The organism is Trueperaceae bacterium (assembly GCA_036381595.1).
GTDB lineage: Bacteria > Deinococcota > Deinococci > Deinococcales > Trueperaceae > DASVCN01.
On the sequence record DASVCN010000030.1, the window covers coordinates 1 to 44,820 of the forward strand.

Genomic DNA, 44,820 nt, shown 5'->3' on the forward strand with positions numbered 1-44,820 from the left:
GTAGCCGAGGTAAGCGCTGCACCACGGTTCGTTCAGCGTGGCCCAGGCCTGGACCCGGTCGCCAAGCCGGGCGGTGACGAGGTCGGCGTAGTTGGCGAAGGCTAGCGCGGTTTCGCGCTCGACCCAGCCGCCCTCATCCTCAAGCGCCTGCGGCAGATCCCAATGGTAGAGGGTCACGAACGGTACGATCCCCCGCTCGAGCAGCCCGTCGACGAGCCGGTCGTAGAAGTCGAGGCCGCGCGACTCGACCCGGCCGCGTCCCTCGGGCAGTATCCGCGGCCAGGAGATCGAGAAGCGGTAGGCGCCAACGCCCAAGCTGGCGATCAGGTCGAGGTCGTCTCGCCAGAGGTGGTAGTGGTCGCAGGCGGTGTCGCCGCTGGCGCCGCCGGCGACCTTGCCCGGGGTCCGGCAGAACGTGTCCCAGATGCTTGGCCCGCGGCCATCCTCTCGGGCCGCCCCCTCGATCTGGTAGGCGGAGGTGGCTACGCCCCAGATGAATCTCGAGGGCTTCTCGTCTCCTGATCCGGTCATGCTCGCTCCTACTCCGACTGCCTCGCCCGCACGAGGATTACCGCCCTGGCCGGGACGAGTAGCGGGTCGCTCACCGATGCACGCGTGGTCATCGGCTTCAGTAGTTCGTCGAATATCGACTCGCTTAGTGTGGTGACCTCCAGATCGGCCGTCGTCTTGGCCTCGAAATGGAGTTGCGCCTTGAACTCCCTGTCGTCGTGGTTGATCAGCAGCAACCTGACTTCGCCGCGGCTGGAAACCGCGTATGCCCGTAGCGGAAGTTCCGCGTCCGCCGGAAGGACGGAGCCGGTGAAATCGCCGAGCATCCGGTAGAGGTGGTAGGTGGGGCGTAGCCAGCCGCCGGTGCCGATGAGGCCGTGCCCGCCCATCCCTTGCAGAGTGAAGTAGCTGCTGAAGTCGAGCCGCTCGCGGGTCATCTGCCCCAGGACATCCGCCAGCCATAGGGTCGCCGTCATGTCCTCGAGGTGGCGGTAGGAGCTCGAGCGCCACGAAAGCCCGAATTCGGTCACTCCGTACCTCAGCTCCCGACCGAAGCCGAGCGGGTTGGCTTCGGGGTCAGCCGCCCAGTTGCGGTAGCGTCTGTACTCGTCGGAGAACTGCCCCGAGGTGGCCAGAGCGGCCGCATCGGTCCAGGTACCGTCGGTGGGATAGATATGCCAGGTGAGTATGTCGATGACGTCTCCGCACCGACGCACGACCTCACGCAAGTACGCTTCGCCCCCGGGCCTGGCGCCCGACGCGGCAGGACCGGCTAGAAGGTAGCTGGGGTCGACCTCGAGGAGAGCGGTTCGGAAGCGGCGGAACTCTTCGCAATACCGTGCCGGAGTCCAGCTCGGGTCGCCCCTGTTGCTCCCGTAGAGATCCGGCTCGTTGCCGATCTCCCAGGCGAGCACGGGGATCTCCCGCTCCTTCGTCAGCCGCGCCAGCCCGGCAGCTTGTTGAGGCGTGCCCTCGAATAGGTTGGCGACCATCATCACGGGCGGCCTATCCAGGAGTCCCAGGTTGAGCTCGAGCGCCGCCAGGTCGGGTTCGCCGAGGACGATCTCGTCGGCCTGATTGCCGGGCGGGAAGCGCAGCCAATCGACCCGGATGGCCTCGTACTCGGCTTCAGAGCCGACGATCAACATCGAGTTCCCGTAATTGAAGCCGCTGGTCGCGAACGCCGGGACCTCGCCCATGGGCTTCGAACCGACCCGTACCTGCAATGCTTCCTGGGCCTGAGCCAGGCCTGGCGCCAACGTGAGGACGCCCAGTGCGAGGAGCTGCGGCCAGCGCCGATCGCCCTCCCGCCTCACCCCTTCACCGAACCCGCGACGAGGCCCTCGATGACCTGCCGGGAGGCGAAGGCGAACAGCACGAGCAGGGGGAGCACCGCCAGCGCCGTACCGAGGATGACCGCGCCCCAGTCCGTGTTGACGAGGCCCTGCAACGAGCGGAGCGCGAGCGGGACGGTGAAGGCGTCTCTGCCCCTCAGGATCACGAGTGGACCCAGGAAGTTGTTCCACTGGCTGATGAAGGTGAGCAGCGCGAGTGTGGCCAGGCCCGGCCTCACGAGCGGAAGCACCACGCTCCAGTAGATGCGGAACTCGCTGGCGCCGTCGATCCGCGAGGCGTCGAGCAGGTCCTTCGGGATGGTGCTGGCGATGTACTGGCGCATGAGGAAGATTCCGAAGGCGTTGGCCATGCCGGGGAACCAGATGGCTCGGGGCGTGTTGAGCCAGTCGAGGAAGTCGATGATCAGGTAGTAGGGGATGATGTTGAGGAGTTGCGGGATCATCAGCGAGACGAGCACGAAGGTGAAGAGCCCGTTCTTCCACCTGAACTCGTACATGGCGAAGCCGAACCCGCCGAGAGAGCAGAAGAAGACCGTGGTGACCGTGGCCATCACGGCGATGTAGACACTGTTCCAGATGTTGCGCCAGAACGGGAGGGTGTCGAGCAGCGCCCGATAGTTACGGGCGAGGTCGTCGCCGATCCACAGCGGCGGCGGGGCGCTGAAGATGGTGTCTCGCGAGTGAGTGGCGAGGATCATCATCCAGTAGAAGGGGAAGAAGGTGAGCAGGGCGAGCAGCAGCAGGCCCGCGAGCAGGAGCCCCTTGCGGATCCCGGCTCCGGTCGGGTTCCCGTCGGTCGGGTTGGTCTCCCTCGTGTTCATCAGTTGGCTCGCCATCTCAGCCCTCCCGCCTCTCCAGACTGCGCCGGCCCAGGAACCGGAAGTGGAGGAATGTCGCCACCCCGATGACCAGGAAGAGGACCCACGACATGGCGGCGGCGGTGCCCATGTCCACCCACTCGAAGCCGGTGCGGTAGAGGTACATGGCGACCGTCAGCCCTGCCTCGTCCGGTCCGCCGGTTCGGTTGCCGGCGAGGTTGGTGAGCACGAACGGCTCGTCGAACATCTGCAGGTTGCCGATGATCGTCAGGGTCACCGCGAAGAAGATCATCGGGCGGAGCAGCGGCAGGGTGATGAACCAGTAGCGCTGGAGTAGGTTGGCGCCGTCGACGGCGGCGGCCTGATAGTACTCCCGGGGGATCGTCGATAGTCCGGCGGTGTAGAGGACGACGTTGAAGCCGAAGTATTTCCAGATGACCAGTATCGAGATCGAGGGTTTGATGTACTCGGCTCGACCGAGCCAGTCGATCGGCAGCGACTCGCGCATGCCGGAGAAGATCCAGGCGGTGAGGGGCCAGTCTGCCAGCACCCCGACGGCCTGGTTGAGGATGCCGAACTGGGTTCCGAGGATGGTCTGGAATACGATCGCCACCGCCACCGTCGAGGTGATGAAGGGCAGGAAGTAGGCGGCGGTGAGCAGGTGCCTGAGCCTGCCCACGCCCATGACCAGGGCGAACGCCAGCGGGATGGCGATCAGGTGCTGTGGCAGGCCGGAGACGACCGCGAGCCAGAGGGTGTTCCACATCGACTTCCAGAACCACGGGTCGCCGAACAACCAGGTGTAGTTCTCGAAGCCGACGAACTCCATCGCACCGAGTCCCTGGATCGGGTTCCACTGTTGGAACGACAGGTAGATCGAGAAGAGCGTGGGAAATACGCCGAAGATGGCGAAGAGGATGAAGAACGGACTGATGAAGATATAGGGCGCGTAGCGGCGCTGCATCCGGTGCCAGCGCATGCCCAGGTCGGAGCGGCTCAGGCCGGGTCCGACTCGCTCACGGGTGCGTGTGGCCATGGCAACCTCCGAAGGGCGTGCCGTGGGAGGGGTTACCTCCCACGGCGCCCTGGTTCAGCGGACCCTTCTGGCTATGAGCCGCTGCGCTTCTGCGAGGGCCTCGTCGATCGAGCTCTCGCCGTTGAGCACGCTCGTGAGGGCAGAGTCGACGATCTCGGTGGCGATCATGTCGCTCGGGTGGGTGGCCACGCCTTCGATGTTCCGGGCGATCTCGGCGAAGAGTTCTCTGGCCGGCTGGCCGTCGAGGAACGCCAGCGGCTCCTGGAACATCGGATCGTCGTAGGTGCTGGTGACGGCCGGGAAGGCACCTATCCGTTCGAACGCCGCCAGTTGCACCTCGGGGTTGGTCGTCAGGTACTGGATCAGCTCCCAGGCGAGCTCTTTGTTCTCCGACTGATCAGGGATCCCGTAGAAGGAGCCGCCCCAGAAGCCGTAGATGCCGTTGGGGAGGTGCGAGGCGCCCCAGAGGCCCGCCGTTTCGGGGGCCATCCAGTTCTGCAGGTGGCCGAGGAGCCAGGCGCCGGACATCTGAGTGGCGACCGTGCCCTGCTGGAATGCCTCGTACCACTCGTTGGTCCAGGCGCCGATCTGGGCGTCGAGGCCGGCGTCGCGGATCCTCTTGGCTACCTCGAAGGCACGGTGGAAGCGGTCGCTGTCGACGAGCACCTCACCGTCGGCGTCGAAGAAGACACCTTCTCCTTCACCGAGGCCCGAGCGCATGATGGCGCGGGCGACGTCCCCCGCGTCGGCGATCAGGAAGACGTCGTTCTGCCCGTCGCCATCGGTGTCGCGGGTGACCTGCTCACCGAACTCGATGTACGAGTCCCAGCTCTCGATCACATCGTCGACGTCTGCTCCGACCTCCTCGAACCGGTCACGGCGGTAGTACATGACGCCCGGACCCAGGTCGGTGGGCATGGCGACGATCCGGCCGTCGGTCGTGCTTCCCTGCAGCCAGGCGTAGGGGGCGAAGAGGTCCTGGTAGCGTCCGGCGTTGAACGGCTCCTGGGAGAGGTCGGTGAGTCCCCCCTCGGCCACGAACCGAGCGATGAAGCCTACGTCTATCGCCACCACGTCGGCGGCCCCCGAGCCGGTGGCGAGCTGCGTGACGAGGGCGTTGTGGTGGTCGCCGTGCTGCAGCACGCGGATCTCGACGTCGACTCCGTGCTGCTGCTCGAACTCGCCGATCACGTTCTCCAGATGGGAGTCGAGATCGGGATAGAGGGCTATCGAGAGATCTTGGGCCTGAACCAGTGCCAGGCTACTCAGTAGCGCCAGGATTGCGATCGTTTTCTTCATGCATCACCTCTCTGCCACCCCGTTCCGGGGTGCGGTCTTCGGTCCACGCTCGTCACGCCGAGGCTGGCTCTGCGATCCGGCTGACGGACTCCCGCTCCACGAGCTGCGGTTCGAACTTGCGGTTCACCTCCGTTTCGTTTCCTGCAAGAACGTCGAGGGCGATTCGTGCGGCGGCCCTGCCCATCTCTGCGAGGGGCTGGCGGATGGTGGTGAGTCCTGGGGAGAGGTAACGGGCGAGGATCACGTCGTCGTACCCCATCACCGATACGTCATCCGGTACTGCTTTGCCGGCTTCGCGGAGGGCCTGCAGGGCGCCTGCCGCCATCTGGTCGTTGGCCGAGAAGAGGGCGCTGAAAGGGGTTTCACGCGCGAGCAGCCGATCGACCGCCTGGTAGCCGCCCTCCTCGAGGAAGTCGGCTTCGACGACCAGCCGCTCGTCGTACTCGATGCCGGACTTCTCGAGTGCCCGCCGGTAGCCTTGCAGCCTGTCCCGAGAGTCAGGGAAGGAGAGCGGGCCAGCGATGTGAGCGATCCTTTGGTGGCCGTTGTCGATCAGGTGGCTCGTCGCCCGTTCGCCGCCGGTTTCATTGTCCAGGAAGACGCATCTCTCGCTCACGTCGGCGAGGTGCCGGCCTATGAGCACCACAGGAACGGCGCCGTGCATCAGGTCGAGGAGCTCGAGGTCCGGCGTCGCTTCGAGGTGGACGATGAGCGCGTCGGGTCGGCGCTCGAGCAGGAACTCGACCGACCTTCGCTCCTTGAGCCTGTCGGCGTGCCCGCTCGAAACGAGCATGTGCATGCCGGCTGCCTCCACCTCGGCCTCGATCCCCTTGAGCATCGCGCCGTAGTAGGGGCTGCCGAGGTCGTTGACGCTTACCCCGATGCCGCCCGAACGGTTCGTCGCGAGGCTCCGCGCGAAGGCGTTGGGCCTGTAACTCAGCTCCTTGACTGCGTCCAGCACGCGCTTCTTCGTCTCTTCTGCCACCGGCGCGGTGCCGTTGAGGACACGCGAGACGGTGGACGCCGAGACCTTGGCGCGGCGGGACACCTCTCTGATAGTCGGCATCTTCACCTCTACCTGGCGTCGCGGCTATGAAAGCGGTTTCAGCAAAGGTAGCACCAAGAAGCTTGCTCGTCAAGCCTGGACCGTTCACGGGCCGTGCGGGATCCTCGTGCTCTCGCGACTCAGTCGGTCTGGGCGATCCTCTCCAGCAGCGTGTCGAACAGCTGGCGGCCGGTGAGCCGAGCGGCATCCGATCTCGGCGGCACGACTTCGACGACCGGCGGGAGCCCGGTGCCGGCGAACTGATAGGCGCCCCGCCTCCAGCTCGATCTGAAGACGATGATCCCCGCCACCCTATGCTCGCGGAACCACTCGACGCACTCGATCTCACGGTGCCGGCCTCCGTGGGTGAGTCGCAGGAGTAGCCGATATCCCTGCTCTCGGACGGCTTGGTCGAGACTCAGCAGTTGTTCCGCAGGGCCGCTGTCTCCGATCTCCGGCAGGCAGGCGCCTATCGACCGCGAGCGGCCCGTCACCAGTTCACGCGCCACGGCATTGGGCACGTACTCCATCTCGGTGGCGATCTCCCTGATCGCCTCGCGGGTGCGACGAGGAATCCAGGGATCGTTCAGGAGGGCCCTGGATACCGTCGATGGATCCACTTCCGCCCGGGCGGCGACGTCCTTGATCGACACCGGTCTGACCTTCGGTCGGGGCACTGGGCGCGGCATCTGGCCTCCTCTGTGTTGGTCGGCTGACGCTGGCGCCGCCGTTCTTCCTGGATGCGGACTCGTTCGGTTCCTGCCCAGCCTGGGCCCCCCGGAGGGGCATACCCCTCCCGCGTCGCTACGGGAACGTTTGCGCCAGTATCCACCGTGCAGTGCGCGAGGTCGCGCCAGAACAGGCAAATGCCCAGCGGGATCGGGACGGGGTCCAAGAGCACACGCCGACCGCGAAGCCTGCCTGGACCGGACGTTGAGCCCGGCGCCGGTAAGCCGGCTCTATGCAAACGTGTCCGTAGGGTGCCGCGGGGGGCATGCCCACCCGGGCCCGGAGGGCCGAACCGAGCGACAGGCGAGCGGCCCGGTGAATCAAGCCCAGGTTCGCTCCAGGACGTCGAGCCAGTTCAGGTAGCAGATGCGCTCGAGCGTCTCCTGGTCGTAGCCGTGCTGCCGAAGAGCCTCGATCAACCTGGGCAGCCCGGTCACGTCGCCAAGTTCCGTCGACACGACGCAGCCGTCGAAGTCGCTTCCCAGGGCCACCCCGTTCACGCCGAGCTTCTCCAGCAGGTGATCGACGTGGCGCACCATCGTCTCGAGCGGCATCTCCGGCCCCTTGCTGCCGGCCGGATCGAGGAAGGCCACCGCGAAGTTCAGGCCCACCAGTCCCCCCGAATCGCGAATCGCCTCGAGTTGGTCGTCGGTCAGGTTGCGCGGCACGGGACAGATGGCATGCGCGTTCGAGTGACTCGCCACCAGCGGCTTGTCGCTTATCCTCGCCACGTCCCAGAAGCCGCGTTCGTTGAGGTGCGACAGGTCAACCAGTATCCCCAGTTCGTTGCAGCGCCGGATCAGCTGCTTGCCCAGCTCGGTAAGGCCCGGCCCGATGTCGGGTGTCCCGGGGTAGTTGAAGGGAACGCCGCTTCCGAATCGGTTCACGCGGCTCCACACCGGGCCGAGCGACCGGAGGCCGGCCTGGTGGAAGACCTCTAAGGCATGGAAGTCCTCGTCGATCGCCTCCGCGCCCTCGATGTGGAACACGGCAGCCACGACACCGCTCTCGATGCACTCGCGGATGTCGGCCACGCTCCGGCACACCCTGAGCCGCCCCTGCGACAGGCGCTCGATCCGGAAGAGCGACGCGGCCAAAGCCAGCGTGTTCCGCTGGGCGACGGCGATCTCGGGAGCTTCCGGCATCGGTCTCTCCCAACCGTCGTCGGTGACGATCGGCTCGGTGGCGACGGCGGAGGGCGTGAAACAGGCGAAGAGGCCGCCCGCGAACCCGGCCTCTCGGGCTCGAGGAAGATCGAGGTGTCCGGTATCGGATCTCTGGAGGAATCCTTCGGGACCCTGACCCCTTTCGGCCAGGCGCAGCAGGACATCGTTGTGACCGTCGAAGATCGGCAGCTTTTCCGGCAGCTTTTCCGGCATGAACGAGGTTACCATCGTCCAGTACAAAGGTTCTCCTGGTTCAGGCCGGCGCTGCCAGGAGTCGGCGAGATTCGACGCTGTGGGTCAGTCCAGCTCGACCCACTCCTGCCGCCGGGCGCTCTCGAACACCGCGTCGATGACTCTCATGTTCGCGACAGCATCCGCCAGAGGCGTCGGAACGGGCAGGTCTTCGAGGACCGCTCGGGCGAAGGCATCCCCTTGCAGCTGGTACTGATCGGCGGCCGGGATCAGGATCTCCTCCGAGCGGCTGCCCTGCTCAAGGATCAGCGGCAATTCGGCGTCGGCCGGCGCATTGAACGGGCGTACGACTTCGAGGCGTCCCCCGTCACCTAATACCTGAACTCGCTGGTAGGGCTGGAGCTGGGTGGCACATGTGAAGGTGGCGGTGCCACCGGCGAACTCCAGCAGGGCCCAGGCCGAACGGTCGACCAGCAGGTCCGGGTCGAACTCGACGATGCCCAGCACACGCAGCGGTTCGGAACCCCACAGCAACCGCGAGAGCGAGACGCAGTAGCAGCCGATGTCGAGCATGCCGCCCCCGCCAGCATCGCGGCGGTTGCGGATGTCGGTGGGGTCTGTCTTGTGGTAGGTGAACGTCGACTGCACCGTGCGCAGCCGGCCGACCTCGCCCCCGCGGACGAGCTCCACGGTCCGTTGCCACTGAGGGTGGAAGCGGTACATGAACGCCTCCATCACCTTGAGTGCGGGAAAGCGACGGCTCGCCTCCAGCAGCCTTACGGCTTCATCACCGTCGAGCGCTATCGGCTTCTCGCACAGCACGTGCTTGCCGGCCTCGAGCGCCCGCAGCGTCCACGGCACGTGGAGGTGGTTGGGCAGCGGGTTGTAGATCGCGTCGACTTCTGAATCGGCGAGCAGCTCCTCATACGAGCCGTAGCTGCGAGCGATACCGAGCAGCGAAGCCACTTCACGAGCACGCCTCCGGTCACGGGAAGCGAGCGCTACCACTTCGTTGTAACTACTGCGTTGGAGACCGGGGATGACCGCCCTTCGTGCGATCGCTGCTGCGCCCAGGACGCCCCACCTGACCACGCTCACGGTCCGGCCTCGGGGAGCTTCTTCCCGGGGTTCATTATGCCGAACGGATCGAGCAGCCGCTTGATTTCACGCATCGCCGCGAGCGAGTTGCCGTGCTCGGCGGCCATGTAGCCGAGCTTGCGGAGACCAACGCCATGTTCGCCGGTCGCCGTGCCGCCCACCTCGAGGGCGCGCTCGACGATCCCGTGGGCGACCGCCTCGGCGCGCGCCCGTTCCTCGGGCGCATCGTCGAAGAAGATCGTCATGTGGAAGTTGCCGTCGCCAACGTGCCCTATCAGGTAGCCGGTGAGCCCCGCCTCCGTGCATGCGGCGAGAGCGCCGTTCACCGATCCGGCCAGCCGTGATATGGGGACGCAAACATCCGTAACTATGTTCCGCTTGCCGGGGTTGGCGGCGACCATAGCGTAGAAGTGGCTATGGCGGGCGTCCCAGATCCTAGCCCGCTCGGCCGCGTCGCTGCTCGATTCGAAGGAAAGGGCGCCGGCATCGAGCCCCAGCGTTCGGGCCAGTTCCGCTTCGGCCGCGATACCTGCAGGGTTGCCGTGGAACTCGAGGAAGATCGTGGTCTCCTCGGGATAGTCCGTTCCCTTGTGGCGGTTGACGGCGACCATCGAAGCGGGATCGAGGAGTTCGCAGCGGGCGACGGGCACGCCGGCCTGGATCAGTGCGGTCACGAAAGCGGTGGCGGTAGCGACATCGGGGAAAGGCACGCGGGCCGCGCTGGCCGCCTCCGGCAGTCCCACCAGCCGAACCGTCACTTCGGTGATGATCCCCAGTGTTCCCTCCGCCCCGCAGAAGAGCGCCTTGAGGTTGTAGCCGCTGGAGCTCTTGCGTGCCTCGGTGCCCAAACGAACCACCCCGCCGGAAGCCAGCACCACCTCCAGCGCCATGACGTAGTTCGCGGTCACCCCGTAGCGCACTGCCGCGGTTCCCGACGCGTTGGTGCTGACCATCCCGCCCAGAGTGGCGTGAGCGCCGGGATCGACCGGGAAGAAGAGACCGCTGCGGCGCACGAAGTCGTTCAGCTGCGGATAGGTGACGCCGGGCTCGACCCGCGCCAGCAGGTCCTCTGCCCTGAACTCGACGATCCTGTTCATCCTGCTCAGGTCGAGCGAGATGCCGCCCCGCACCGGCACGGTGTGCCCCTCCAGGCTCGAGTTAGCGCCCACGGGGGTGATCGCGATCCCCCGTGCCGAGGCCAGTTCGACGACTCGGGCGACTTCCTGGGTGGACCGGGGGAACACCACCACGTCTGGCAACACCGCGCCGTCGAACGACTCGCCGTGCGAGTGCCCCTCGAGGACTGCCCGACTGGTCGAAGTTCGCTCCGGCCCAAGCAGGGAGGTCAGGTCCGATACGAGTTCACTGGTGGAGTCGCTCATGATGTCAACCACCAGCGTATCGCCCTGCCCAGGACAGGTGCGCCCTGGCCGAGCCTCAGCTGGCCCCTTCGGTCGTGGCCTTGGCCAGCGAGTCGTCCGGTTCTGTGCTCTTCTGGAAGCGGCGCATGAATATCATCAGCACGACCAGTCCCAAAGTGATGATCCCGAGCAGCAGCGACACAGGGCGGGTGACGAAGATCGTGAACGACCCCTGCGAGATGGTGAGCGACTGCCGCAGGGTGTCCTCGGCCAGCGGCCCGAGTACCAGGGCGACGACCAGCACGGCCGGAGAGAAGCCGAAGCGCTTCATGAGGTAGCCGACCACGCCCGCGACCGCCATCATCCAAGTCTCGATGATGCTGCCGTTCACGGTGTAGGTCCCTACGACAGAGAGGAGCACGACGATCGGCGCCAGGATCCGGTAGGGCACGCGGAGCATCGCGACGAAGAAGGGGATGGCGAAGATGGCGAGCACCACCAGCATCATGTTGCCCAGGTACATGCTGGCGATCAGGCCCCAGGCGAAGTCGGGGTTCTGGCTCATCAGCAGCGGTCCCGGGCGCAGCCCCCAGAGCAGGAATGCCCCGAGCAGAACGGCTGTCGAGGCAGACCCGGGGATGCCCAGCGTGAGCAGCGGGACCATCGCACCGGCAGAAGCCGCGTTATTGGCCGTCTCTGGCGCCACCAGCCCCGGCATCGAGCCGTGACCGAACTTCTCGGGCGTTTTCGACACCGCCTTCTCCACGGAGTACGACATGAGCGATGCGATCGTTGCGCCGGCACCCGGGATGACCCCGACCACGAAGCCGAGGATCGAGTGCCTCAGCAGCGTCCAGCGGGTCTCCAGCCAGTCGACGGCCGTCGGCCAGAAACGCTCCTCGTTCTTGTACTGGATGGTTCCGGTTTTCGAGGTGTGCACGCCCTCGTGTAGCGACCAGAGGATCTCGCCGATGCCGAACAGGCCGATGGCGATCGGTATGAAGTCGATGCCGCCGATCAGCTGGGCCGAACCGAAGGTATAGCGCTGCGCGCCGGTGACGAGGTCGACGCCCACCGTCGCCAGGGCGAAACCGATGAGGCCCGAGATGACGCCGGAGCGCCAGTTCGCGCCCACCATGACGACGAGCGCCAGCAACCCCATGATCACCAGCATGAAAAACTCGGGCGGGCCGAAGCGTCTCGCCATCTGGCTGAAGAGCGGCGCCAGCAGAGTGATCAGTATCACGCCCACCGTTCCGCCCACGAACCCGCCGACCGCCTGCATGACCAGCGCCGGCCCGGCTCTCCCCTGTCTCGCCAGCGGATAACCGTCGAACGTAGCGGCGACGGTGGCGGATTCGCCTGGCACGTTGAGCAGGATGGCCGTGAGGGTGCCGCCGTACATCGCCGCGTAGTAGATCGCGGAGAGCATCACCACGGCCGAGATCTTGTCCATGCCGAAGGTGATCGGCAGGAGGATCGCGATGCCGGCCGAGGGGCCGAGTCCCGGGAAGACGCCTACGATCATCCCCACGACCGCGCCGATGAATAGGAAGAGCAGGTTCTCCGGTGACACGGCCACCGAGAGTCCCAGCCACAGATTAGATAGGAGCTCCACCTCTATCGAGCCTCCGAGAAAGCGGCGCGGCCCGCGGGGGCGACCCGAAGGCACAGCCGGCGTGCGCCCCGGAGCGTCGTCGTCGCGGATGCTGCCATCAGCGCAGCCATAACGGCAGGGGGATAGGTCCCTGCGGCAGGTTGGCGTTGAGCCAGGTGTCGAACATCAGGAATACGCCGAACGGTAGCAGCACGCTCACCAGTACGTTGCTCAGGTGCCGGCCCGGGTTGAATATCGACAGGGCGACGAGCATGTATACGATCATCGCCACCAACCCGCCGACCAGGTCGAGCATCGCCACGAATGCGAGGGACAGTACGACGAAGACGAGTATGTCGCGGGCGTTGGGCGTATCGGCCTCGGCAGCGTTCAAGCCGGCCCGGCGGTCGGCGATCAGGTTGTAGAGCACGGCGACCACGAGCGCGACGCCGATGGCCCGCGGGAAGAAACCGGGTCCGAGTCGGCCGTTGGCCGTCAGCAGATCGAGGTCGGTGAAGGCGATCCAGGTGTAGGACAAGGAAGCGGCCAGGATCGCCAGATTGAAGGCAAGTCTCATGCGCGCACGCTCTCAGAGTGGAGCGGTGGGTGAACTCGCCACCCACCGCTCTCGCTCTCTAGTCGATCGCGCCGCTCTCGCGGAGGATCCGCTCGAAGGCGTCCTTGGTTTCGGTCAGCATCTCGAAGAACTCGTCGCCGTAGCGGATGTCCTCGGTCAACTGGTTGTTCTCGATGTAGGCGTTCCACTCGGGCGTCTCGACGACCTTCTTCATGGTGTCGATCCACCACTGCTGGGCCTCTTCCGGTACGTCGGGAGGCATGATCAGTCCACGCGGCATCGACACGCCTACCGGGTAACCGGCCTCCTCGAAGGTCGGGATGTCGAGGCCCTCAGGCGCCTCCTTGCCGCTGAAGGCGAGCGCCCTCATGTCGCCCGACTCGACGAGGCCAAGCACCTCGGCCGGGTTGGAGACGATCGCGTCCAATGAACCGGAGAGCAACGCGGTGTTGAGTTCTCCGGCGGCGTTGAACGAGACGTAGTCGAACTCGAAACCGGCCTGCTCCGAGAGGAGCATGGGCACGATGAAGTCGACGTTGACCGCCCCTATCCCGCCGATAGAGGGCGACTCCTCACGGGCCTGTTCGATGAACTGCTCGAAGGTTTCGATCTCCGAGTCGCCGCGCACCAGGAGCAGCAGGTTGTCCGATGCGAGGAGCGCGATCGGCGTGAAGTCGGTTGGCTGCCACGGGGTATCGGCCTGCAGCGGGGTGGTTATGAAGCTGCCGCTGGTGGTCGAGATGTTGTACGGATCGCCGGCCTGATTGAAGAAGTAGCCCCAGCCGACCGCTCCGCTGCCGCCCTCACGGTTGGTGGCGACGATCTCCTCCGGATACCAGTCGTTCTTCTCGAGGATCTCGATGATGGTGCGCGACATGATGTCGTTGCCGCCGCCCGGGCCGAACGCGATCGTCCAGTCGAGACGCTGCGAAGGGTAGTCGTCCTGGGCGAAGGCCGTTCCCAGCAGAGACGCGACCAGTGCGCCGAGTACGAGGAATGACAGGCGTCGTGATAGGTTCCTTGCCGCTCGTCTTGCCATTTCACTTCCTCCTTCTTGCTCATCCGATCGGTTATCGGATCCGACCCGGATGTAGTCGGGTTCCCGTGACCTCAGGTCTGGAGCACCGCTCGTCAGGGCATGCTAGTCACCCCCCTGCCCGGACTCCGGCGCCAGCAACATCCAGGTCGAGGTCGCCATCGCAGCGGGCTTGCCGGACTCGTCGAACAGCCGAGACTCGACGAAGGCGAGCCGTCGGCCCTTCTTGAGGAAGGTGGCTATGCAGTAGCAGTCGCCCTTCACGGGCCTCAGGTATTGCGTCTTCATCTCGAGGGTGATGGCGGTCGAGAGGAACCGGTTGCAGAGGTGGCCCATCGAGACGTCGAGAGCGAAGCCCAGCACCCCGCCGTGGAGCGAACCCTGGGGGTTGTACAGGTAGTCGGAGACCGGCAGGTCGACGCGGCAGCTCTCCTCCCCGTAACTCACTTCGATGTCGAAGAAGCGGGCGAGGAAGAACTGCCCGAACTCGGGTCGCGCTTCGTGCACAGCCCGTTCGAACCGGGCGCGCAGGGTCGCCGTATCCATCTGCTACCTGAACTGCGGGGGACGCTTCTCGAGGAAGGCACGAACGCCCTCCCGGTAGTCCTCCCCGTCGAACGAGTCGTTGCGCATCTTCAGGGTCCGCTCGTCGTCCTCCACCTGGCCGCCGGTGATCAGGCCGATGATCTCCTTCATGCTGCGGATGGTGTATTGCGAGCGGCTGACGAGCAGCTCGGCGAACTCGATGGTGCGGCGCTCGAGCTCCTCAGGCTGCAGCAGCTCGTCGACGAGCCCTACCTGATACGCCCTCTCGGCCGAGAGGTGTTCACCGGAGAAGAGGATGTACTTGGCCACGGAAGGTCCCACGAGGTCCACCAGCTGTTTGGTGGCGGTGAGGCTGTAGACGATGCCGAGCCGCGCCGGGGTGATGCCGAAGCGGCCGCTGGTGTCGGAGAAGCGGAAATCGCAGGCCAGCGCGAGCTCGCAGCCGCCGCCGATGCAGAAGCCCCGTACCATCGCGATCGACGGCTTCCTCATCCCCGCGAGCGCCCGCTCTCCTTCGTGGGTGGCCTCGTTGTAGACCCGCGCGCCCGCGGAGTTCGCTCGGTACTCGTCGAACTCGCTGATGTCGGCGCCGGCCGAGAACGCCTTCTCTCCCGCGCCCTTGAGGATCAGGACCTTGACGTCGTCGTCGCCCTCGACCTGCGCGACGAGCTCGGGCAGGTGGCGCCACATCGCGTAGCTGATCGGGTTTCGCTTCTCGGGACGGTTGATGACGATCCATGCGATCGCCCCGTCCTTCTCCAGGTAGAGGTCAGCGGGCATGGCCGGCCTCGGTCTTCCCGTACTTGTCGTAGACGACGCCGCTGTCGAACAGCTCGTCGATCTCCTCGGCGTCGAGGCCCGCGTCCTTCAGGACTTCGGCGCTGTGCTGCCCGAGCCAGGGGGCTGGGCGCCTCACCTCGAACGGCGTCCCCGACAGCTTGGCGGGGAAGCCGAGCGCCTTCATGGGTCCGATCTTCGGGTGCTCGATCTCCATGACCATGTCGCGGGCGAGGACCTGTTCGTTGGCCAGGGTCTCGTCGTAGCGCAGCACCGGACCTCCCGGCACCCCGGCCGCGTCGAGCCTCTCGACCCAGTAGGCGGTCGGGTGCTTGGAGACGATCTCCTCGATGTCGGCGGCCAACTGATCGACGTTCTCGAGCCGTTCGGCGCCATCGGCGTAGCGGGGATCGGAGAGCCAGTGGGGCCGCTCGAGCACCTCGTTGCAGAGGCGCTCCCAGAGCCTCTGGTTGTTGGCGCCCATAGTGACGTAGCCGTCGGAGGTCCTGAACGCCTGGTAGGGGGCGGAGCGGCGATGACGACTCCCCTGGGGCTCGGGTATTTCACCGCTGCCGAAGTAGGCGCCCGCCTCCCATACCGTCCACGCCAGGCCTGCGTCGACGAGGGAGACGTCGATGTACTGCCCCTCCCCCGTCCGCATCCGGTGGAGCTGGGCGCCCAGGATCGAGATGGCGGCCGCGTTGCCCGCGGCGATGTCGCTGATGGCGATCCCCACCTTGGCGGGTTCGCCGCCCGGCGCCCCGGTCATCCGCATGAAGCCGGTCACGCCCTGGGCGATGATGTCGAAGCCGGCCCGGTCGCGGTAGGGGCCGGTCTGCCCGAAGCCGGTGATCGAGGCGTAGATGATGCTCTCGTTGACCTTCTTCACCGACTCGTAGTCGATCCCCAGGCGCTTCGTGACCCCGGGCCTGAAGTTCTCGATCACCAGGTCGCTCTCCCGGGCCAGACGCAGGAAGAGCTCCCTCCCCCGATCCTCCTTCAGATTCACGGCGAGACTGCGTTTGTTCCGGTTGGGCATGGCCGCCGGGTAACTCTCGTCGTTGACCTTGGGGCCCAGGCGCCTGGAATCGTCCCCCAGCGGGAAGTTCTCGACCTTTATGACGTCGGCGCCCATGTCGGCCAGGACCATCGTGCAGTAGGGGCCGGAGAGGAAGCGGGTGAGGTCGAGGACCTTGAATCCGTCGAGCGGTAACACTCGGAAGGGCTCCTTTCGGTGGGGCGACGGGTCAGGTGGGGCGACGGGCCGGGCTGGCAGAGTCGGAGCGTCGTCGGCGATACCTCACCGCCGAACGACTTTTCCCACCTGGTGGGATGGCTTTTTGTATTGCGGACAGCTTACGTGATATCTTTCATCTCAGTCAAGCTCGAAGCTCGGCCCGGGGCGACTCGGAGTCGCCGTTGGACAGCCAGGGAGCGGTACCGTCTGGTGCAGTGGGAATCGGGAAAAGATGCGTCCGGCCGCAAGGAGAACCGGGTTCCGACGAGCGAGGTGCGTTCGCTCGACCGGGCCATCGGCATCCTCAACGCCTTCACCCGTGAGCGGAACGAACTGGGGGTATCCGAGATCGCTCAGCTCACCGGCCTTAATACCAGCACCGCCCACCGGTTATTGGCCAGTCTCGCTGCCAACGGGCTCGTGCAGCAGGTGAGCCGCAGCCGACGCTACGCGCTTGGACCCCACATACTCCGCCTCGCCTATATCGCCAGCGGTCACGTGAACGTTCAGGAGGCGGCGCTGCCGCTGATGCGGAGGCTGCGCGACTCGAGCGACGAGACGGTGGGGCTGCACCTGCTGCGGGCCGACAACCGGCGGGTGGTCGTCGATCAGGTCGAGAGCCACAAGCCGTTGCGCCGCACCTACACCGAACTGGGCCAGCCGATACCCCTTCACCAGGGCGCGCCGGGAAAGATCCTGCTCGCCTTCCTCTCCCCCGAGGCCCGGGAGGCCATCCTGGCCGCGCCGCTGGAGCCCGCCACCGCCGTGACCCCCGTCGATCCGGAGGCCCTGCGAGCCGAGCTCGAGCTCATCCGCGAACGCGGCTACGCGTTCTCGTTCGGGGAACGGGTGAACGACATCCACACGGTTGCGGTGCCGGTCGCCAACCACACCGGTGAGGTGATCGCTGCCCTCAGCATCACCGGGCCTACCGTTCGCATGCCCCGCGAGCGACTCGAGAAGCTGGCAGAGCTGGCCGTCGCTGCCGGCCAGGAGCTCTCCCGCCAGCTCGGCTACGTCGCGCCCGGGGAGACGCCGTGAAGGCACGGGAGGCAGAGGTGTGGCGACGCAGAGCCCGAACGGGAGGAGCGCGATGAGAACCGACCCAGCGGCAGCGAGCCCGCTGCTGCTCGACTACCACGGCCACTCGCCACGTCTGTCCGGAGACGCCTTCGTCGCCCCCTTCTCAACCCTGATCGGCAAGGTCACCTTGGCCGCAGGCTCGAGCGTCTGGTACGGCAGCGTCCTACGCGGGGACAACGAGGAGATCGAGCTGGGTGAGCGGTGCAACGTCCAGGACGGGTCGATACTCCATACCGACCCGGGCCACCCGCTGATCCTGGGACGCGAGGTCTCGCTCGGTCATGGCGCCGTCGTCCACGGGAGCAGGGTGGACGATCACGTGCTCATCGGCATGCGCGCCACCATCCTCAACGGCTGCAAGATAGGCAGCTACGCCCTCATAGCCGCCGGCGCACTCGTAAGGGAGAACAGCGTCATCCCGGCCGGGGCCCTGGTGGCGGGAGTGCCCGGGCGGATAGTCCGCGACGTCACCGACGAGGAGCGCGCCCTCATCGACCGGATCGCCGAGTCGTACCGGCAGAAGGCGAAGCTCCACCGCCAGGCGCTCGAGAACGGGTCCGCGTGAACGGGCCGGGCGGACCCCTCACCGGGATCAGGGTCGTCGACCTGACCAGAGCGCTGGCAGGACCGTACGCGACGCAGATGCTGGCAGACGGCGGCGCCGAGGTGATCAAGGTCGAACGTCCCGGCAAGGGCGACGACTCGCGTCACTGGGGCCCACCGTTCGTTGGTGACGGAGAGGCGCAGGAGTCGGCCTACTTCCTCTCCCTCAACCGCAGCAAGCGCTCGATCACCCTCGACCTGAAGGAGGAGGTGGCTCGCGCCAAGCTCAAGGAGCTCATCGCCCGCGCCGACGTGCTGGTGGAGAACTTCCGCCCCGGAGTGATGGAGCGACTGGGGCTGGGCGAGGCGGAGCTCGAGGAGCTCAATCCACGGCTGGTGCTCCTCTCGATTACGGGTTTCGGCGAGGGCGGACCGCACGGTCACAGGCCCGGCTTCGACCAGATCGTCCAGGGCGAGAGCGGCCTGATGAGTTTCACCGGTCCGGTCGGGGGCCCGCCAACGAAGGTGGGTGTGCCGATGGGAGACATCCTGGCGGGCATGTTCGGCGCCTACGGAGTGGTCAGCGCCCTGGTGGAGCGGAACCGGAGCGGACGCGGCCAACGCGTCACCACCTCGCTCCTGGGCGGCATGATCGCTATCCACACCTTCCAGGGCACCCGCTGGCTGCTGGCCGGCGAGGTGCCCCGCCCCGAGGGGAACAGGCACCCCCTCATCCAGCCGTACGGCACCTTCGAGGTAAGCGACGGCCACCTGAACATCGCGGTCGGGTCGGAAGGGCTCTGGCAACGATTCGCCCCGCTGGTACGGCTCGACCCTTCGGACGAGCGCTTCGCGACGAACCGTGACCGGGTAGCCCGGGTTTCCGAGTTGGAGGAGGCGATGGCGCCGGCCCTCCGATCGGCGACCGTAGACGAGTGGATGGAGAGGCTGGACGCGGCGGGCATCCCGGCCGGCAGGATCCTCACCATCGACGAAGCGTACGCCTCTCCCCAGGTAGCTCACCTGGACCTGGTGGACGAGGTCGAACATCCGGTCCTGGGGAGGCTCCGGTTGCCCGGCTCGCCGGTGCGCTACAGCCGTTCCGGGCGGCGCGCCCCGGAGCCTCCGCCGGCGCTGGGTCAGCACAACCGCGAGTTCGGAGTCGAGACGGAAGAGGAGTGAGCGCCAGGCGTCACCAGCGCCAGCCCGGCGCCGTGACACTCTGAGGCCGGAAGTGTGGAGGTAAAGGTTGCTCAAAGCGGATTTCGACCTCGCCATCGTCGGTGGCGGAATCGTTGGCCTCGCCACCGGCCTGGCCATCTCGGAACGTTCGCCGGAACTGTCGATCGTCGTCATCGAGAAGGAAGCTGACGTCGCCAGGCACCAGACCGGACACAACAGCGGAGTCGTCCACTCCGGCATCTACTACCGGCCGGGCACCCTCAGGGCGCGCCTCTGCGTTGAGGGGGTGAAGCTGCTGCGGCAGTTCTGCGAGGAGCAGGAACTACCCTACGATCGTTGCGGCAAGGTCATCGTCGCCACCCATGAGGATGAGCTCCCCAGGCTCGAGACCCTCTTCGAGCGGGGTACGCGGAACGGCGTCCCAGGGATCGAGATGATCGGGCCGGAGCGCCTTCGCGAGATCGAACCCCAGGCGGCTGGCGTCAAGGCGATCTGGTCTCCCAACACCTCGATCGTCGACTACGGAGCGATCGCCAGGCGCTACGCCGAGATACTGCGGGAGCGCGGCGCTCATTTCCAGTTCGGCAGCGAGGTGACGGGGATCAGGGAGGCCGAGGGCCTGCTGCGGATCGCCACCGCGAGCGGCGAGATCCGGAGCCGCTTCCTCATCAACTGCGCTGGCCTCTACTCCGATGAGGTGGCCCGCATGGCCGGTCACCGGCCCGACGTACAGGTCGTGCCGTTCCGGGGCGAGTACTACAGGCTCCGACCCGAGAAGCGCGAGCTGGTACGAGGGATGATCTACCCGGTACCCGATCCGGCCTTCCCGTTCCTGGGCGTCCACCTCACGAGCACGGTGAAAGGCGAGGTCGAGGCCGGACCCAACGCCGTATTCGCCTTCGCCCGCGAGGGCTACGGCTGGGGCAGGATCGCACCGCGTGAGCTGGCGCAGTCGCTGCGCTACCCGGGAGTCTGGCAGCTGGCTCGCAAGCATTGGCGGGTGGCCGCCTTCGAGTACTACCGTTCGCTCAGCAAACGCGCCTTCGTTCAGTCGCTGCAGCGGCTGGTGCCGAGCCTGCGTGAGGAGGACGTGGTGAAAGATGGCGCAGGAGTCCGGGCTCAGGCGCTCAACCGCGACGGTTCGCTGGTCGACGAGTTCGTGATCATCTCTTCCAGGAGGGCGCTCCACGTGCTCAACGCCCCTTCGCCCGCGGCCACCGCCTCCCTCGCCATCGGTCGCCATCTGGCCGCGGAGATGCTGGAGTTGGCGGCGGCCTAGGCCTCCTCCCCGCGCCCCCATGCGAGCCGTCATCGTCAGGGAGTTCGGTGGGCCCGAAGTGCTCGAGCTCACCGAGGCGCCCGAGCCCAGCGCCCGGCCCGGGCAGGTCCTCATCCGTCCTCGTTACGTGAGCGTCAACTTCGCCGACGTCAAGGCGCGGCGGGGAGGACACCACACCACCGGCACGCCCCCCTTCATCCCCGGCCTCGACGTCGCCGGTGAGGTCGTCGCAGTGGGCGAGGGCGTGACCGGGCTGGCGCCGGGCGAACTGGTGGCTGCCGCGACCGATGGCGGTGCCTACGCCGAGGTGGTGACGGCGCGAGCGGAACTCTGTTTCCCCCTGACGCGAGGCGCCGACCTGCGCAAGGCGGCAGGAGTGGTGGTCCTGATGACCGCCTACAACGTCGTGCTGGGCAAGGGGCACCTGCAGGAGGGCGAATCGGTGCTGGTACACGGCGCCGCCGGGGGCGTGGGCAGCGTCGTCCTGCAGCTGGCGCGACGCTCCGGCGCGGGCAGGATCGTTGGCGTGGTGGGCAGCGAGGAGAAGGTCGCGGTCGCTCTCGAGAACGGTGCCCACGAAGTTGCCGTGGGCAGAGGCCCCGAGGTGCTCAGGAGCCTCTCCGGAGAGTTCGACCTGATCCTCGATCCGGTGGCCGGGGAGGGGTTGGCCGCCGAGCTCGAGCTGCTCGCTCCTTTCGGGAGGATCGTGGTCTACGGCAACGCCGATGGCCACGGCACCGTCAGCAGCGGACCTCTGCACTCCGGCAACCGCACCGTCATCGGCTACTCCAGCGGTCACTACCGCAAGCACAGGCCTGACGAGGTTCGTGGGGCGGCCGCTCAGATGTTCCGGCTCCTCGATGCCGGCGAGATCGTCGTTCCGATCGGCCGCACCTACCCGCTGGCCGATGCCGCCCAGGCGCACCGCCACCTGGAATCGCGCTCGAGCACCGGCAAGCTGCTGCTCGAACCGTGAGCTACCGTATCCCGTCGAGGAGCGGGGGGCGGCTGCCGTGAACGCGCCCCAGGGAGGGCCCGGAAACGCTGCTTCCGGGCAGTTCTGGACCCTCTGCTCGGGCATCCTGCTGATGTTCGTCGGCCACACCATGATCATCCCGCTGGCGCCCCTCTACAGCCTCGAACTGGGCGCTTCGCCTGCCGTCATCGGCGTCGTCATCTCGGCCGCCTTCTTCTTCCCGCTGCTCCTGGCGGTGCCGGCGGGCTCGCTGGTGGACCGCTACGGTTCCCGCGGCATCCTCATCGTTGGCACCCTCCTGGTGGGCCTCTCACCCTTCCTGATCCCGCTCTTCCCCGGATTCGCCTCGCTGGGCCTCGTCCAGGTCTTCAACGGCCTCGGCCAGCTGATAGCGGTGATCGGCGCCCAGAGCTACGTTGCCACCCTGGGCAGCGGCCGCACGCGCGAGCAGTACTTCGGCTGGTACAGCACGTTCATCTCGGTGGGGCAACTGTTAGGCCCGCTCCTCGCCGGGGTCGCCGTCGACCTTCTCGGCTTCGAAGCGGCGTTCGCCCTCTCGGGCATCGCCGCGTCTCTCGCGGTGGTCCAGGTTGTCAGGCTGCGACGGACCGGGTCGCCGGCCAACCGCGAGCCGCACCACTTCCCCACGCCGGCCCAGATGGGTCACCTGCTCAGGTTCCCCTCGGTTCAACTCGCGCTGCTGGTGAGCGGCACGATGATGATCCCGCTGATGGGCTCCACCTCGTTCCTGCCTGCCTATCTCGACCTGCTCAGCTACCCGGCGACCCTCATCGGGGCGGTGATCAGCTTCCGCGCACTGGTCACGATCGTCGTTCGTCCCTTCATGCCGCGGATCATCGCCGCCCTGGGCGGGCGCTTGCGGACCCTCACGGCGATGACGGCCGTATGCGCGCTCGGCCTCGCGGCCATCGCCCACGGCTCGCTCTGGGTACTGCTGCTGGTCGCGGTCCTGATGGGCATCGGGCTGGGCATCGCCCAACCGCTGACGATGGTCACCGTCGTGGAGGAGGTGAGCGCCGCCCAACGAGGCACCGTCTTCGGGGTGCGCCTCACCGCCAACCGCTTCATGCAGGTAGTGGGCCCGTTGGCGCTCGGCCTGTTAGCCCAGCTCGTCGGCTACCGGGCGATGTTCCCCATAGCCGCCCTCGCCACCGCGGCAACCGTTCTCCTGCTGGTCATGGGACGGCGCCACTTCGCCAGGAGCGAAGCGGCTGGAGTCTGAGCGGGCCGCCTGGGCTGGGGTACGCCGGGCTACTCCTCGTCCCCGGTCGGGGTTCTCTTCGCGCCTTCTCTGCCGGCGCTCCCCTGCCAGCGCCGGAACAGCCCGGCGTCGATGCCGAACTGATCGAGCGCCTTGCCCACGCTCTGATCGACGATGTCCTCGAGCGTGATGGGTTGGTGGTAGAAGGCGGGCACCGGCGGCATGATCACCGCGCCGTTCTCGCACGCCTCGCTCATGAGGCGCAGGTGGCCTCGGTGGAGGGGGGTCTCGCGGACCATCAGCACCAGCTTCCGCCCCTCCTTGAGGACGACATCGGCGGCCCTGGTCAGCAGGTTGTCGGCGTACGAATTCGCGATGCCAGAGAGGGTCTTGATGCTGCATGGGGCCACCAGCATCCCGTCGGTGGGGAACGAGCCGCTCGAGATCGAGGCCGCCAGGTTCTGCTCCGAGTGGACGAAGCTGGCCAGCGACTTGACCTCTTCGACCCGCAGGCTGGTCTCGAGAGAGATCGTCGCCCGCGCGCCCTTGCTCAGGATCAGGTGGGTCTCGACCCCAGCATCCCGCAGGACCTCCAGTGCGCGTATCCCGTAGATCGCGCCCGACGCGCCGCTTATGCCCACGATCATCCGCTTCACGAGACCGCCCGTTCCTCGCCGCGGAAGCAGTGATCGATCCGGCTCACCTCAGAACCCCTCCCGTGCGCGGAACTTGGAATAGTAGCCATCAGCAGCATTCTAGCGGCTGTTCCGGCGACGGCCGCTCGGCCCGCCTCGTGGCCAGGGGGAGCGGCACGGTAAGCTGGAATGACCGGTACGACCGCCGGTTTTACGGCAGCAGACGGAGCGAGGCCTTGAAGACCAGTGCCCGAATCGCTCAACTGAACGAACAGGCCTGGCAGCAGGTAGGCCCCGACACCCGCAAGGCCCTGGCATTGGCCGAAGAGGCGGCAGCCGAGGCGAGAAGGCTGGAGGATGGCCTGCAGCTTGGCCTGGCGTTGCGGACGGTGGGCGCCTGCAAGCTGGAGACCGGTGAACTGGCGGAAGCGCGGCGCGTCCTCGCAGCCGCCGAAGAGGTCCTTCGCGACCTGCCGGAGTGCCAGTCGGTGCTGGCACAGGTGTTCCGGCTCCGGTCCAGGGTCTGTTTCATCTCACAGGAGTACGAGAAGGCGCTGAGGTTCATCCACGCCGGACTCCAGGCCTGCAAGGAGTCGGAGGACCCTCAGCTGGAGGCGGCCGTGCTCAACCAGGCGGGTACCACCTACGCCCACCTGGGCTCGTACGAGGAGGGGTTGGAGTACCTCCTGGCCAGCCTCGAGGTTCTCGAGAAAGCCGGCCTCGACGCTACCGGGCATCCGCTCAACAACATCGGCAACATCTACATGCTGCAGGGCGACCCGGAACGAGCCCTCGACTTCTTCGAGCGGGCCAAACGAGCGTTCGACGAGACGGGCACGGGTCGGGATCGGGTGATAGCGCTGGGGAACATCGGTCGGGCGCTCGAGGAGCTGGGCGACACCGAGGGCGCCCGCGCCCGCCATGAAGAGGGCGTCGTGCTGGCGAGGGAGACAGAGGACCCGATCTACCTGCCTCCCGCCCTCACGAAACTGGCGCGCGTGATGGGCAAGCTGGGCCGGACCGAGGAGGCGCTGAACCTGCTGATGGAGGCGCTCGAGTTGTGCCCGGCCGACTCCTCGCCGTTCCGAGAGGAACCACTCATGGCCCTGGCTAACCTCCACCTCGCCATGGGTGCGCCCGGCGAGGCCGAGAGGCTCTACCGCGAGACCATCCGACTGGCCGTACGGCACGAGAACCGACAGCTCGAAGCCGAGGCGCTGCTGGGCCTCTCGAGGGCGCTGGAGGGCGCCGAGAGGTGGCGTGAGGCGCTCGAGGCCTACCACCGGCACCAGGAGCTCGCCGCCGCCGCGGCCCGAGAACTCTTCTCCAACAAGACGCAGGCTCTGCTGCTCCATAACGAGGTGAAGCAGTCGAAGCGCGACAGGAAGCTGCTGCGCGATGTGAACGAACAGTTGAAGGTCGCCTACGCCGAGCTCGAGGCGAAGAGCGCCGAGCTCGAACGGCTCAGCCTGGAAGACCCGCTCACCAAGCTGTTCAACCGGAGGCAGCTGGAGCGGAGGATGGCGGACGAGATCGCCAGGCTGGAACGGTACGGTGAGCGGTTCAGCCTGCTCATGTGCGACGTCGACGATTTCAAGGCGATCAACGACCGCTTCTCGCACGGGATGGGCGATCAGATCCTGGTGCAACTCGCCCAGATACTGATTTCCCATACCCGCTCGACCGATCTCGTCGCCCGGGTTGGCGGTGAGGAGTTCCTCCTGCTCCTGCCCCACACCGCCGCGGCCGAAGCGGCCCAGGTAGCGGAGAAGGTGCGGGCCGCGGTGGTGGAGTTCCCGTGGGACAGTCTGGGCGTAGGCACGGTAACGGTCAGCATCGGCGTCGCCGAAGGGCGGCTCGGCGAGGATGCCTCTGCCCTCATGGGGAGCGTCGACCGGGAGCTCTACCGGGCGAAGAGGTCGGGCAAGAACAGGGTCTGCGTGGCGCCGGCGGGTAGCGGCGAGGACGACCTGGAGGCCGAGTCGCTGGGAGGCGGCGACGAGCGGACGTGATGTCCGGCGGCCGCCATCGCGACAGCAGGCAGATGGCGCTGCGGCAGGCAAGTGGAGATCGCACACCGGGCGGACGGGTGGCGGACAGGTGGCGGAAAGTTCAGCGCGAAGGGTCGACGTGGAGGGCTGCAACCGCGTCGGTCAAGGAGACGAAGGTCCGGGCTCCGGGCTCCTCGGCCCCGCCGATCAGGTACCACCTCCCACCTGCCCCTGCGCTCGCCAGGCCGTGACGGGGCGAGGGCAGAGGCACCGCGACCCGCCATTGACCGGCGACCGGGTCGAAAACCTCGTGGCTGTCGAGGGCGACGTCGGCCGCGAGGTCTTCGCCGCCCGCCACGTGGATCTCGCCGGCGACGACGGCGGCGCCGTGGCCGCTCCGCGCTGTCGGGACCGGCGGCGCCGACGTCCAGCTGTCGGTCGCCGGGTCGTACACCTCGACGACTGCCAGGTTCCTGCGTCCGACTCGACCCCCGATCGCGTAGAGGAGTCCATCGATCGCCACTGCCGTGAGGTGCTCGCGGGGCGTCGGCATCGCCGCCAGGTCGGTACGCCAGCTGTCGGCCGAGGGATCGTAGGCCCACAGCTCTTCGCTGCGGGGACCGGCGCCGCCCACGGCATAGACGAGGCCGGCGATCTCGACGAGGGCGTGCGCGGCTCGCGGGGCGGGCATATCGGCGATGCGCTCCCAGCTTCCGCTGGTCGGGTCGAACGCCCAGGCCGCTGAGTTGTCGGATCTGAACTCGAGATCCGTGTAACCGCCCGCCACCAGAACTCGCCCGCCAACACCCACGGCAGCGGTGTGGTGAAGCGGCAGCGGGAGCGGCTCGAGCACCCGCCACTCGTCGGCGTCGACGTCGTACGCCTCCAGGGTGCTCAGGGTCCGGCCGGAAGCGCCCAGTCCGCCAGGCACGTAGATGGTATCGCCGAGGAGGGCAGCGGGCATCTCGGAGCGCGGCGTTGGCATGGCCTGCAGGCGTATCCACCCTCCGGCCGAGGGCTCCGAGCTTGGCTGCCGGTACCAGGCGACTACCGCGCCCAGAAGGGTGAGCGACAGGAGTGCGACCACTCCAGGTGAACGGGGAACCATGGGCCAGTCTAGAGCGGTTACCGGTCAGTGGGAAGGGAAGCTCGAGCCGGCTGACTCGTCCACGCCATCCGTACCCACAGCCGGGCTGATCTGCTCTACCCTACCGGCATGGAAGAGGTCTGGGAGAAGCTCGACATCCCTGCCGGGGCGAAGAGCGCCATGCAGAGCTGGCTGGCGGACAACACCGGCGTGCTGCTCCACGCCTGGATCGCCGACGACGACAAGACGGTCCTCGCGGTGGTCGCCACGGTCACCGAGGAGGCGTTCGATTCCGAGACCGACGGCTACGACGTCGACAGTATCGAGCTGCATATGCTCACCGTCTTCGACACGATCCAGGAAGGTTGGGAGGTGAGCGTCGACAGCGAGGTGAAACTGGGCAACCTGTTCGGCGAACTCGCCAACCGGTACGTCGAGGATTTCGGGACGCTCTGACGCCGTTCCGAGACCCGGCGCTCCCGTCAGCGAAGCTCTACGCCGAAGAACCCGAGTATCTCGCGGCTGACGTCGAAGCCCATCCGAGCCTCGCCGTTCCCCACAAGCCGCAGCCAGTCGTGGTCGCCTCCCACGAGGGCGTAGAGCACCACCTCGTTCCCGGCAGGACAGTCGGTCACCTTCAACACCTCGACCCGCTCGACGTTCGTTCCGTCCAGCTCGACGGTGTTCCTCTCGCTGGCGCCTCCGCAACCGGCCTGATTCGCCCAGAAGCCGAACGTCTGCGGCACCGAGGCCGACAACACGATCTCGCGGCCGCCGAAGACACCCGTCTGGCCGGCCCACGGAACCACCTGGTCAGCGGTCCCGTGCACAAGCATCATCGACAGCGGTCGCGCCTGTTCGCACGCCATCGGCAGGCCTTCGAAGCCCGCGCCCGCCACGCTCGCGAACGCCCGGAAGGGTGAGTCGGACTCGCAGGCGAGCCGCTGGACCATGAAACCGCCATTCGAGTAACCCGCCACGTAGACCCGATCGGGGTCGATCGCCAAGGAGTCGCTCATCCGCTCGACCAGCGCGTGCAGGAACCGGACATCGTCCACTCCCTGGTTGGCGCCTATGCCGGCGAGGTAGTTCCACTGGGCTCCCAGTCCGTCAGGATAGACGACGACCGCCTGGGCAAGCTCGTTGAAGCCGCTGGCCGCGGCGATGCCGGCACCGCTACCTCCCCGGCCGTGCAGCACGACGAGGAGCGGAAGTCCCGCGGCTCCGGCCTCTGTCCCGGCACCGGGCGGCACATACAGCTCGTAGGTGCGGGCAACTGCGTCGACGACCATCTCTTCGTGTCGGCTGCCCGGCGCCTGCTGACCCAGGCAGAGGGTCCAGGCGAGCAGCAGCGGGACCAGTACGGGCAGGCGCTTGCAACCTGTTGTCGTCATCGAGAGAAGCCTACAGCCCCGCGGCTCCTGACGTTGCACCTGCACCGGTCCGCCAACCGCCTGGCTAAGCTGCTCCCGAGGTGAGCCTCCCCTCCCCCGCCCCGGCAGCCGGACCCCCTCTCAGCCACTACCAGGAGCGGATAATCGAGTTCGTCACCAGTGGGCAGGGCAACGGCGTCGTACGGGCGACCGCAGGCGCCGGCAAGACCTCGACGTTGGTAGCGGTAGCGTCGAACCTCGACCCGGCCTCGAGGGCTTGCTTCCTCGCTTTCGGCCGCGAAGCGGCCGCCGAACTCGCCCGCAGACTGCCGCCCTGGGTGGCAGCCATGACGGTGCACAGCCTCGGCCGTTCTACCGTCGAACGCTCGCTGCGCTCGAGCGGAAGGAGGATGCAGGCTGTCGAGAAGGGGAAGTACCGGAGACTCCTTCGGCGCGCCCTGAAGGAGCGGCCTGGATCGTCGGGGCTCGCTCCCGAGCAGGTTGCAGGATGCGAGGAGTATCTGAACAGGGTGGTGGGCCTCGTCCGCCTCCACCTTGTCGAACCGGGTGACGACGGGGCCCTGCGCGCGCTCGTCGAGCACCACGCCATCGTGCCGCCCGAGCCGGAGCTGGAGCCGGCCAGCCACAGACTGCTGTGGAAGGTGCTCGAGCAGGGGCTCGACGAGGCGCTCGAGCTGGGGATCTGCGACTTCACCGACATGCTCTACCTGCCCGTCACCCAGGAGCTCGATCCTCCCCGGTTCGACTTCGTCTGCGTCGACGAGGCACAGGATTACAGCGCGGCCGCCCTTGCCTTCACCCGACGTCTGGTGGACGCCCGCTCGGGCGGCAGGCTGCTGTTCGTAGGGGATCCCAGGCAGAGCATTTACGGTTTCGCCGGCGCCGACTCCGAGGCGATGGACCGGATAGTCGCCGAGACGAAGGCCACGGTCCTGCCGCTCAGCATCACCTACCGCTGCCCCCGCTCCCACGTGGCCCTGGCTCGCCTGCTCGCTCCGGAGATCGAAGCTGGCCCCTCCGCGAACGAAGGCAGGGTGTTCTGGATCGCCGACCGGGCGCTGGAACATTGGGCGAGGGAGGGGGACATGGTCATCTGTCGCGCCAACGCCCCCCTGGTGAAGACCTGTCTGCGACTCGCCCGCGCCGGGCTTCGGGCCTTCGTCCGGGGACGGGACCTGCGCAAGCAGCTGCTGGAGTTGAGTGAACGGGCGGTCGCTGGGAGGAGCCGGGACCCCCGCGACGAACTGGACGCCTTCGAAGCCCGTGAAACCGCACGACTGCAACGCCTGGCGGGCAGGAGGGCCGAGCCGCTCGTAGAGGCTCGACGCGACCTCGTCGACTGCCTCCGTTTCCTGCTCGCGAACCCTCGAAGCGGGGATGCAGTGGGGTTACGGGAGCTCCAGCGGAGGATAGAGGAAACGTTCGCTCAGCAGGAGGGTGCCGTGATCCTCTCGACCGTCCACCGGGCGAAGGGGCTGGAATCCGACCGTGTCCTGCTCCTCTACCCAGAGCTCATGCCTGCTCCCTACGCTCGCACCGCGCGATCGCTCCGAGGCGAAGCGGCCGTCCAGTTCGTCGCCCTCACCCGCGCTCGACACGACCTCGTTTTCGTGTCCAACGCCAGCGCCCAGGCGAGCAGGGCGGTCTCCAAGGACGGGATGCGCAGTGGACCGGTCGGCAGCCGCTCTCCTCCCGCTACCGCCGACCCGGACCGGGCGCCGCCTGCGACGTCGCTCGACCCCGTAGGTGTCGAGCTCGCCCCGGAAGATCTGACCGGACAGGGCAAAGGGGTATGGCGGGAGGTGCTCGAGCTGGCCAGGCTGCTGTCGAGGACCAGGGGTTGACTCCGGGCCCGGTCTTCGGCTCTTCAGGCTTCCCGCTCGTCGCTGCCGAAGGTATCGGTCCAGGCGTCGGCTGGGCCGCCTATCTCGTCGCTCGCCGGACGGTGGGGGTCGCTGAAGTCGTCCGGGAAGTCGGCGGGCCGGCGGGCGGTGGCAGGAGCCGCGGCAGGGGCAGGCTCACCGGCCTCCTCCACCATCTGACCCCCCGGCTTCTCTGCCACCCGTCCTAGAGGTTCGCGGCGGCTCGGAGGAGCGGCCGTAGCGTCGGCCGGTCCTGCCTCCGACTCGGCTCGATCCGGTCCCGTCGGTCGCTTGGCCTTCGACTTGCGCCCGCTCCCGCCCTTGCCCTTGCGAGGCCTCTCGGATCCACCGCCGGCATCCGGAGAAGCCTCCCCGGGTCCACCCCCTGCACCACCCGAGCCCTCCTCGATGCGCTCGGCGAAAAGCCACTCGTCGTAAACCACCCTTACCCGAGTGCCGTCCGGGTAGGGGCGATGGATGAAGCCGAGGAGCATCCTCTCCCCCAGCCTGATGACTCCGCTGTTCACCGTGCCTTCGAGTGGCAGCTTGGTGACCAGGTAGGGATCCGGGTAGCTGATCGCCCGCAACCGGCGCTTGCCGTCGCTGTCGTCCGGCGCCCCGGGCCGGCGTTGCTGCTCGCCTTCTGCACTCATACGCTTGCACCCTTCGCGGTCGGGTTCGAGCTGCCCGTCTGCCTCCCATTATGACGCTAGGCGGGTTCACCGCGGGCGACCGTAGCCTGACGGCGAGGACCGCCGGGACCGAGCCCGCATGAGAACATTCCACTGCGAGCCGAGCGAGGGTCGTGGGTATGCTGGGCGGAGTGAGGAGCCGCCCCCGCCACCCGGTCCGGTCACGAAGCGAAGATGGTTGACCGAGAGGCGGCGCGCTTCGTCGTAACCTCGGCTCGGCTCGGGGTCGAGCCCCCGCCGCAGGCCGAGGGGCTTATCCTCCCCAACCGTCAGGCCGCCCGCTCACTCGGGGTCCCCTACCGGTCGCTCGAGGGGTTGGCGCAGGGAGTTATCCGATCGCGAGGAGTGAGGATCGCTCCGAAGGTCGTCGCGCACAGGATGCTGAGGCTGGCGGTCGTCCGCTCGGGCGCGGGCAGCGACCCCGGCGGCATCGCCCGCGCCGCCGAATCCACCCTTCGCGAGCTGCTCCGAGCCGGGGTCGACCTCGATGCCCTCGGGCAGGTCGGCAACCGCAGGGTCGAACGTCTCGCCGCCATCGCCGTTAGCTACCGGCGACTCCTGGCCCAGGAGGGTCTGATCGACGCCGCCGAACTGCTGTGGCGCGCTTCGGAGCTCGTGATGGAACCGGTCAGGCTCCAGCTACGCGGTTTCCCCCGCCTGCCGGCAGCCGAGCGGGCGTTCCTCGATGCGGTGGCCGCACCGGGCAGCACGATCCAGCTGCCGCTCCCCGCCGATGGCGCCCCGCTTTTCGCCGAGAATCTCGAGGCGCTCTCCGACTTCAGGGCGCGTGGATGGGTCACCAGGCAGGAGCAGCAGCCCGGAACCGAGAGGGCCGAGGGACCCGGCACGCTGGGCGTCAAGCTCGCCGAAGAGTTCCTGACTGGGCGGAGTGAGAGCCGAAGGGCGAACCTGGCCTGTTACGCCTACCCCGATCTAGAGGCCGAGTCGCGAGGGACTCTCGCGCTCGTCAAGCGGCTCCTCCGCAGAGGCGTGAGTCCCGGCCGCATCGCCATCGTCGCTCGTGACGAGGAGAGCTACGGGCCCACCCTGCTCGCGGTCGCCGAAGAGTACGGAGTGCCGTTGAGGGTCCTCTACCAGGTCCCGCTCGCTCAGGCGCGCTTCGGCGCCTGGCTCGCGGAGCTGCTCGAGGCGCTCGAGTCGCACCTGCCGTTCGAGGAGACGGCGAGGGTGCTGGCCCACCCACTGGTGAACGGCCTCGACGGTGAGACCTGGGCCGAGGTTCGCAGCGAGCACACGAGCGGCTGGGAAGCATGGCGCGCGCGGTTGCCCTACCTGGGCGAAGCCTGGCCGGCGAGCGCTGATCGTCGGGAGTTCATCGAGCGACTCGAGTCGCTCGTGAGCGACCTGGGCGCCCCCCGCAACGCCCTCGCCTGGGCCCGCGAAGCCCGCGCCGTAACCATCTTCTTCGAAGAGCTCAGGTCGCTGCCCGGCAGGTCGGCCGAGGTCACGCTCGAGGAGTTCATCGCCGAGGCCGCCGAACTGCTCAATCTCCTCACCGTGCCGGCGCAACCCGGCCGCGGCGGCGTCGAACTGCACACTCCGCTGTCGCTGTTCGGCGCTTCGGTGGATCACCTGTTCGTCGTTGGGGCCGCAGAAGGTATCCTCCCCAGCCCGGTTCGGCCCGACCCTCTCCTGGACCCGTTCGAACGTGAGGAGCTGGGGGCGGGAGGCTTCCCCGTCGAGGACGTCGCCACTGAGGCTCGCCGAGAAGAGCTGTCGCTCTGGGCGCTCCTGCACTCGGCCGGCACCTCGCTGACGCTCAGCCTCCCGAGGCTACTGGGGCGAAGCGAGGCGTTCCCGAGTCCCTTCCTGGCCCGGCTGGGCGTCGAGCCTACGGACCCTCCACCGGCCGCCATCTGCAGCGATCGAGAGTTGCGGCTGGCCGAGCTCACCGGGGAAGAACGGTTCGACGAGGTGCTGGAGCGAGCGAGGCACGCCTACAAGGTAGAGGTGCGGCGCGAGAGCGACGCTCCCTACGATGGTCACGACGGGATGGTCGGCATCCCCTACCTGCCGCCGCCTGGCGGGCTGGCCGTGACCGCGCTCGTTTCACTGGCGAGCTGCCCCTTCAGGTTCTTCGGCGAAAGGGTGCTGCGGCTCGACGAGCCGGATGAAGCGGCCGACTCCCTCGAACCCTCACTGCGCGGGAAACTCTTCCACGAGGTGCTGCAGAGTGTCATGGAGTCTGTCATCGAAACCGACCGCGGGTTCGCAGAGGTCGTGAGGCGAGAGCCCGATGCGGATACCGGAGAGAGGGCGAACGCAACCGCGAGCGAGGATGTGGGCGGGCGGGCGAGCGGGCCTTGGGACGAAGTGGTCAGCGGTGAGTCGCCGGCGGGGTCGGGTTGGGCCGGCGCCGATCCGCGAGCGGTGGCGCTGGCGCGACTCGACGAAGCGTTCGAGAGGGCCGAGGAGGAGCTCCAGCTTACCTCTCTGCCCACCTGGCCCCTAGAGCGGAGCCAGCACCTGAGGGTGCTGCGGCGCGCGATCGCATCGGAACGGTTCATCCGCGAAGGCGCGAGGGTTCTGGAGCTGGAGAGCCCATTCCAAGGCCGCTGGCGCGGCATCCCGGTACGTGGCCGGGTCGACCGGATGGACGCCCTGGCCGATGGCATCGAGCTGCTCGACTACAAGAGCGGCTCGAGCATCTCCAATCTGGCTAAGGACGAAGATGGTCGGCCCAAGGTCGACCTCCAACTGAGCATCTACCGCGAGGTGGCAGGCGCCGCTCTCGCCCCGAACGAGCCGGTTGCCGGCAGCCGCTACTTCTCGGTGAGCAGAGCGGAAGACCTCAGGGCGGCTACGCCCAGCGACGAGCAGCTCGACACGATCGCCGAGGGAGTCAAGAGAGCCTGGCGTGAAGGCGCCTATCCGGTCGATCCCGACATCGACGGCGCCGCATGCCGCTACTGCCCCCTCGACCCGGTCTGTCGGAAAGGGCCCCGACTCGAGAGGAAGCGTCACCGGCCGTGAGCCTCACCGAACAGCAGCGGCGCGCCGTCGAGGCGACGGGAAGCGTGGCCGTCACCGCCGGCGCCGGCACCGGCAAGACCCACATGCTCACCGAGCGCTACCTCCACCACCTCGAGGCTCACGGACTACGCCCCCTCGAGATCGTCGCCGGCACCTTCACCGAAGCGGCTGCCGCGGAACTGCGCGGCCGGGTGCGCGCCCGCCTGCGTCAACTGCCCCAGCTCGGCCACCTGGCCGGTGAACTCGAGGCCGCCCAGATCGGAACCCTTCACTCGCTCGCCGGCCGGATCTGCCGCGAGCACCCTGAAGCCGCCGGAGTGCCCTGGGACTTCGCGGTACAGGACGAACTCAACCAGCGGTTGTGGCTGGAACGGCACCTGCGCGAAGCTCTGCTGGCGTTGCCCGAAGAGCTCGCATCGGCGCTGCCGTTCGACGTCCTGAGGGACTCTCTGCGGGCGCTGCTGGCCGATCCCTACACCGCCCGCACCGCTCTCGCTGCCGATCCCCGCCAGTGGCCCGAGCTCATCGAGGCCCAGAAGCAGATCGCCTGCCGCCGGATGACGAAGCTGCGCCAGTGGCGCGAGGCGGTAGCTACGCTCGAGGCTAACGCGGGACCGGTGGGAGACAAGCTCGAACTCCAGCGTCGGGAGGCCCTCGAAGCCGTCCGCCGGATCGAAGCTGGCGACTTCTCCACCGAGGTCTGCACGATCCTGGATGGGCTCAGCAAGAGACCGGGCAGCGCCAAGGCCTGGGGCGATGCGGTCGCCCTCGTCAAGGAGGCCTGCGGCGTGGTCCGCGACTGCTACCGCCGCTTCGGCCGCATCTTCGGGCTGGCGCTGGGGCCCGCCGACGACAGGCTGCGCGAACTGTTGCCACCCCTCGCCCAGGCGTACCGGCTGGTGGACGCTCATCTCGCCGAGGTCAAGCGCAAGGAGCGACTCCTGGACTTCAGCGACCTCGAACTGCACGCCCTCCGGGCGCTCCAGGACGCCACTGTGCGCGGCTTCTACCGGAGTCGCTGGAAGGCGTTCCTGGTGGACGAGTTCCAGGACACCAACCCTGTTCAGGCCGAACTGCTTGCCCGGCTCACCGGGATGCCGCTCGCCGCAGGCGGCCGGTACGGCGGCGACCGCGAGGCGGCCGGCACGATCGGCCCGGACGCGTCCACCTCGGAGCGGCATCGAACCGCACCCCGCGTGACCGTCGTGGGTGATGAGAAGCAGTCGATCTACGGCTTCCGCCGCGCCGACATCGACGTGTTCCGGCAGGTGCGAGAAGCGATCGACGGCGCGGGTGGCGAGACGATAGAGCTCTCCACGAGCTTCAGGACGCATCACGAGCTGATGGCGCCCCTCAACGCCGTCTTCGAGCCGGCGCTCGCCGAACTCCACCAGCCTCTGGCCGGGGCGCGAACAGATGGGCCGGGCGACGCTCCTTATCTGAGCGTGCGTCTCGTGGTGAGTGAGGGGCGGGTCCTCAAGCAGTTCCGTCAGAGGGCCGAGGCGCACCACATCGGGGAGTTGATCGCAGAGCTCATCGCCGACGGCGCTCCGGTGTTCGACAAGGCCAGCCGAGAACTGAGGCCGGTGCGGCCGGGCGACATTGCCATCCTCGCCCGCACCTGGGACACCCTCTCCCCGTACGCCGAGGAACTGGCGGCCCGCGGCGTCCCCACCATCCATGCTGGCGGCGGCGACCTGCTGGCCCAACGGGAGGTCAAGGACGCCCTCGCCCTGCTGCGCTTCCTCGCCGACCCGACCGACGACCTCTCGCTCGCAGCCGTTCTCCGTTCCCCCTTCTTCGCGCTCGAGGACCGGCAGCTGGTGGAGCTGGCGGCCGAAGCGAGGGGGGCGGGGACGAGTTGGTGGGGAACGCTGGCGCAGCACAGATCGGGACGGCAGCGCGATTCCGACCCGTTCGCACTCGCTGGGAGGAACGACGATCCGGGCGAACTCTCCCCGGCGAGCCTCGGCGTGGCCGCCTCGACTCTGGACGCTCTGCTGACCTTGCGGCGGGAAGCGCCGAGTCGGCTGCTGCGCCGGGCCGACGACCTCACCGGTTACACCGCGGTCATCGGCAACATGCCGGGGGGCCAGCGGCGACTGGCCGACTGGCGGGGCTTCTGCGATTTCGTGGCACAACTCGAGCGGGGCCAGGAGGATGTGTTCACGGTGGTGAGGGAACTCCGCCTGCTCACCGGGCTGAGCGACGTCAAGGTTCCACGGCCGGGGATGGAAGCCGGCGACGCGGTGTCGCTGATGAGCGTCCACAACGCGAAAGGGCTGGAATGGCCGATCGTCGTCGTGCCTGACGTCACCGCCGGCACCTTCGCGAGGGGGAGCGCCACCCTCTTCGAAGCCGCTGCCGGCTTGGCGTTCGAGGTCGAGGACGACTCGGGCGAGAAGGTCGAACCGGCCCTCTTCTCCATCCTCGACGCCCGCCGCAAGGCCAGGGAGGCCGAGGAGGAACTACGCATCCTCTACGTGGCCCTCACCCGCGCTCGCGACCGGATCGTGCTGAGCGGCAGCCACGAGAAAGGCGGTCGTCTCGCTTCGCTCGAGGAGGGGCTCGAGGCCGCCGGAGTCGAACCGATCCTCATCCCCTTCGACCCTGCCCACGCCGTGCCCAAGACGCCGCGACCGGAGAACGCGGCCGAGCAGGGGGAGAGAGTGCTGGGCGGGGCCGGCGTCGGCCTGTTCGAACTACCGGTGACTTCGCTGTCGACGTTCGCGGAGTGTCCGCAACGGTTCTATTTCGAACAGGTCCTGCAGCACCCGGGGGCCGGGCAGGCTACGAGCGGACCGGAGTGGGCGGGATCGACGGAAGGGGACAGGCATGAGGCAGGCACCGCCGTGGCCGCCAGGATCGGCGAACTGACCCACCGAGCCCTGCAGTTCGCGATCGAAGACGAGGGGGAACTGGCCAGCCTCGACCCGAGCCTCGAACTCGAGCATGTCCGGAGCGCACTGGGTTTCGCCCGGGCCTTCCGCAACTCTCCCGTCTTCGCCCCTCTCCGGGACGCGATCGTCCGGCGCGAACTTCCGCTGGTGATCGACGGCGGCGAGTACGGTAGCCGGCTAAGGCTCCACGGGATCGCCGACGCGGTCGGGGTCGACTTCGTGCTCGACTACAAGACCGGAGCGCGTGACAGGGAGTCGCACCTGCTGCAGGTCGCCGTCTACGCACGCGCCCTGGGGCTCGAGCGTGCCTTCGTCGCCTACCTGCGCGACACCGAACTGGTCGGCTACTCGGCCGCCGAGCTCGACTCTGCTCACTCGCGCCTCGGCGAGATCCTCCGGGCGATCGAAGCGGGAGCATTCGAAGCGAGTCCGGCCTACGAGAAGTGCCGCCGCTGCCCCTTCGAGCCGCTCTGCGAGTCGAGCGCGATGCGGCATGTGGCGCCGAAGGAAGTCCAGACGACCACGAAGTAGCCGCCGGCTGCACTACCCTGAAGAGGAGGGCTTCCATGTCTCCGCTGAACCTCCGCGCCGTCTCGGGCAGGCGGGCGCTGCTCCTGATCGCCATCTGCATAGCGATCGCTCTGGTCGTCGCCATGTGGCTGCTACCGCCGCGCCCGCGCGCTCAGGGTGGACCGCTTGCGCCTGAATTCCCCTCCGGTCTGGAGTGGATCAACAGCGAGCGTCCGCTGCAGCTCGCCGACCTGCGCGGGAAGTTCGTCCTCCTCGACTTCCTCACCTACGGCTGCATCAACTGCATCCATGTGATCCCCGATCTGCATGCTCTCGAGGAGGAGTACGGCGACTCCCTCGTGGTCCTCGGCGTTCACTCGGCGAAGTTCGAACATGAACGTGGAACCGAGAACATCACCCGCTTCGCCCAGCGGTACGGTATCGACCACCCGATAGTCAACGACCGCAACTTCGAAATCTGGGAGGCCTACCGGATCTACGCCTGGCCCAGCTCGGTCCTCATCGATCCTCAGGGCAGGGTCGTGGGCAGGCATGCGGGCGAAGGCGTATTCACTGCCTTCGACGGTCTCCTGAGTGAACTCGTCGAGCGAGCCGATGCGAACGGGACGCTCGACCCCGCCCCACTGGACCTGGCGGCCTCCGCGCCCTCACTCCCCGGGTCGCCGCTCCGGTTCCCCAGCAAGGTGCTGGCCCATGAGGGGAGCGACCGGCTCTTCATAGCCGACACCAGTCACCACCGCATCGTCGTCACCGACCTCGAGGGTTCCGTGCTCGCGGTGATCGGCAGCGGCGAGCCCGGCTTCAGGGACGGCAGTTCGAGCGAAGCCGCCTTCTTGCGGCCGCACGGCCTCGCCCTGGCCCCTCCCGACGTGCTCTACGTGGCCGATACCGGCAACCACGCCATCCGCAGGGTCGACCTCACGAGCGGTCGGGTGACGACCGTTGCAGGCACCGGCGAGCAGGAGTACATGTTCGCCATCTTCGAGGCGCCGGCTCTCGAGCACGGCCTCAACTCGCCCTGGGACCTCCTCTGGCTGGATGGTCGGCTCTACATCGCGATGGCGGGGCAACACCAGATCTGGCGATACGACCCCGCTACGGAGATGCTCTACCTGCACGCCGGCTCCGGCCGTGAAGCACTGGCGGATGGACCCCTGCGCGGGTCGGCGCTGAACCAGCCGACCGGGCTGGCAACCGACGGCGAACTCCTCTTCATCGCCGACAGCGAGGCGAGCGCCATCAGGAGGGCCGGGCTCGAGGAGGACTCGAAGCTCGATACGATAGTCGGCACGGGGCTTTTCGACTTCGGTGACGTCGACGGTAGCGGCGACGAGGTGCTCCTCCAGCACGCCGAGGGAGTCGCCTGGCACGACCGGATGCTCTACGTGGCCGACACCTACAACAACAAGATCAAGCGCATAGACCCGCTCAGCCGCACGGCCACGACCATCTTCGGGAGCGGCGAGCCAGGCTGGCGGGACGGCAGCGATCCGCTCTTCTACGAGCCCACGGGGATAAGCGCAGCCAACGGATCGCTCTACATAGCCGACGCCAACAACCATGCCATCCGGGTCGCCGACCTCTCGACGGGCGAGGTGAGCACACTGGAGCTCTCCGATGCCGAGGGGCTGCTGGCCGGACCCGAGTCGACCGAGTACTTCGGCGCTACCGTGGCGCTGGAGGATCAGAGGGTGCGGGAGGGACCGGGCGAGCTCCTGCTCGAGATCAGCCTGCCACGCGACTACAAGGTGAACGACCTCGCACCGTTGCACGTCTCCTGGAGCGTGGAGGGCGAGGCGGTAACGGTGGAGCCGGCGAGTCGTGAGACTATCGAAGCGCACCCTGAATACCCGTTCAGCCTCATGGTGCCCGCACACTTCACCCGGGGCGAGTCGCGGGTGACGGCCGAACTGGACATCTACTACTGCCGTGAGGGGGCCGAGGCGCTCTGCCTTGTGGACCGGGTAAGGCTGGTCGTGCCGGTGACCGTGACGGATCGGGGCGACGACCAGGTGCGGCTGGCCCGCACCCCGCCGCCGGTGCCGACGGGGATGTAGGCAACGACCGAAAAGCCCCTACTCCACCCGCTGCGCGTCGATCGCGCCCTGCGTCCTCGCCAGCGAACGCTGCGATCTCTCCCGGCCCCCCATGGTGAGCGCGACATAGAGCGAATCGATGACGGCCAGGTGCGCGGTGCGAGCCGCCATCGCTTCCACCCCGGAGGTCGTCTCCTGGACCGCGGTCACCAGCCCCACGTCGGCCAGCTCGAGCAGCGGCGAGCGCAAGAACGAAGTCAGCGCGACGATCGTCGCCCCGGCCTGGCGGGCTAACCGAGCGGCGCTGAGCAGCTCCTGGGTCCGACCGGTGTGGGAGACGATGAAGGCGACGTCGTTCTCTTCCAGCGTCGCGGCCGCTACCGATTGCATGTGAGAGTCGGGCGGGGTGGAGACGGCTAGCCCTATCCGCAGGAACCGGTAGTAGGCGTCCACCACCACCGGCGTGCTCGAGCCCATCCCGTATATGTCGATACGCCTGGCCCCCGCGAGCGCTCCGACCGCCGCCTGCAGAGCCGACAGTTCGACCAGCTCGAGCGTCTCCTCGAGGGCGCGGATCTCCGACTGCACCACCTTGCGCATCACCTGAAGCGGATCGTCGTCCGGCTTCAGTTCGACCTCGCGCACTCCGGGACCGCTGCTTCCCCGTTCGAAGGCGAGGGCGAGCTTGAACTCCCGGAAGCCCGAGTAACCGAGCGCCCGGCAGAGGCGCATGACGGTAGCGGTGCTCACTGAGGCCCTCTGGGCCAGGGCCTCCACCGAGAGCGAAACGATGTCGTCGGCGTGGTCCAGGACGAACCTTGCGACGGCGCTCTCCGAGGGTGTGAGGCTCGTCTGCAGACCGCGGATGCGGGCAGTCACCGAACCGGCTGGTACGCCGTTCATCGCATGGCCCCGTTCGCCGCGTCAGACCCTCAGCTGAGGGCCGAGGAGGTCGCCAGCAGCTCCTCCACCCGCGGCCGCGCCTCCTCGGCGGCGCTCTCGTTGAGGAACGCCAGGCGGGTGCGGCGGTGGAGGATGTCCTCGGCGGTACAGGCCATCTCGACGCGGCTCCCGTAGATGACCTCGGCCTCTATGTGCGGGTATCCGGCGGCCAGCCTTCCCCCGTAGCCCTGAGCCGCGATCGTGGCCACCTCGGTCGCCTTGCTGCCGTAAGCGCGGTGGAGATGCGCGGCGACATCCTCGTCCAGGCCCGCCCGCTCGAGCTGGGCGATACCGTCGGCGCCGAAGCCCTCGGCCCCCCGAAGCGGAAGCGTCTCGGTGGCGGAGCCGCGCGAAGGCTCGAGCCGGCCCACGCGCACGGCCCGGTCGACGGCGTCGAGCGCCATCTTCCGGTAGGTGGTCCACTTCCCGCCGGTGATCGTCAGGAGGCCCGACTCGCTCACCTCGATGAGGTGGTCGCGCACCAGGCCCGACGTGCCCTTCTTGCTGTCGTTGGACACCAGCGGCCGCAGGCCCGACCAGGAAGAGAGCACGTCGCCGCGGCCCACCGGCAGGTCGAAATAGTGGCGCAGGTGGCGGAGGATGTATTCGATGTCCTCCTCGCTGGCCTGCGGGTCCTCGCTGAGCGGAGCCGGGTTGTCGGTGGTTCCCACCAGCGTGTGCCCCAGCCAGGGGAGGAGGAAGAGAACGCGTCCGTCTTCGGTCTTGGGGATGAGCAGTCCGGTTTCGGGTGGGGAGAAGTGGGCGTCGAGCACGATATGGGTGCCTGAGCTGGTGCTCAGCAGCCTCCTGGCGCCCGGATCGTCGAGCAGTCTGATCTCGTCGCAGAAGGGACCGGTGGCGTTCACGACGACCTTGGCGTCGATCTCCCAACTCTCACCCGTCAGAGTGTCCTTCACCACGGCGCCTCTCAGCCGGCCGCCCTCCTCGAGCAGGTCGCTGGCAGCAACGTGGTTGGCTACGGTCGCGCCCTGCTGGGCGGCGGTGAGCGCCAGCGAGACGTTCATGCGGGCGTCGTCGAACTGGCCGTCGTAGTAGAGGACTCCACCCTTGAGGCCCTCCTTGCGGAGCATCGGGAAACGCCTGGTGGCCTCGGCGCGTCCCAGAAGCCGGCTGCTCTCGAGGTTGGCGCGCCCTGCCAGCAGGTCGTAGATCTTGAGGCCGGTGAAGTAGTAGGGGATCTCGAAGAGGCCGTAGAGGGGAGTGAGGAGCGGCAGCGGCCGGCTCAGGTGGGGAGCTATCCGCAGCAGTACCGCGCGCTCCTTGAGGGCGTCGCGCACCAGGTCGAGCTGGCCCCGGTCGAACTCCTTGACCGCCTTCTCCAGGTAGCGAACTCCGCCATGGATCAGTTTGGTGCTGCGGCTGCTGGTACCGGCGGCGAAGTCCTCCTTCTCGACCAACGCCACGTCGAGCCCCCGTGTGGCGGCGTCGAGGGCGATGCCGGTACCGGTTGCCCCTCCGCCCAGCACGAGCATGTCGAAGCGCCGGCTCTTGAGGCGCCCGATCGCGTCTGCCCGGTTCAAGCGACACCCCGTCCGCTCGCTTCGAGCATCAGTTCAGGGTCGTCACCGATGATCCCGTCGGCCCCCCACGCGAGGAGTCGGGACGCCAGCTCGGCGTCGTTGATGGTCCAGGCGAACACGAACAGGCCCCGCTCATGCCACCCGGCCAGCCGCTCCTCGGACACCAGCGAGTGGTGGGGGTGAACGCCGGCCACCGGCAGGCAGGGGAGCAGATCCAGGGCGACCTCCTCGCCCACGAGGAGCGCCAGCGGCAGAGGCGCTGCCTCCTGCTCGAGGCGGAGGATCGCGAAGGGATCGAAGGTCGAGATCCAGGCGCGGTCCTTCGCCGGACCGCGCCACCTTTCGAGAGCGCGCACCAGCAGCTCCTCCCGACCGTCGGCCTTGGGCACGGCATGCTTCAGTTCGATGTTGAGACGGGCGGAGGGGAACTCCTCGAGCAGCTCCAGGACCTGCTCGAACCGCGGAACCAACGGAGCCCGGGTGGAGAGCTCCGCCCAGGAGAGATCGGTTATGAACGCGCCCTCGACGTCGGGATCGTGGTGTACCGCCAGAACGCCGTCGTTGGTACGGTGCAGGTCGAGTTCGAGACCGTCGACGCCGGCTCCTAGTGCGGCGCGGAAGGAGGCGAGGGTGTTCTCCGGCGCCAGCCTGGGTGCTCCGCGATGTCCGATGAGCGATGCCATCTTCAACCCCTCACTTCCAGCGATTCGAGCAATCCGTCGAGTCCACTCACGACCTCCACCTCTTCCCTCCACGGTGAGCGTCCCAGCCGGGCGTCGTCGGCTCGGGTAGCGCCGCTCAGCACCAGCACCCCGGGTATCCCCACCGTGAGGGCCATCTCCACGTCGGTCTCCAGGCGGTCGCCCACCATGGCGCAGCGCGAGAGATCGACGCCGGCAGCGGCGGCCGCCTCCTCGATGAAACGCCGGTTCGGCTTGCCGACCACCTCCTCGGGTCTCCTGCCGGTGGACGCTTCGATGAGAGCCATCACCGATCCGGCGTCGGGGATGTAACCGCCTGCTACCGGACAGTTCGCGTCGGGATGGCTGGCCAGGTAGCGGCTGCCTTCACGGAGGAAGGAGCAGGCGCGGGTGAGCCGGGCGAAGTCGAGATCGGGATCGAACCCCAGGACGACGAAGTCGGGCCGGTCCTCGACCACGGAGATCCCGGCGGCGCCGAGTTCGGCTGCGAACGCGGGCGTGCCCAGTAGGTAGACCGAGGCTTCCGGGTGAGTGCGTGCCAGGTAGCCGGCTGTCGCCTGTCCGCTGGTGAAGACGTTCTCGCTCGTTACCGGAAAACCCATCCGAGACAGTTTGACGGCATACTCCCGGGAGCTGCGCGAGGAGTTGTTGGTCAGGAAGGTGAAACCGGTGCCGGAGCGGCGGAAGTGCTCGATCAGGGGGAGCGCGCCGGGTAGCGGTTCACCCCCCAGGTAGGTAGTTCCATCGAGGTCGAGGAACCAGTGCTGCACCGGTCGCAGCCTCTCCGCTCGGTCGTTGCCGCTCGTCACGCTCCTCCTTCGAATCGGCGCTGTCATTTTCTGACACTCTGCACGGCCGTGTTAGTCATCAGCTTACGAGCGCCGAGCAGCGCTGTCAATCTGAGAGAACGCCACGAGCCTCGCCTGCGTCGGACGGTCCCGCTACCGCAGTCGGACTTCCGCCCCGCACTCCGACCCCGGCTGGCCCGGTCGAACCCCGCGCGGAGCCGACTTCTCCTTTCACAAGTAGCGGACTTCATCGCATCTTCGGCTCCGACGTTGTCGCAATGGCCTTTGATGACGACCTTCGTACGCCCAGACGACTCACGGCTGGCCTGGCCCGGCGCGATATCGCTCAAGAGGACGAGCGAATGGGTTGCTCCCTGGCGGCTCCCCGTAGAAAGCCTCCAGCTCTACCCGTTCGAAGAGCTCCACGAGCAGGCGGAGAAGCCCGCAGGGGTGCGGGTGACCTTCCGCAGCAACGCCAGGAGCCTCATCTGCCACTTCCAGCCCGTTCCCGCCGATTCCCCGGCGCGGCTCGACCTGACCGCCCGAGGGACGCTGCTGGGGAGTGTCGCGCTAGCGGGGAGCGACCGTGCGGAGTTCAGCGAGCTGCCCCCCGGCGAGAAGTTGCTGGAGGTGTGGCTCCCTCAGAACCAGGCGCTGCGACTCACCGGCTTCGAACTGGAGGAGGGCGCGACCCTGGCGCCACGCATCGAGGAGCGGAGTCGCCGCTGGATCACCTACGGCAGCTCCATCACCCAGTGTCAGGGGGCCGACTCCCCGGCACGGACCTGGCCCGCTCTCGTAGCCCGCAAGGCCAATCTCAACCTCACCTGCCTGGGCTTCTCCGGGCAGTGCCATATCGAACCGATGCTCGCCAGGCTCATCCGCGACCAGCCGGCCGACCTGATCTCGCTCTGCCTCGGGATCAACGTACAGGGGGGCTCCTCGCTCAGCATGCGCACCTTCCGGCCTGCCGTCCTCGGCTTCGCCAGTATCGTCCGCGAGCGCCACAGGAGCGCGCCGCTGGCGCTCATCTCACCGATCTACTCGCCCGAACGGGAGAGCACAGCCAACGCCGCCGGCCTCACGCTGGAGATCATGCGCGAGGAGATCCGGGCCGCCGTGGAGGCGCTCCGCGGCCTGGGCGACGAGCACGTCTACTACGTCGACGGCCTGGAACTGCTGGGCGAAGAGGAGGATCATCTGCTGCCCGACCACCTCCATCCGAACCAGCAAGGCTACGAACTGATGGCGGAACGTTTCCTCGAAAAGGTCCTCCCGAGACTGACCTAGCACCAGACCTTGCCCCCATTAGGCCGAGGTAAGGCCGCCGTTAGGCCGCGAACGCCCGCTAGCGGCCCCTCTCGAACCGTCACCAACAGCCACTACCGGCGGCAACCGTTTCTCGGTAACATAACGGCGATACCTTTAACGACAGGCCCTCCAGCCCCTGCGCCGTCAATCCCTCCGCCGAGGTCGCCTGGGGAGGAGGTGGCGTTGCGTTAGTCGGGAGTGACGACCGGCAGCGTTTGCCGTGTCGGGCAGGACCAGGGCGCCCGGAAGGGCGCGCAGCAGAGGGGCCCGAACCGCGAGGCGTCCTCACTGCCAGAGGAGAACTGCTCATGCGCACGAACGATCCCCTACGGCTTCCCCTGACGATCGCCGCCGCCTACGTTCTGATAGCCGGTGTAGTGCTGCTCTTCCCATCGGTATCCCAGGCCGTCTTCGGCCGCACCACCCTGGACCCGGCCGTCGAGACGCTATACGGCGTCGCTCTCGTCAACATCGGCGCCATCTACGCTGTGCTGGTCGGCCAGAAGCAGCGCTCGAGCTCGCTCGTCTGGATCCAGATCGGCGGCCTGTTGCTGGCCGCGGTGGTGATGGTGCTCTACTGGTCGATGGGCGACTTCTCGGCCCGCACCATCCTCGTTCCCATCCTCCTCAACCTGCTGCTGGGCGTCTGGATAGGCGCACAGACCAGCAAGGCGCGGCTTCCCGGCACCCGGGTGACCGGGGCGTAGGCGCCCACCCAGCTAGCGAAAGGAGGAGGCGCGGCCGGTGGCCG

Annotated in this window: 38 protein-coding genes; 14 read left to right on the top strand and 24 right to left on the bottom strand. The window is 67.6% G+C overall.

Annotated elements, in window-relative coordinates:
• The 16 genes from VF168_11100 to VF168_11175 form a co-directional block, all read right to left on the bottom strand.
• Positions 1-531: family 1 glycosylhydrolase (locus VF168_11100; GenBank protein HEX7004718.1), on the bottom strand; the 531-nt coding region annotated here is incomplete at its 3' end.
• An 8-nt stretch (positions 532-539) separates the two neighbouring features.
• Complete coding sequence (locus VF168_11105; GenBank protein ID HEX7004719.1) at positions 540-1,826, bottom strand: hypothetical protein; 1,287 nt, start codon at positions 1,824-1,826, stop codon at positions 540-542.
• Positions 1,823-2,701 (bottom strand): carbohydrate ABC transporter permease, encoded by an 879-nt coding sequence (locus VF168_11110; GenBank protein HEX7004720.1) that lies wholly within the window; start codon positions 2,699-2,701, stop codon positions 1,823-1,825. Before VF168_11110 ends, VF168_11105 begins: the two co-directional genes overlap by 4 nt.
• A 1-nt stretch (position 2,702) precedes the next feature.
• Positions 2,703-3,719, bottom strand: coding sequence for a sugar ABC transporter permease (locus VF168_11115; protein ID HEX7004721.1), 1,017 nt, complete (start codon positions 3,717-3,719; stop codon positions 2,703-2,705).
• A gap of 54 nt (positions 3,720-3,773) precedes the next feature.
• Entirely contained in the window at positions 3,774-5,018 is a 1,245-nt protein-coding gene (locus VF168_11120; GenBank protein HEX7004722.1) for an extracellular solute-binding protein, read from the bottom strand.
• A 52-nt stretch (positions 5,019-5,070) separates the two neighbouring features.
• The gene (locus VF168_11125) at positions 5,071-6,084 is read right to left on the bottom strand and encodes a LacI family DNA-binding transcriptional regulator (protein HEX7004723.1); all 1,014 of its coding nucleotides are present in this window, start codon (positions 6,082-6,084) and stop codon (positions 5,071-5,073) included.
• A gap of 119 nt (positions 6,085-6,203) precedes the next feature.
• On the bottom strand, positions 6,204-6,716 hold the full coding sequence (locus VF168_11130) for a LacI family DNA-binding transcriptional regulator (protein ID HEX7004724.1): 513 nt from the start codon (positions 6,714-6,716) through the stop codon (positions 6,204-6,206).
• 396 nt (positions 6,717-7,112) lie between these two features.
• Complete coding sequence (locus tag VF168_11135) at positions 7,113-8,171, bottom strand: dipeptidase (protein ID HEX7004725.1); 1,059 nt, start codon at positions 8,169-8,171, stop codon at positions 7,113-7,115.
• An 84-nt stretch (positions 8,172-8,255) separates the two neighbouring features.
• Complete coding sequence (locus VF168_11140) at positions 8,256-9,248, bottom strand: Gfo/Idh/MocA family oxidoreductase (GenBank protein HEX7004726.1); 993 nt, start codon at positions 9,246-9,248, stop codon at positions 8,256-8,258.
• On the bottom strand, positions 9,245-10,630 hold the full coding sequence (locus tag VF168_11145) for an FAD-linked oxidase C-terminal domain-containing protein (protein HEX7004727.1): 1,386 nt from the start codon (positions 10,628-10,630) through the stop codon (positions 9,245-9,247). Before VF168_11145 ends, VF168_11140 begins: the two co-directional genes overlap by 4 nt.
• Positions 10,631-10,685: 55 nt before the next feature.
• Positions 10,686-12,227, bottom strand: coding sequence for a tripartite tricarboxylate transporter permease (locus VF168_11150; GenBank protein HEX7004728.1), 1,542 nt, complete (start codon positions 12,225-12,227; stop codon positions 10,686-10,688).
• A gap of 97 nt (positions 12,228-12,324) precedes the next feature.
• Positions 12,325-12,783 carry a tripartite tricarboxylate transporter TctB family protein gene (locus VF168_11155; GenBank protein HEX7004729.1) on the bottom strand — a complete coding sequence of 153 codons (459 nt, stop codon included), beginning with the start codon at positions 12,781-12,783 and terminating at the stop codon, positions 12,325-12,327.
• Between the two features lie 58 nt (positions 12,784-12,841).
• Positions 12,842-13,822: a tripartite tricarboxylate transporter substrate-binding protein gene (locus tag VF168_11160; GenBank protein ID HEX7004730.1), complete on the bottom strand. Its 981-nt coding sequence runs from the start codon at positions 13,820-13,822 to the stop codon at positions 12,842-12,844.
• Positions 13,823-13,924: 102 nt separating this feature from the next.
• Complete coding sequence (locus VF168_11165; protein HEX7004731.1) at positions 13,925-14,365, bottom strand: PaaI family thioesterase; 441 nt, start codon at positions 14,363-14,365, stop codon at positions 13,925-13,927.
• Positions 14,366-14,368: 3 nt separating this feature from the next.
• Positions 14,369-15,145, bottom strand: coding sequence for an enoyl-CoA hydratase-related protein (locus tag VF168_11170; GenBank protein ID HEX7004732.1), 777 nt, complete (start codon positions 15,143-15,145; stop codon positions 14,369-14,371).
• Positions 15,135-16,358, bottom strand: coding sequence for a CoA transferase (locus VF168_11175; protein HEX7004733.1), 1,224 nt, complete (start codon positions 16,356-16,358; stop codon positions 15,135-15,137). Before VF168_11175 ends, VF168_11170 begins: the two co-directional genes overlap by 11 nt.
• Before the next feature lie 231 nt (positions 16,359-16,589).
• Between VF168_11175 and VF168_11180 the strand changes: the two genes are divergently transcribed.
• The 6 genes from VF168_11180 (at position 16,590) to VF168_11205 (ending at position 22,685) form a co-directional block, all read left to right on the top strand.
• Positions 16,590-17,420 carry an IclR family transcriptional regulator gene (locus VF168_11180; GenBank protein ID HEX7004734.1) on the top strand — a complete coding sequence of 277 codons (831 nt, stop codon included), beginning with the start codon at positions 16,590-16,592 and terminating at the stop codon, positions 17,418-17,420.
• Between the two features lie 52 nt (positions 17,421-17,472).
• Positions 17,473-18,027 (top strand): gamma carbonic anhydrase family protein, encoded by a 555-nt coding sequence (locus VF168_11185; protein HEX7004735.1) that lies wholly within the window; start codon positions 17,473-17,475, stop codon positions 18,025-18,027.
• The gene (locus tag VF168_11190) at positions 18,024-19,187 is read left to right on the top strand and encodes a CoA transferase (protein ID HEX7004736.1); all 1,164 of its coding nucleotides are present in this window, start codon (positions 18,024-18,026) and stop codon (positions 19,185-19,187) included. Before VF168_11185 ends, VF168_11190 begins: the two co-directional genes overlap by 4 nt.
• A gap of 67 nt (positions 19,188-19,254) precedes the next feature.
• Complete coding sequence (gene lhgO, locus VF168_11195; protein ID HEX7004737.1) at positions 19,255-20,466, top strand: L-2-hydroxyglutarate oxidase; 1,212 nt, start codon at positions 19,255-19,257, stop codon at positions 20,464-20,466.
• Positions 20,467-20,485: 19 nt separating this feature from the next.
• Positions 20,486-21,442 carry a zinc-binding dehydrogenase gene (locus VF168_11200; GenBank protein ID HEX7004738.1) on the top strand — a complete coding sequence of 319 codons (957 nt, stop codon included), beginning with the start codon at positions 20,486-20,488 and terminating at the stop codon, positions 21,440-21,442.
• Between the two features lie 37 nt (positions 21,443-21,479).
• A complete protein-coding gene (locus VF168_11205; protein ID HEX7004739.1) occupies positions 21,480-22,685 on the top strand; it encodes an MFS transporter in 1,206 nt (401 codons plus the stop codon).
• 29 nt (positions 22,686-22,714) lie between these two features.
• Here the strand turns inward: VF168_11205 and VF168_11210 are convergent, their stop codons facing one another.
• Positions 22,715-23,311, bottom strand: coding sequence for a UbiX family flavin prenyltransferase (locus VF168_11210; GenBank protein ID HEX7004740.1), 597 nt, complete (start codon positions 23,309-23,311; stop codon positions 22,715-22,717).
• A 224-nt stretch (positions 23,312-23,535) separates the two neighbouring features.
• On the opposite strand from VF168_11210, the gene VF168_11215 reads away from it, so the two are divergent.
• On the top strand, positions 23,536-25,311 hold the full coding sequence (locus VF168_11215) for a diguanylate cyclase (GenBank protein HEX7004741.1): 1,776 nt from the start codon (positions 23,536-23,538) through the stop codon (positions 25,309-25,311).
• 100 nt (positions 25,312-25,411) lie between these two features.
• Here VF168_11215 and VF168_11220 read toward each other — a convergent pair whose 3' ends face one another.
• Positions 25,412-26,398 carry a kelch repeat-containing protein gene (locus VF168_11220; GenBank protein ID HEX7004742.1) on the bottom strand — a complete coding sequence of 329 codons (987 nt, stop codon included), beginning with the start codon at positions 26,396-26,398 and terminating at the stop codon, positions 25,412-25,414.
• 108 nt (positions 26,399-26,506) lie between these two features.
• On the opposite strand from VF168_11220, the gene VF168_11225 reads away from it, so the two are divergent.
• Positions 26,507-26,833, top strand: a complete 327-nt coding sequence (locus VF168_11225; GenBank protein HEX7004743.1) for a hypothetical protein — start codon at positions 26,507-26,509, stop codon at positions 26,831-26,833.
• Positions 26,834-26,859: 26 nt separating this feature from the next.
• Here the strand turns inward: VF168_11225 and VF168_11230 are convergent, their stop codons facing one another.
• Positions 26,860-27,771 carry a PHB depolymerase family esterase gene (locus tag VF168_11230; protein HEX7004744.1) on the bottom strand — a complete coding sequence of 304 codons (912 nt, stop codon included), beginning with the start codon at positions 27,769-27,771 and terminating at the stop codon, positions 26,860-26,862.
• Between the two features lie 80 nt (positions 27,772-27,851).
• Here VF168_11230 and VF168_11235 point away from each other — a divergent pair, with 80 nt between their 5' ends.
• Positions 27,852-29,615 (top strand): UvrD-helicase domain-containing protein, encoded by a 1,764-nt coding sequence (locus VF168_11235; GenBank protein ID HEX7004745.1) that lies wholly within the window; start codon positions 27,852-27,854, stop codon positions 29,613-29,615.
• Between the two features lie 23 nt (positions 29,616-29,638).
• Here the strand turns inward: VF168_11235 and VF168_11240 are convergent, their stop codons facing one another.
• Positions 29,639-30,286: a hypothetical protein gene (locus tag VF168_11240; GenBank protein ID HEX7004746.1), complete on the bottom strand. Its 648-nt coding sequence runs from the start codon at positions 30,284-30,286 to the stop codon at positions 29,639-29,641.
• A gap of 213 nt (positions 30,287-30,499) precedes the next feature.
• On the opposite strand from VF168_11240, the gene VF168_11245 reads away from it, so the two are divergent.
• From VF168_11245 to VF168_11255, 3 genes are read left to right on the top strand one after another with little or no spacing between them, the layout of a single operon-like run.
• Positions 30,500-33,319 (top strand): PD-(D/E)XK nuclease family protein, encoded by a 2,820-nt coding sequence (locus VF168_11245; GenBank protein HEX7004747.1) that lies wholly within the window; start codon positions 30,500-30,502, stop codon positions 33,317-33,319.
• The gene (locus VF168_11250) at positions 33,316-36,750 is read left to right on the top strand and encodes a UvrD-helicase domain-containing protein (GenBank protein HEX7004748.1); all 3,435 of its coding nucleotides are present in this window, start codon (positions 33,316-33,318) and stop codon (positions 36,748-36,750) included. The genes VF168_11245 and VF168_11250 overlap by 4 nt, the downstream gene beginning before the upstream one ends.
• 35 nt (positions 36,751-36,785) lie before the next feature.
• Positions 36,786-38,807: a thioredoxin-like domain-containing protein gene (locus tag VF168_11255; protein HEX7004749.1), complete on the top strand. Its 2,022-nt coding sequence runs from the start codon at positions 36,786-36,788 to the stop codon at positions 38,805-38,807.
• Between the two features lie 18 nt (positions 38,808-38,825).
• Here the strand turns inward: VF168_11255 and VF168_11260 are convergent, their stop codons facing one another.
• From VF168_11260 to VF168_11275, 4 genes are read right to left on the bottom strand one after another with little or no spacing between them, the layout of a single operon-like run.
• On the bottom strand, positions 38,826-39,689 hold the full coding sequence (locus VF168_11260) for a MurR/RpiR family transcriptional regulator (protein ID HEX7004750.1): 864 nt from the start codon (positions 39,687-39,689) through the stop codon (positions 38,826-38,828).
• Positions 39,690-39,718: 29 nt separating this feature from the next.
• Positions 39,719-41,269, bottom strand: coding sequence for an FAD-dependent oxidoreductase (locus VF168_11265; GenBank protein HEX7004751.1), 1,551 nt, complete (start codon positions 41,267-41,269; stop codon positions 39,719-39,721).
• Complete coding sequence (locus VF168_11270) at positions 41,266-41,952, bottom strand: glycerophosphodiester phosphodiesterase (protein ID HEX7004752.1); 687 nt, start codon at positions 41,950-41,952, stop codon at positions 41,266-41,268. The genes VF168_11265 and VF168_11270 overlap by 4 nt, the downstream gene beginning before the upstream one ends.
• A 2-nt stretch (positions 41,953-41,954) precedes the next feature.
• Positions 41,955-42,779, bottom strand: coding sequence for an HAD-IIA family hydrolase (locus tag VF168_11275; GenBank protein ID HEX7004753.1), 825 nt, complete (start codon positions 42,777-42,779; stop codon positions 41,955-41,957).
• Between the two features lie 267 nt (positions 42,780-43,046).
• Here VF168_11275 and VF168_11280 point away from each other — a divergent pair, with 267 nt between their 5' ends.
• Together VF168_11280 and VF168_11285 are read left to right on the top strand one after the other, a co-directional pair.
• Positions 43,047-44,048, top strand: coding sequence for an SGNH/GDSL hydrolase family protein (locus tag VF168_11280; protein HEX7004754.1), 1,002 nt, complete (start codon positions 43,047-43,049; stop codon positions 44,046-44,048).
• A gap of 329 nt (positions 44,049-44,377) precedes the next feature.
• On the top strand, positions 44,378-44,776 hold the full coding sequence (locus VF168_11285) for a hypothetical protein (protein HEX7004755.1): 399 nt from the start codon (positions 44,378-44,380) through the stop codon (positions 44,774-44,776).
• Positions 44,777-44,820: the final 44 nt, after the last annotated feature.

Excerpts from the sequence above, each read along its gene's own strand:
- VF168_11125 (HEX7004723.1), bottom strand. The coding sequence starts at position 6,084 with ATGCCGACTATCAGAGAGGTGTCCCGCCGCGCCAAGGTCTCGGCGTCC.
- VF168_11160 (HEX7004730.1), bottom strand. The coding sequence starts at position 13,822 with ATGGCAAGACGAGCGGCAAGGAACCTATCACGACGCCTGTCATTCCTC.
- VF168_11220 (HEX7004742.1), bottom strand. The coding sequence starts at position 26,398 with ATGGTTCCCCGTTCACCTGGAGTGGTCGCACTCCTGTCGCTCACCCTT.
- VF168_11225 (HEX7004743.1), top strand. The coding sequence starts at position 26,507 with ATGGAAGAGGTCTGGGAGAAGCTCGACATCCCTGCCGGGGCGAAGAGC.
- VF168_11285 (HEX7004755.1), top strand. The coding sequence starts at position 44,378 with ATGCGCACGAACGATCCCCTACGGCTTCCCCTGACGATCGCCGCCGCC.
- VF168_11210 (HEX7004740.1), bottom strand. The coding sequence starts at position 23,311 with ATGATCGTGGGCATAAGCGGCGCGTCGGGCGCGATCTACGGGATACGC.
- VF168_11270 (HEX7004752.1), bottom strand. The coding sequence starts at position 41,952 with ATGGCATCGCTCATCGGACATCGCGGAGCACCCAGGCTGGCGCCGGAG.
- VF168_11200 (HEX7004738.1), top strand. The coding sequence starts at position 20,486 with ATGCGAGCCGTCATCGTCAGGGAGTTCGGTGGGCCCGAAGTGCTCGAG.
- VF168_11185 (HEX7004735.1), top strand. The coding sequence starts at position 17,473 with ATGAGAACCGACCCAGCGGCAGCGAGCCCGCTGCTGCTCGACTACCAC.
- VF168_11110 (HEX7004720.1), bottom strand. The coding sequence starts at position 2,701 with ATGGCGAGCCAACTGATGAACACGAGGGAGACCAACCCGACCGACGGG.
- VF168_11155 (HEX7004729.1), bottom strand. The coding sequence starts at position 12,783 with ATGAGACTTGCCTTCAATCTGGCGATCCTGGCCGCTTCCTTGTCCTAC.
- VF168_11170 (HEX7004732.1), bottom strand. The coding sequence starts at position 15,145 with ATGCCCGCTGACCTCTACCTGGAGAAGGACGGGGCGATCGCATGGATC.
- VF168_11135 (HEX7004725.1), bottom strand. The coding sequence starts at position 8,171 with ATGCCGGAAAAGCTGCCGGAAAAGCTGCCGATCTTCGACGGTCACAAC.
- VF168_11230 (HEX7004744.1), bottom strand. The coding sequence starts at position 27,771 with ATGACGACAACAGGTTGCAAGCGCCTGCCCGTACTGGTCCCGCTGCTG.
- VF168_11240 (HEX7004746.1), bottom strand. The coding sequence starts at position 30,286 with ATGAGTGCAGAAGGCGAGCAGCAACGCCGGCCCGGGGCGCCGGACGAC.
- VF168_11165 (HEX7004731.1), bottom strand. The coding sequence starts at position 14,365 with ATGGATACGGCGACCCTGCGCGCCCGGTTCGAACGGGCTGTGCACGAA.
- VF168_11115 (HEX7004721.1), bottom strand. The coding sequence starts at position 3,719 with ATGGCCACACGCACCCGTGAGCGAGTCGGACCCGGCCTGAGCCGCTCC.
- VF168_11120 (HEX7004722.1), bottom strand. The coding sequence starts at position 5,018 with ATGAAGAAAACGATCGCAATCCTGGCGCTACTGAGTAGCCTGGCACTG.
- VF168_11260 (HEX7004750.1), bottom strand. The coding sequence starts at position 39,689 with ATGAACGGCGTACCAGCCGGTTCGGTGACTGCCCGCATCCGCGGTCTG.
- VF168_11245 (HEX7004747.1), top strand. The coding sequence starts at position 30,500 with ATGGTTGACCGAGAGGCGGCGCGCTTCGTCGTAACCTCGGCTCGGCTC.
- VF168_11280 (HEX7004754.1), top strand. The coding sequence starts at position 43,047 with ATGACGACCTTCGTACGCCCAGACGACTCACGGCTGGCCTGGCCCGGC.
- VF168_11145 (HEX7004727.1), bottom strand. The coding sequence starts at position 10,630 with ATGAGCGACTCCACCAGTGAACTCGTATCGGACCTGACCTCCCTGCTT.
- VF168_11255 (HEX7004749.1), top strand. The coding sequence starts at position 36,786 with ATGTCTCCGCTGAACCTCCGCGCCGTCTCGGGCAGGCGGGCGCTGCTC.